Here is a 57,671-nt window from a genome sequence, read left to right on the forward strand (position 1 = left end):
TTTTGTTCTTTATCGGCGGTGACCATTTGAGAACGCGGTATCATAATATCTCTTACACGCATTTCTGCTATTTCCATCACACCTTCGAGCATATCTCTTGTGTCGTGGTCGATAAGGTCATTTACTTCTGAGTCTCGTATTACGTCTACAAGCTCTTGGCGGTCTTTAGGTTCACCCTGAAATATTTGACCTAGGCGTTCAAAGAAGGACTTTCTACTCGGACCTTCTGATTTACTACTATTCCCTTCTGAACTGGGAGAGTTTTCGTCGTTCATGGTTTCTCGTACGTTTGCGCTATCAGATGTGTGATAGCTCACTTTTCATCGATATAAGGGTCATCAAAGCCTAAATTTAGCAGAATTTCAGCTTCGAGAGATTCCATCTCTTCGGCTTCCTCATCGTCGATATGATCATAACCTAGCAGATGAAGAGTGCCATGTACAACCATATGCGCCCAATGAGCGTTTAAGGTTTTATTTTGTTGCAGAGCTTCGGTTTCAACCACTTGTTGGCAGATAATGAGATCGCCTAACAGGTTTATTTCTACTTCTGGTGGAGCTTCAAATGGAAAAGACAGCACATTAGTTGGTTTATCTTTGCCACGATAGTCACGATTAAGTTGTTGGCTCTCTTGATTATCGACAATACGTATAGTGACTTCAGCCTCTGGTTGAAACAGAGTGACTGCAGCAGAAAGCCAACGTTGAAAGTCATTTTCGGTCGGTATATTTTGGCTATTTTCTACTGCAAGTTGTAGATCTAGTTCAATCGTCATTGTTTTCTTCCGGCTTAATCCGATTTTGTGGCATCGAGAAGACGTGCATCACGTTCTTCGTTTCGACGTTTTTCCATCGCCTTACGAGCTTTTTGGTCGTTTGCTTCCCATTTTTCATAAGCATTGACGATTCGAGCGACAACGGGGTGCCTTACAACATCGTCGGCTTGGAAAAAGTTGAAACTAATTTCCTCTACTTCAGACAATACTTCGATTGCATGACGTAATCCTGATTTTGCTCCTCTCGGTAAATCAATTTGTGTCACATCACCAGTGATCACTGCTCGAGAATTAAAGCCTATACGAGTCAAAAACATTTTCATCTGTTCTACTGTGGTATTTTGACTTTCATCAAGGATAATAAACGCGTCATTAAGTGTTCGGCCGCGCATATAAGCCAAAGGTGCCACTTCGATCACATTTCTTTCGATCAGCTTTTCAACTTTTTCGAAGCCGAGCATTTCAAACAGAGCGTCATAAAGAGGACGTAAGTAAGGATCAACTTTTTGACTTAGATCGCCAGGTAGAAAACCCAGTTTCTCACCCGCTTCTACTGCAGGGCGAGTTAATAAAATACGGCGGACTTCTTGGCGTTCTAATGCATCAACAGCGGCAGCGACAGCAAGGTATGTTTTACCTGTACCAGCAGGGCCAATACCATAACTGATATCGTGCGTGACCATATTCACTAAATATTGAGCTTGGTTTTCAGTACGAGGTTTAATCACCCCTTTTTTTGTTTTTATAAAAACTTCTTTACCGTGTTCAATAATTGCGTCAGTGCTTTGCTCTAATACGCCAGATTCTTTTATCGCTAAATGAATTTGTTCTGGTTCAATATCTGGGATATTGCCTCTGACCGGAGCGGTATCTACATAGATGGATTTTATTATATCTAGCGCAGCGGCAGCGGTATGAGGTTTACCTACTATCGAAAATGCATTTCCTCGATAGTTAATCTCCACACCTAACCTGCGTTCTAAGTGCTTAATATTGTCATCGAATGGGCCGCAAAGGCTAGATAGACGATGATTATCGGAAGGTTCTAGATTTATTTCTAGAGTCACAATTTTATTGCTCAATTTCGCCTCTCATTATTGCCCGTAATTCAGTGATAAATGGGCTTGGAGCCCGATAAAAACCGAGCTCAAGTTTAATGTTAAGATAGCTTAAGGTGTAAATGTTGCAACACCTAATTCGTCTTCTTTACGTGATTTTTTCATCATTTCTACAGGAGATGTTGCTATACGTAATTGCATTTCTTTTTCGGTGCGAACGAGCTCACCACGAAGTGAGTTAGAAAATACATCGGTAATTTTGACATCAACAAATTGACCAATAAGGTCGGCTGAACCTTCAAAATTTACTACCCGATTATTTTCTGTTCGAGCACGTAATTCCATGAGATCTTTTTTCGACGGCCCTTCTACTAATACTCTTTGCTCCGTTCCTAGCATTAAACGAGAATAGCGCATTGCTTGACTGTTTATTTGTTGTTGTAACTCGGACAAACGATCTTTTTTCTCTTGCTCTGGCAAGTCGCAAGGGTAGTCTGCAGCAGGTGTTCCTGGACGAGCGGAGAAGATAAAGCTGAAGCTCATATCAAAATCAACATCTCGAATTAGCTTCATAGTGTCTTGGAAGTCTTTATCTGTTTCGCCAGGGAAGCCAACAATAAAGTCGGAGCTAATTTGAATATCTGGGCGAGCTTTACGCAACTTACGTATGATAGACTTATATTCAATCGCGGTATGTGGTCGTTTCATCATAGTAAGAATACGATCAGATCCACTTTGAACAGGAAGGTGTAAGAAACTCACTAGTTCAGGTGTATCTTCATAAACCGCAATGATATCGTCAGTAAATTCTAATGGATGGCTGGTCGTGAAGCGCAGACGATCAATACCATCGATTGAAGCAACCAGTCTGAGTAAATCAGCAAAAGAACAAATATCGCCATCATGAGTTGGTCCACGATAAGCGTTCACATTTTGTCCTAATAAGTTAACTTCTCGTACCCCTTGCTCAGCAAGTTGAGCCACTTCATAGAGAACATCATCCATAGGACGACTAACCTCTTCGCCGCGAGTATATGGTACGACGCAGTATGTACAGTATTTAGAACAGCCTTCCATGATGGAAACAAAAGCGGTTGCGCCTTCTGCACGCGGTTCGGGTAAATTATCGAATTTTTCAATTTCTGGGAATGAAATATCCATAACAGGCGCATGATCACTTTGTGACGATTTGATCATTTCTGGAAGACGGTGCAGCGTTTGTGGGCCAAAAATCACATCAACAAACGAGGCGCGTTCTCTTATATGTTTGCCTTCTTGAGTAGCAACACAGCCACCCACACCAATGACAACACCAGGTTTTTTATCTTTTAGTGTTTTCCAACGGCCAAGCTGATGAAAGACTTTTTCTTGTGCCTTTTCACGAATAGAGCAGGTATTAAGAAGTAAGACATCAGCCTCTTCTGGAATTTCGGTTAGCTCATAACCGTTGGCGGCATTAAGCAAATCGGCCATTTTTGATGAATCGTATTCGTTCATCTGGCAACCCCAAGTTTTTATCAGCAGTTTCTTACTCATTTTACATTCGCTCGTTTTCAGTGTTCAATCTAGAAAGCATAGTGCTCGTAATTATAGTGCCAATAACGTGGCAAGCCGCGTATTGTACTGCTTTAAAAACCGCCTGACCAGTGCTTGACTAAATGAATTCTAAAACGGTGGTTTTAACCTTATTATACAGATAGCCTATAGATATACTTGATAGCAACCTCGTTATTTGCCTACGTTATTGAGTAAGATGCATGTAGGATTATGTTAATGCCAACAAGAGATGAATAGAAAAGATGCAAGAGTATGATTTAGTTGTTATTGGTGGTGGGATGACGGGTGCTGCTTTCGCTTTGGGGGCAGGAAAGCAAGGTAAAAAAGTGGCATTGATTGAAGGAGTAAGACCTCAGCCGTATGAAGCCACTCAGCCAATGGACATTAGAGTCTCGGCTATTTCACTCGCTTCTATTGAATTACTCAAGTCATTGCAATGTTGGGCTGACATCGAGGCGATGAGAGTGACACCCTATCGTCGACTAGAAACGTGGGAGCAACCAGAATGTCGGACTACATTTTCCGCTGACGATTTAGGCGTCGATATTCTTGGTTATATGGTCGAGAATAGGCTGATCCAGCTAGGGTTGTGGGCGCAAATAGAGCAACAAGATAATATCACGCTGTTTTGTCCCGATAGTATGAAAACCATGTGTTTTTCTGATACGCACAATATAGTTACGCTCGAATCTGGGCGTGAACTAAAGTGTTCATTGGTTGTGGGGGCTGATGGTGCAAATTCAAACGTTCGCAGTTGTGCTGGTATTGGTTTAACGGCTTGGGATTATAGACAAGCTTGCATGCTTATTAATGTTGAAACTGAAAAAGAACAGCAAGATATTACTTGGCAATGGTTTACGCCACATGGACCTAGATCGTTTTTACCTTTGCAAGGTAAGCAAGGTTCATTAGTTTGGTACGACAAACCAAGTCGAGTTCGACAACTTGTCGCTATGCCCAAAGAAAAACTTGCTGATCAAATTCATACCCATTTCCCACCTGAGTTAGGTAATGTTCGTGTTTTACAAGCAGGCTCATTTCCGCTAGTTCGTCGTCATGCCCAATGTTACTTTAAGAATCGTTGCGTATTGGTTGGGGATTCTGCCCACACCATTAATCCGTTAGCAGGACAGGGCGTTAATTTAGGCTTCAAAGATGTAAAAGTACTATTAGAGATTTTAGCCACTAAAGAATGGCAATCAGAAGCGTGTTTACTTGCATATGAAAAAAGACGAAGGCTTGATAACTTGGTGATGCAATCGGGAATGGATTTTTTCTATAAAACGTTCAGTAATGACATTGCACCGATAAAATTTGCCAGAAATGCCGCATTGAAAATAGCTAACACAACGGGACCTATAAAGAATAAGGTACTGAAATACGCACTAGGTTTGTAACGAATTTTTATGCCAATGTGCTGATCGGATATTTATATTTTTCAAGGTAGGGTAAACATACCTTGAAAAATTTCTTGTGCAGAAAAATATTCATTGGCAGTCCACAGTTGTTATTGGTGTTACTTCATATTTGTCATCTTAAAATACCCACATCAACCCAACAGAATAAGTAGGCGTGTTGTAATAATTGTTATTTTCATAAAGTGTTTTTTCAATTAAATATGAGTTCATTAACATTGCTTTTTCCATAAAAAGCAACGCTGTAAGGCAACCAAAATTGAGCCTCAAGACTCAAGGGGTGCACGCCTCCTATTCCTAACAACGGATTTTCTAAAGATAATTCTGTTTGTGTATTATTTTGATTACTCATATTTAAAAACAATTCTGCTAAATAAATTAAACCTACAACGGATACCGAAACGACCAGTTGATCAGATTTTTTGGCTTTTTCATTAATAGAAATATGATTTTTCCCTGAATGACTATATGAAAATAAGGGCATCAGCTCATCTTTGTAATTGTTATCTTTATGACCTTTTTGAGGTGTGTAATCGTAAGATTTGTAGGCTTCTTTTTGCTCAAATTCTAAACCATATATCTCATTTTCACTTGCTCGTTCTAGGTATAAATAAAGAGTGTTAATCTCTGATTGAGCTTGGGTAATATGTATTGTCACATAAGATTGTTGGCTAAACAGCAATTCGAATAACAAAATGCCCACAGCGGTGCAGTCTTCCTTGTGGGCATACCAATGCACGCTTGGTATATTATGTCCTAGTTCAAAAGGAGTATCATCGCAACCGCCATAACCGTGATTCCCTTTTCTAAATAACGTGTGGTGTAAGGCGATAGGCTTGGAAATGTCTAGCCCTGATATTCCTTTGGTTACAACTACGTTTTGGTCTTTTGTTAGGCTGGATATTTTTTCGATTAACTTGTTCATACATTCGTCGTTCACAATTGAATTTAATTACCTAGAATGATAGAGATATAACCAACCTCTAAACTACTCAGACTATTCGAACTAAACCGTCACTAGAGCTTAAATACAACGAACTTAGAAGTAATTAATAGTGATGTCGATGGCAGTAGACATTCGATGGAAACAACATCTCATTGATATTGTATAAAAACAGTGTGGTTAAACGGTAAGCTATTAACCGGTGATATTTTAACAGGACTAAGAAGCATTGTTATAAGGGAATGCTTTATATAAGAAGTTTTATTGATAAAGAGAATAGTTGGGTTACCTGTTGTTTTTAACAAAGAGGGAACCAGGGAATGCTTATATAAGAAATTTATTGATAAAGAGAATAGCTGGGTTACCTGTTGTTTTTAACAAAGAGGGAACCAGGGAATGCTTATATAAGAAATTTATTGAAAAAGAGAATAGCTGGGTTATCTGTTGTTTTTAACAAAGAGGGAACCAGGGAATGCTTTATATAAGAAATTTATTGATAAAGAGAATAGCTGGGTTATCTGTTGTTTTTAACAAAGAGGGAACCAGGGAATGCTTTATATAAGAAATTTATTGATAAAGAGAATAGCTGGGTTACCTGTTGTTTTTAACAAAGAGGGAACCAGGGAATGCTTTATATAAGAAGTTTTATTGAAAAAGAAAATGGCTGGGCTACCTGGATTCGAACCAGGGAATGCTGGCATCAAAAGCCAGTGCCTTACCGCTTGGCGATAGCCCAACAAAATATGGTGCGGAAGGAGAGACTTGAACTCTCACACCTTGCGGCGCCAGAACCTAAATCTGGTGCGTCTACCAATTCCGCCACTCCCGCGTATTTCGTATTCTAATCTGGTGAATTGGACCGGATTAGAAGTTGTAATAACTAAGCTAGGGGACTTAATTATTGCAGTGAAAATTAAATTCTTAATATCACTTTTTAAGATAATTGAGTTAGATGCTATTTTTATATTGTCTATTAGCAAATATCTCAACTACTTATAAAATAGTTAGGTTACCTGCTGTTTTTAACAAGAGTGAACCAGGGAATGCTGGCATCAATTGTCTATTAGCAAATATCTCAACCACCTGTAAAAATGGCTGGGCTACCTGGATTCGAACCAGGGAATGCTGGCATCAAAAGCCAGTGCCTTACCGCTTGGCGATAGCCCAACAAAATATGGTGCGGAAGGAGAGACTTGAACTCTCACACCTTGCGGCGCCAGAACCTAAATCTGGTGCGTCTACCAATTCCGCCACTCCCGCGTATTTCGTATTCTAATCTGGTGAATTGGACCGGATTAGAAGTTGTAATAACTAAGCTAGGGGACTTAATTATTGCAGTGAAAATTAAATTCTTAATATCACTTTTTAAGATAATTGAGCTAAATGCTATTTTCATATTGTCTATTAGCAAATATCTCAACCACTTGTAAGATAGTTGGGCTACCTGCCGTTTTTAACAAGAGTGAACCAGGGAATGCTGGCATCAATTGTCTATTAGCAAATATCTCAACCACCTGTAAAAATGGCTGGGCTACCTGGATTCGAACCAGGGAATGCTGGCATCAAAAGCCAGTGCCTTACCGCTTGGCGATAGCCCAACAAAATATGGTGCGGAAGGAGAGACTTGAACTCTCACACCTTGCGGCGCCAGAACCTAAATCTGGTGCGTCTACCAATTCCGCCACTCCCGCATATTTTGTTGTAGATAATTTGATATGGTGCGGAAGGAGAGACTTGAACTCTCACACCTTACGGCGCCAGAACCTAAATCTGGTGCGTCTACCAATTCCGCCACTTCCGCATTATCAACTATCTACTTTACTCTCTTGCTAATTAACAATAGCAAGCAAGTTAAAAATGGTGGCTACGACGGGATTTGAACCTGTGACCCCATCATTATGAGTGATGTGCTCTAACCAGCTGAGCTACGTAGCCATTTTGAACGAGCGAAACAATATAATATAAAGTAACGCTTTTTAACAGTACCAAAAGTACTTTTTATACTAATGATTGTAATATTTATTAAGTTTTTATCTCATAAATATCTTAACCACTTTTAATATGGTTGGGTTATCTGCTGTTTTTAACAAGAGGAAACCAGTGAATGCTGGTATCAACTTTCTATTAGCAAATATCTCAACCACTTATAAGATAGTTGGGCTACCTGCCGTTTTTAACAAGAGTGAACCAGGGAATGCTGGCATCAATTGTTTATTAGCAAATATCTCAACCACTTGTAAAAATGGCTGGGCTACCTGGATTCGAACCAGGGAATGCTGGCATCAAAAGCCAGTGCCTTACCGCTTGGCGATAGCCCAACAAAATATGGTGCGGAAGGAGAGACTTGAACTCTCACACCTTGCGGCGCCAGAACCTAAATCTGGTGCGTCTACCAATTCCGCCACTCCCGCAAATTTTGCTTAATTTCTAGATGAAAATCAATTCCATCTAAAAATAAAAATATGGTGGCTACGACGGGATTTGAACCTGTGACCCCATCATTATGAGTGATGTGCTCTAACCAGCTGAGCTACGTAGCCAAATTGTCATCAAACGCTGCGTTTAAGCTGCGATGAGAACGGAGCGCATTATGCTTATCTGCGAGAAAGTCGTCAACCTATTTTTTTAATAAATCGTGTTAAAAAGATTGTTCGCGGTTTTTTTAAACAAAGATGATTATATTTGGTTAAAAACTGACAAGTATTCTAGGTTTTGTGCGCTTAATTGTTTTTTCTAGATAAGATAAATAAAATAAAAAAACCACTTCAATGAAGTGGTTTTTTTAAATGTCGTGAGCTGATTTTATACATTGAACCGGAAATGAACAACGTCGCCATCTTTGACGATGTAATCTTTACCTTCTAGACGCCATTTACCTGCTTCTTTTGCGCCACTTTCGCCTTTAAATTGAATGAAATCTTCGTAACCAATTACTTCAGCACGAATGAAGCCTTTTTCAAAGTCGGTATGTATCTTACCAGCAGATTGTGGTGCGGTTGCACCAACAGGAATGGTCCATGCACGCACTTCTTTAACGCCAGCGGTAAAATAAGTCTGTAGAGTTAATAGTTCGTATCCGGAACGGATTACGCGGTTTAATCCCGGTTCTTCTATTCCCATATCTTCTAAAAATTCAGCACGGTCTTCGTCATCTAGTTCAGACAGTTCTGATTCTATAGCTGCACACACTGGTACTACCACGTTATTTTCTTTTTCAGCGTATTCACGTACTTGATCTAAATATGGATTGTCTTCAAAACCGTCTTCACTGACATTTGCGATGTACATTGTTGGTTTTAACGTTAAGAAGTTGAGATAATCGACAGCCTTCAATTCTTCTTTTGTTAATGAAACGGTTCGAGCCATTCCACCTTCTGTTAATACCGGAAGAAGCTTTTCTAGTACTGTGATTTCAAACTTAGCATCTTTATCGCCACCTTTAGCTCGCTTGGCTTGACGTTGAAGCGCTCTTTCACAACTGTCTAGATCTGCAAGGGCAAGTTCTAAATTGATTATTTCAATGTCGTCAAGTGGTGATATTTTTCCTGCTACGTGTACGATGTTTTCGTTTTCAAAACAGCGAACTACATGACCAATTGCATCGGTTTCACGTATGTTTGCTAGAAACTTGTTTCCTAGCCCTTCGCCTTTTGACGCTCCTGCTACGAGGCCAGCAATATCAACAAATTCCATTGTGGTTGGAAGTATCTTCTGCGGGTTAACGATCTCTGCTAGGGCGTCTAAGCGTAGATCTGGAACTGGAACGATGCCAGTATTTGGCTCGATAGTACAAAATGGAAAGTTTGCTGCTTCAATACCCGCTTTGGTCAGCGCGTTAAACAGAGTTGACTTACCTACATTAGGTAGACCAACGATGCCACATTTAAAACCCATGATATAAACCTTATTCTGCTTTGAACGTATGTAAGCGATTTTGTGCTTTGGCTATGCCATCTTTAAGTAATATATCTAAGCTTCTCACAGATTCATCTACGACAGCGTCAATACATTCTTGTTCTTTTGATGGGGCTTTACCTAATACATAACCAGATACTCTATCTTTATGCCCCGGATGGCCGATGCCAATCCGTAAGCGGTAAAATTCTTTATTGTTACCCAGTTTACTTATCGTGTCTCGTAAGCCGTTGTGACCGCCGTGACCACCACCTTTTTTAAATTTACCGATGCCCGGAGGAAGATCTAACTCATCATGAGCAACCATGATTGCTTCGGCTTCAATTTGGTAAAATTTTGCCATTGCTGCCACTGCTTTACCTGATAAGTTCATGAAGGTCGTGGGTATCAGGAGTCTTAAATCTTCACCATTAACCATAATACGGCCAGTATAACCAAAGAACTTAGGCTCATTTTTTAGCGTAGCATTGTGGACGCGCGCTAATTCTTCAACAACCCATGCACCTGCATTGTGTCGAGTTTTTGCATACTCAGGGCCCGGATTTGCTAGACCTACGAGGAGTTTAATTTGTTGACTCACGATTAGCTCTCTCTCGGATTTTTAAAAAGCGCGGTATAGTAGCATAGAAATACGTGGTCATGCGAGATGTACACCGTGCTCTAGATGAAACAAAAAAACACCTCGCTAAGAGGTGTTTTTATAAACAGTAACGATTATCATAACTAATGAGTGACTATGGTGGCATTTTAGTTAAGTGTCTCTGTTTTTAGCTAACTAACTTGATCATAGTGCAATTAGTTAAACATAGCCGAAATAGACTCTTCGTTACTTATGCGACGAATAGCTTCAGCAAGCATACTTGATAAAGTTAATTGAGTTACTTTACCTGTGGCTGCCATTTCTTTTGAAAGTGTAATTGAATCAGTGATAATAACTTGATCTAGTACAGAGTTCTTGATGTTTTTCGCGGCGCTGCCAGAAAATACTGCATGAGTGGCATAAGCAAATACACGTTTAGCGCCACGTTCTTTAAGTGCTTCCGCAGCTTTACAAAGTGTGCCACCGGTATCAATCATGTCATCGACAATTACACAATCTCTGCCTTCAACTTCACCAATAAGGTTCATTACTTCAGATACGTTAGCACGAGGACGACGTTTGTCGACAATGGCTATATCGATATTGCCCAATGCTTTAGCGGTTGCGCGAGCTCGAACAACACCACCTAAATCTGGAGAAACAACAACTGGATCTTCTAAGCCACGGTTGGCCATATCTTCTAACAATACAGGAGTACCAAAAATGTTGTCTACTGGGACATCGAAGAAGCCTTGAATTTGTTCTGCGTGTAAGTCGATAGTTAATACGCGATCAACGCCAACGTTGGATAGGAAATCCGCCACTACTTTTGCTGTGATAGGCACACGAGCAGAGCGAACACGACGATCTTGACGAGCATAGCCGAAGTAAGGGATTACAGCGGTAATACGGCCAGCAGAAGCACGGCGCATCGCATCAATCATTACTACTAATTCCATTAAGTTGTCATTAGTAGGAGCACAAGTTGATTGGATGATGAATACATCACTACCACGAACATTTTCGTTTATTTGAACCGCTATTTCTCCATCAGAGAAACGGTCAACAGTAGCGTCACCAAGTGAAATATAGAGACGATCAGCAATACGTTGGGCTAGTTCAGGTGTAGCGTTACCAGCAAATAGCTTCATATCAGGCACAGTGGGAACCTCGGGGTTGCGTCCAGTTTTAAATTAGGTTGGGTGGTGGCTAGTTATTTATCATCTAGTGATTGGTAACTGGCTAATGTCTCGTATAGCGGGGAGGTGTTTTTCCCTTGGGCAATAAAGCTTGAGACTGTGTCAGGAAGTTTAGCACGAATTTCCTCCGCTTCGAATTTGTTATTAAATTCTGCAAACAGACATGAACCTGTGCCAGTCAATCTTGACGGCGCGTATTGTAGCAGCCATGAAAGTTGCTTATCAACCTCTGGATAAAGTAATCGCACGATTTTTTCGCAATCGTTTTCCTGTGATCCAGTTAACAGCTCAGATATAGCTCGTTTTGGTGTGTTTCTAGGTAAACTTGGATGAGAGAAAATTTTTGCGGTAGAAATGCTTACATCTGGTTTTACCACCAGATACCAGCTTTCTTTTGGCGATACTTTTTGCAATTGTTCGCCGATACCTTGTGCAAATGCCGAAAAACCATGCACAAAAACAGGTACATCAGCTCCTAGATGTAATCCAATGTCCGCTAATTGTTGTAAGGATAACTTCGATTGCCAAAGATAATTGAGTGCGACTAAAACGGTTGCTGCATTTGAAGAACCACCGCCGATACCACCGCCCATTGGTAATTTTTTGTCTAAATGGATATTGGCGCCGCATTCTGGTGGTACTTTCTGTTTTAATGCTTGGGTTGCTTTCCAAATTAAGTTGTCTTCCAATGCCACCCCTGCTAGATCGGGAGTGAGATGAACTTCACCACTTGAATTTGCTTCAATGGTAATAGTGTCGCCATAGTCGAGAAATTGAAACAGGGTCTGTAATTCATGGTAGCCGTCATTTCGTTGCGCGGTGATATATAAAAATAAATTCAGTTTAGCTGGAGATGGCCAGGTTGTTGATTGGGTGATCATGTTTAAAATTTCCACTTGGATACGACAATTTTAATTTTAGTATCGGTTGAATTTAACGTCATTTGATAAGGTAGCGGTAGCTGATTATGATCCTGATAACGATCATAATTTAATGTCCAGCTATTGTTCTCGTTGATTTTTTGTAAACTTTGAAGGGTATTTGTTTGGTTAAAAGTATAGGAGTCGGCTTGAATAGGCAGCCCTTTTATCCAATTTTGCATTTGTGTGACTGGAAAAATCAACCCAGTGAGGTTTGCTAAAAGAATATTAGCATCTTTATTTTCAAATATTTCATTATCGCTAGTGATCACTTTTGCACCTTCAGGACTTATCGTTAGTGTTAAAACGGTTGACCCTAGGAAGTTGATTAATCGTAGTTCACTTTTATCAGGGGTATGTGACCAATAAAAATTTAGGCTAATGCTCTCATCTGGGCTGCGATAGCCGATTTTTCCAGTGGCTTGAAATGATTGAATATTAATTAGCTTTTGGCGATGTTGCTCCCATTCTACGTTGGTTGCAGACTCTTCAGGTAGTGTGCTGCAAGCGAAAAGAAATAACAGCATACTTACAGATAAAATATATTGATTTAATTTTTTCATAACGATGGTTTATTGCGCAACTTTAGTAAGACTTTAGGGTTAACTATATCATCTAAATCACGAACTCATTAAAACATCACTCCGTCGCTCTTTCAATCGTCAGGCCCATCAAGTAAAATTCGTGCCTCAAATGTATTTTAACGTTGGATCTTTTATTTCATGTCCTTGCTTGCTATTGGTATCAATCACCATACAGCGTCGGTTGAGTTGCGAGAGAAGGTTGCTTTTTCCCCTGATAAATTAACAGAGGCGCATAAGCAACTGGAAGCAGACTCAAATATAAAAAGTGGTGTTATTGTGTCCACTTGTAATCGAACTGAGATCTATTTCGATGTTAAATCAAACGCGAAAAGCAAGGTTATTGACTGGTTGACACATTTTCATCAGGTTGAACCCGATGAACTTAAGTCCAGTTTATACGTGTACGAAGAACAAGCAGCCATTAAACATTTGATGCGAGTCTCTTGTGGCTTAGATTCGTTGGTATTAGGTGAGCCACAAATATTAGGTCAAGTGAAACAAGCCTACTCTAGTGCGAGAAGTTTAAAATCTGTAGATGGAACCATGGAAAAGCTTTTTCAAAAAACCTTTTCTGTGGCGAAAAGAGTAAGAACAGAAACTGAAATCGGTGGAAGTGCCGTATCGGTCGCCTATGCAGCTTGTACGCTTGCAAAACATATTTTTGAATCGTTAGCTAATTCGACTGTTTTACTGGTAGGCGCAGGGGAAACCATTGAATTAGTGGCGAAACATCTTACCGATAATGGTTGTGATAATATTATCGTTGCCAATAGAACGCGCGAGCGTGCATTGGGTCTCGCTGAAAAATTTAACGCTAATGTTATTAGCCTTGAAGAAATTCCTGATAATTTGCATCGAGCAGATATTGTCATTAGTTCTACCGCTAGCCCTTTGCCTATTATCGGCAAAGGAATGGTTGAATCAGCGTTAAAGCAACGTAAGCGTCAACCTATCCTTATTGTCGATATTGCCGTTCCAAGAGATGTGGAACAGCAAGTAGGGGACTTGAACGATATTTATCTTTATACTGTCGATGATTTACAATCAATCGTTAAGCAAAATATGGAACAACGCAAAGTTGAAGCCATTCAAGCAGAAGCGATAGTATCTGAAGAAAGTGCGGCTTTTATGACTTGGCTGCGTTCTCTTCAAGCCGTTGATAGTATAAGAGAGTTTAGAACGTCGGCGAATGCCGTTAGAGAAGAATTAATTGCTAAAAGCTTACAGTCATTGGCATCTGGCTGTGAACCAGAGCAGGTTTTACTTGAACTGAGTAATAAATTAACCAATAAATTGATCCATGCTCCCACTCGTGCTCTTCAATTGGCCGCGGAGCAAGGTGACCCAGATAAACTTTCTGTTATTAGACAGAGTATAGGTTTAGACGACCTACAACAAAATTAAAGAAGATTATGAAATCATCCATTCTGACTAAGCTTGAAACTCTCGTAGAGCGTTACGAAGAAGTTCAGCATTTACTTGGTGATCCTGATGTATTAGGTGACCAAAATAAATTTCGCGCACTTTCTAAAGAATATTCACAATTAGAAGAAGTGACTAAGTGTTTTCAAGCCTATCAGCAGGCTCAAGAGGATCTTTCTGCAGCGCAAGAAATGGCTAAAGAAGATGATGCCGAAATGCGTGAGATGGCTCAAGAAGAGATCAATGAAGCAAAAGCGGCAATCGAGCGGTTATCTGAAGAACTACAGATTTTGCTTATTCCTAAAGATCCTAATGATGAACGTAATTGCTTCTTAGAAATTCGAGCAGGAGCGGGCGGTGATGAAGCTGGTATCTTTGCGGGTGATTTATTCCGCATGTACAGTCGTTTTGCTGAGAAAAAAGGTTGGCGCATTGAAGTCATGAGCTCGAACGAATCTGAGCAAGGTGGTTACAAAGAAATGATAGCCAAAGTGAGTGGTGAAGGCGCTTTTGGTATTCTAAAATTTGAATCTGGTGGTCATCGTGTTCAACGTGTACCTGCTACTGAGTCGCAAGGTCGAGTTCATACCTCTGCTTGTACTTTAGCGGTAATGGCGGAAATACCGGAAGCTGATCTACCCGAAATCAAAAGTGCTGATTTGAAAATTGATACTTTTCGTTCCTCTGGCGCTGGTGGTCAGCACGTTAATACCACCGATTCAGCTATTCGTATTACTCACTTACCAACTGGCACGGTAGTAGAGTGTCAGGATGAACGTTCGCAACATAAAAATAAAGCCAAAGCAATGTCTGTACTTGCGGCTAGAATTATTCAAGCAGAGCAAGCAAGACGTGCAGAAGAAGTGTCTGATACTCGCCGTAACCTTCTAGGCTCCGGCGATAGAAGTGACCGTATTCGCACTTATAACTACCCACAGGGTCGTGTATCTGATCACCGTATCAATTTAACGTTGTACCGCTTGTCTGAAATTATGGAAGGTGATTTACAGAGTTTGGTTGATCCAGTTATTCAAGAGTATCAAGCGGACCAACTTGCTGCACTAGCAGAACATAATTAATAAAAGCTGCAGCGAACTATGGATAAAAATTCCTCTATTGAGGTGATATTAAAAACCGCAATCACTTCGTTAATTGAAAGCGGTAGTGATTCGCCTTCTTTAGATGCGTCAGTATTACTTTGCCATGTATTGGGACAGTCTCGTAGTTATCTCTTAACGTGGCCAGAAAAAACCTTATCCGAGGAGCAATATTTACATTTTATTGATCTTCTTCAACGTCGATTAACAGGCGAGCCCATCGCGTATATTACCGGTGAGAGAGAGTTTTGGTCATTGCCTCTAGCGGTTTCGCCATCGACGTTGATACCTCGGCCTGATACAGAACGTTTAGTTGAGGTAGCATTAACCAAACTTCCACAATCTGCGGCGTCTATTTTGGATTTAGGAACCGGTACAGGCGCGATTGCGTTAGCCCTTGCATCTGAATGTCCTCAGCACTATATAGTGGGTATCGACATTCAAATGGCCGCGATAGACTTGGCGCAAAAAAATGCCAAAAATCTGAGAATAGATAATGCTCAGTTCTTACACGGTAGTTGGTTTGAGCCACTTGAACGAAACGAACAAAAGCAACAGGCTAGTATTCATAATGATGGCGTTCACCACCGCCTTAGTCTAGGTAATGATAGTCGAATTAAATTTGCTACTATTGTATCTAATCCGCCATACATCCAAAAAAATGATCCTCATCTAACCGCGGGAGATGTAAGGTTTGAACCAAGCTCTGCTTTAGTCGCGCAAGATAATGGGCTGTCTGATATCCGGATTATTGCGACAGAAGCGGTAAATTACCTAGAAAACGACGGATGGTTGTTATTCGAACATGGTTTTGAACAAGGTAAGTTAGTTCGAGATATCATGTTGGGGTTAGGTTATACCCAAGTATCAACCGAACAAGATTACGCAGGTAATGATAGAGTGACTCTAGGTCAGTACTCATTCAATTCATGATAAAAGAGAATTCATAGTGTATTTAGCCATAAAAAACATTCATTTACTGTCCATTGCCATCAGCGCACTTTTGCTATCAATTCGTTATGTCTTGCTGATGTCTAATTCGCCAATAATTGAGAAGAAAGTATTAAAAGTTTTACCGCACATAGTTGATACCGTTTTACTGTTAAGTGGTATTGGGCTCATTATTACTTTGGGTTTTATACCATTTACGCCGGGTAATGAATGGTTTACAGAAAAAGTAACCTGTATTTTGGCGTATTTTGCATTAGGTTTTTTTGCATTACGTGTTGCTAACCATCGTTTAGTGCGTACTTTTGCATTTTTCGGCGCTCTGGGTTGGTTGTTGATGGCTGGCAATATCGCTATGACTAAAATACCAGCATTAATGGGGTAAACGATGTTTGATTTGTTTGATGAAGATTTAGATGAAATGACCTTGGTTGAGGGAGCGTTGGCATTAAACCATGCGATTAACTCTGATATAGACATCAACTGGGTAAAGAGTGAATTAGACAGTCTATTTACGCAAATAGAGGACGCATTGTCTTTGTTTGTCAGTAAGCAGAAAGAAATTAATGAGCAAGAAAAATTTACTGAATTTGTACGGTACTTTTATGCAGATTTAGGCTTTTGTGGCGACAAGGATGCGTATTTTTCATCAGAAAATGTATTTATAGATAAAGTATTGAAGCGACGGAAAGGCATCCCTGTTAGTTTAGGGGCTTTGTTTATCTATTTTGCTAATAAATTAGGCTTCCCAGTAAAAGGAGTCACTTTTCCTACCCAGCTGTTAGTTAAGCTCGAATGGCAAGAACAACAACCTTTATATATTAATCCGTATAATGGCGAATATGTGAGTAAGAGAGTCTTAGCTGCGTGGCTAATTGGGCACCAAGGGCCGCTTGCTAAGCTAAAACCAGAACATCTTCAGGCTGCGGATCATCCTACTATTATTGGTCGATGGTTAGCGGTAATTAAAAGCGCCCTTTTACGAGAAGAACGGTATACTTTAGCGCTCAAGTGTACGAATCTTGCGCTGACCTTTGTGCCTGATGATCCATATGAAATTAGAGATAGAGGGTTCATTTATCAGCAATTAGATTGCCATCAGATCGCCAAAATTGATTATCAATTTTTTATTGAACAATGCCCAGAGGATCCTGCGGCTGACCTTTTAAAAAGCCAGTTAACAGCGTTAGAACAAAATCCAGTGACAATACATTAAGTTGAATGATTTGAACGTTCAGCTTAAGTTATAAAAATGCAGCAGTTATCGTTATTAACTGTGGCCATTGACCCAAAATAGAGAGATAAAAAATGGAACAAAAAATTGTCCACGTTGGCGATATTCCGGTAGCAAACGATAAACCCTTTACTTTATTTGCAGGAATGAACGTTCTTGAGTCACGCGACCTGGCGATGCAAATATGTGAGTATTATGTCAATGTAACTGAGAAGTTAGGTATCCCTTACGTGTTTAAAGCGTCTTTTGACAAGGCTAATCGAAGTTCTGTTCACTCTTATCGCGGTCCTGGTCTTGATGAAGGATTAAAAATATTCGAAGAAATAAAACAAACCTTCGGTGTGAAAATCATTACAGATATTCATACAGAAGCACAAGCTCAAGTCGTAGCCGATGTGGTTGATGTTATCCAGTTACCTGCTTTTCTAGCCCGTCAAACTGATCTTGTAGAAGCAATGGCTAAAACTGGTTCTGTTATTAATGTTAAAAAACCACAGTTTATGAGCCCTGATCAAGTGGGTAATATTGTTGATAAATTTGCAGAATGCGGTAACGAAAAAATTATTCTTTGTGAACGCGGCTCTTGCATGGGATACGATAATTTAGTGGTTGATATGCTTGGTTTTGGTGTGATGAAGAAAGTATCAAATGGTCAACCGATCATCTTTGATGTTACTCATTCTCTTCAAATGCGAGATCCATCTGGTGCAGCATCTGGTGGGCGCAGAGAGCAAACAGTTGAACTTGCAAAAGCGGGTTTAGCGACGGGGATTGCTGGTTTGTTTATCGAAGCACATCCAAATCCAAATCAAGCGAAATGCGATGGTCCTTCAGCATTACCTTTAGACAAGCTAGAGCCTTTCCTGGCGCAAATGAAATCGCTTGATGACTTGATCAAGAGTTTCGACCATATCGATATCAAATAAAGCCTATTTTTATCAAAGCCGTCGGTTGATGTGAAGTCGACGGCTTTTTGCTATCTTTTTACCGTCATATCGCTTAAATAATTACATTGCTTTTTTCGGTTAACATAGCCCACGAAAATACCTTATTGACCTTGTTTCGAAAAAGCAATCGATTACATGTGATGAGGTAGTGTTTTATCGGTAATAAATCATTTTAATAGCAATGAATCTATACTATAAAGGTCTAGTATATTTAATAATTTTGCAATCGTAATATACGGTCTCTTTGACATTTTGCTTATTTTCCCCTTTTGTAAAGAGCTGATCCGGAGACCTTTAGGCAGTGAATAACCACAAATAAAATTAAAGGTAAAGAAGATGAAGGAACGCATAATTCTTAAAACTGCGCTTAGTGCAGCTATCCTAGCAACATTGGCTGGTTGTGCTACAGGACCAGCGTGGGAGCAAGACCAAACTTATAAATTAACGGTTTTACATACGAATGATCACCATGGCCGTTTTTGGTCAAATAAATATGGTGAGTATGGTATGGCAGCTCGTAAAACTCTAATTGATGAATTACGTGCTGAAGTTGCTGCTGAAGGGGGAAGTGTGTTGCTTCTTTCTGGTGGTGATATTAACACAGGTGTACCTGAATCAGATCTCCAAAATGCTGAACCAGACTTTAAAGGCATGAATAAACTTGGGTATGATGCAATGGCACTAGGTAATCATGAATTCGATAACCCTCTTTCAGTGTTAGAGCAACAAATTGAGTGGGGTGGTTTCCCAATGTTGTCGGCTAACATTTATGATAAAGCAACTGGTGAGCGAAAGTATCAAGCTTATCAATTATTTGAAAAGCAAGGTATTAAAATTGCTGTTATCGGTCTGACGACTGAAGATACGATGAAAATAGGTAATCCCGAATACATCGCTGGATTGGACTTCCGAGATCCAAAAGAAGAAGCCAAAAAACTAATCGCTGAATTAGAACAAAGCGAAAAACCAGATCTTATCTTTGCAGTAACGCATATGGGACATTACGAAAATGGTAATCGTGGCGTTAATGCACCAGGTGATGTAGCACTTGCTCGTTATTTGGATGAAGGTTCATTAGATATCATTGTTGGAGGACACTCCCAAGAGCCTGTTTGTATGGAAGGGCCAAATGTGATGAGCAAGTCCTTCAAACCAGGTGCAGAGTGTAAGCCTGATAATCAAAATGGTACGTGGATTGTTCAAGCTCATGAATGGGGTAAATATGTAGGACGTGCTGATTTTGAATTCACTAACGGTGAATTGGAAATGGTGAGTTATAACCTAATCCCAGTCAACCTTAAGAAAAAAATTAAAGTTGATGGAAAGAGCCAGCGTGTATTCATTCAAGATGAAATTGCTCAAGATGCAGAAATGACAGCCTTCTTACAACCGTTCCAAGATAAAGGCAAAGATCAGCTTAATAAGAAAGTGGCTGAAACTAATGGTAACTTGGTAGGCGAACGTAATGTGGTTCGTTTCCAACAAACCAATTTAGGACGTTTAATTGCTACGGCTCATATGGAGCGTGCTCAAGCTGACTTTGGTGTCATGAACTCAGGTGGTGTACGTGCGTCAATGGAAGCGGGTGATATCACTTATAAAGATGTATTAACGGTTCAACCGTTCGCAAATACAGTAACTTATAATGATATGAAAGGCAGTGATGTTCTGGATTATTTAAATGTTGTTGCAACTAAACCAGTTGATTCAGGTGCTTATGCTCAGTTTGCTGGTATTTCGATGACAGTAGCGGGTGATAAAGTAAGTGATGTTAAAATTGGTGGTATGCCTCTTGATATGAACAAGACTTATCGTTTCACTGTGCCAAGTTTTAATGCTGCAGGTGGTGACGGTTATCCTAAATTGACAGGAAATGCTGGTTATGTGAATACTGGCTTCGTTGATGCAGAAGTACTTAAAGCTTATCTTGAAGAAAATAGCCCGATTGATGTAAATACGTTTGAACCAAATGGTGAAATGGTTTACAAGTAAGCGTCGCTTGACCTTAATATTGCTTTAAGGACGATATTACTTTAAGGACAGTCCCGCTTTATTGAGGACAGACCAAGATAAAGGCGATGCTATGAGATGCATCGCCTTTTTACGTTGACTAGTTTAGAGTGAGAACATGACACCAGCAATTGACCTTCTCAAAAAAAATAAAGTACGCCATATTATTCACCAATATAAACATGATCCCAAACATGAAAGTTATGGCTTAGAAGCTGCTGAAGTTTTAGGGTTAGATCCAAAAAAGGTATTTAAAACCTTAATGTTTTGTATTAACGGTGAGCCTAAAAAGCTGGCAGTGGCGATTATTCCGGTTGAAAATAAACTGAATTTAAAACAAGCCGCTCGAGCTGCCAAGGCAAAGAAAGCGGAAATGGCTAACCCGGATATCGCACAAAAATCTTCTGGTTATATTGTGGGAGGGATAAGTCCATTGGCACAGAAAAAAAGAGTACCGACTTTTTTAGACAGTAGTGCAAATGAATTGGATTGTATTTATGTATCCGCTGGCAAACGAGGATTGGATATAGAGCTTGATCCAAGTGATTTATTGATGTTGACCAATGGTGAGTTTGCTAGTTTAACTAGCTAATATAGAGTTAGATTATGCACCTAACTAACATTGCTTGTATTAATATCAGTTAGGTGATTTATAGATGTATTACTTTTTTAACGAAAGTGTACCGGATATCGCTTTTTTGTTAGGTCTATTTTCTGAATGTGACGAAAGTTTACGTTTTGTTGGTGAATGGCGAAACTCGTCAGCGTTATTTCCAGAATAAATCCTAGTCTTTTGATTTCTTCTAGCGCGTGATGGTTGGTTTTCTTCTCTACTATCAAACAACTTAGCATCAGTCGCTTTTCTAATGCGTTTTCCTTGAGCATTAACTCTAGATGCTTCTTCTGTATTACTTGAATGGCCACTCATTTTTAGAATCTCAGTTACTTCTGAATCTGTCAGGTAACGCCATTTCCCGTTTGGAATACCATCTAAGCTGATGTTCATAATTCGAACTCGACGTAGTTTAAATACTTCATATCCCAATGCTTCACACATCCGACGAATTTGACGATTTAACCCTTGAGTTAGCACAATTCGAAATGAATACTTAGTTTCTTCGGTGACTTTACAAGGAAGAGTTACTGTATCTAGAATCTCGACACCTGAAGCCATCTTATTGATAAATTGTTTGGTAATGGGTTTATTAACTCGGACCACGTATTCTTTTTCATGATTATTCCCTGCACGAAGGATTTTATTAACTATATCGCCATCGTTGGTTAGAAAAATAAGGCCATCAGAAGGCTTATCTAAACGACCAATAGGGAAAATGCGCTGTTTAAGACCAATAAAATCTACGATATTTCCAGGGATATCTCTTTCGGTAGTACATGTAATACCTGTTGGTTTATTCAAGGCGATGTAGATTGGTTTCTGTTTTTGATTGAGAGGCTTATCATCCACAAGTACGACATCGTTTGATAATACCTTTGTACCCATTTCTGGAATTACGCCATTAATTGTTACTCGTCCGCTGTCGATTAATTTATCTGCTTCACGACGCGAGCAAAATCCAGTTTCACTAATAAACTTATTTAAGCGCTTGCCTTGTGTGGGCTGAGATTCGGTTTTTTTTGGTGTAATTTGGGGCATGTTTTTCTCTGTTTCACAACGATGAAAAAAGCAACGATAAAAATCGTTGCTAAAGGAACGAGTATTTTAGCATTAATTCGAGTTTAGCCTAATCGTTTTTGATGTCTTTCTCGGTTTTCTAGTTTTTTCTCGGCGCTTTTCTTTAACATAACGTAAACCGCACCGGTTCCGCCATGAAATTGCTGAGCACTATGAACAGCTAAAACATCAGACATTTGAGTAAGCCAATTGGCAGTATAACTTTTGACAAGAGCAGGAGGGATTGCGCGTTGTCCCTTACCATGAATAATAATAACTGTTCGTATATCCATTCTTAGACATTGACGTAGAAATTTGACAATTTCGTCGCGAGCTTGAGTTAGCGTTTTTTTATGTAGGTCTAACTTCGCTTGAATTGGATATTTACCAAGTCGAAGTTTTTTATAGACCCCGTCTTGAACACCACTACGTTTGAACTCGATAACATCCTCTGGTTTAAGCATGGGGGCGTTGTCTAATGACAAGTAGCTAGAATCATCAATGGCTAAATTCATCGCGGCTTCTCGGCGTGCTAAGTGAGCCTCTGAAACGTGATGTTGTTTTTTTAGCTCTGCGGTATCTTGAGTTAAAGGCGTTACATCTTCCATTATTTTTTGAAAGAGATTTAATTCATCATCTTGAGACATGGTGGTATCTCGTGTGGTTTATTATATAAAGAAAGAGTATACCAGTTGCAATGAGGAGGCCATTATTTATTGATATTCTGGTTAATGTGGTAGGCAAAGAAAACCGGAGTATATATGGCAAATACTCCGGTGCAAGACTTGAAATTGCTAATAGATTTTAGTGCGGTGATTTATCACTTACTACTTTGTAAATAAAGAAACCACCGAAAAAGAGCATGATGCCAAGTGCGATAAATATGACTATCATTGAAGATAGGCCTATTGCATTTCCAAAAAGTAGGTCAAGCCAGAAATCCATGTTCTTTCCTAAACAAAATAGTAATAGCTCGAAGTTAGTTGCTGAAGGAAAATGAGTCACTGATCTGGATCAACTGTACTAATTAAGTTAGCAACTTGATCTAATTGTTGTGTTTTTAATCACATATTTATAAAGGTTGGTGGCAAATTAAGCAATTGAACCAAGAGTTGAAAAAAGGTTAAGAAATGGCTTGCGTCTATAATTTTAGTAGGTATTATACGCTTCGTTCTCAGTTAAACATAACTCGAACAAATTTTCGGTGAATAGCGCAGCTTGGTAGCGCATCTGGTTTGGGACCAGAGGGTCGGGGGTTCGAATCCCTCTTCACCGACCATACAAAGTAACGGGAAGCCTAGTAAAATAGGCTTCCCGTTTTTTTATGCAAAGAACTCAGGAGTAAGTGCCAAGTTTAAGGACAGACTAATGTCTTTAATGTCTCTTAAGGACAGACCTTTGGCCAATTCACCGATTTAAAGCAATAGTTTGTTGTGGTAATGGTTACTGGATGGTTTGTTTTTATATTTTATTGTCGAGATAGTGTTAATCTGGAATGTTTTGAGTGGTTTTTTGTACCGCAGAGGTCAAGAGGTAGCTTGTAAATACAAGTTTTTGAAAATAATAAGATTACAATCGAAAGCTAACTATCTAATCGAAATAATCGTATTCTCGTTTTTCTCATGTGGCGTTTCGCTGTTTCAATATTGCATTGACAGCCAATCGCTGTAGCCTGGTAACGTTCTAATTCAGTACTGGCTTTGTTCCATGTTGTGGGAGTGATATTTAGCCGTTGTAAAACTGATGGCAGAGATGGATTCGTATTCGCTTTGTTATCTCTACAATGTTTAGCGGTCCAGTCAACAAGCTCAATATAATCCAGTAGTTTTAGTGGTATTCCATCGGATAGTTTAGCTATTTTGTCGCTAATAAACGGAAACAAGAACGGTGCTGTGTCTTTGTTCTGTTTTAAAGCAAGTAATCGAGCTTTTATAGATGTGTACTTGGAGGTTTCAATAGTCGGAGCAATGCCAGCTCTTATCGGGTTCAAGTCAACGTAAACCATAGCAGCAGTTAAAGCTTGTTGGTCGAGAAGCGCTTGACTACTGAAGCGACATTCCCAGAAATGGCCTTTACAAGTATCTTCTTCATTGGCACGTACTGCGATGTCATAATTGAGTTCTTTCATAAACCAACTCAAGCTCCACAAGCGATGCCGCCAAGATTCAATAAGGGCAAAGCAAGCTTTCTCTTCGGCGGCACAAGTGAGCTGTCCAGCTAACCAACGGCTCACTAGTGTTGGCAATTTATGCTGCTCGCCCCAACGTTGTACTATTTGATGCAGTGATAAGCGTTGTGCTTGCTCTCGATTAAGATGGACAACTAAATGATAATGATTGCTCATAATAGCGTATGCGCAAATATTGACACAATAAAGTGAGGAAAGGGATTGTATTTTTTGCTCAATCCAAGCACGTCGGTGTTGGTAGTTTCGTTGGGTATATGGGTCGATGCCACATAAAAAGCCACGTCGAACACATCGAGAAACACAGTGGTAATACGGTGTCGAATCAATAGAGACCAATCGTTTTCTCGCGGTTGTCATAAAGTATCCTAGCAGAGGGCAAGTGGTAAGAATAAGATACTCGCCAAGAATAAAAGCGCTATATAAGATGTTCCAACTTGGAATGGATTTGATGGATACTCAGTCTTTTTGTCAGTCTTTTTAGGTCTGTCCTTTATTCCTTTCAACAAAATAATCATTAACCTATTGAATTTTGTTAAGAGTGGTTGCCAAATTTTTGGGGATATTTATAATCAAGCTGATAGTAAAATATTAACGGATGCTAGCGCAGTTTGGTAGCGCACTACTCTGGGGGAGTAGGGGTCAGCGGTTCGAATCCGCTGCATCCGACCAGCTTTTAAAATAGATTTTAAATTGGAATATTGTCGCAATAACAAATCATCTCATAAGCAGTCCAGAGACTGTTCTTTGGATAATTGTGTTACCTCAAAACCTTTTTCAGATAATAAAGTGATTAGATTGTCCTTTCCCACTAGATGAAGCGCTCCAACTACGACGAGGTACTTTCCATCGTTTATAAATGAGTTGGACGTTAATTTGTCTGCCCATACATGGTTCCTCTGATAGATAAATTGATCGTTCAATGCTTCGTCTAAGCTATTTTTTGACAGAAACTCTGTTAATTTTTCCTTATTACCAGCTTGCCAGTTTTGTGCAAGGCACTGACTGACTTCCTGATGTTCAGTCCAATTATCAATAGTATCGGTTAACATTAGTTCCCCTGTTTTAGGATCATCGGTAAACAAGGAGAGTTGAAATTTAGCGCTTTCGAGGCCAAGTATTGGCTTATCTAACATAGTTGCTTGTTCGGTAATGTAATGATCGGTGCCAAGATCTTGGCTGAACCCCATTTTAATAAACTGGCTGATTTGCAAGGTCATTGCTGTTTGCCATGCAGGTTTGTTTAGAAAAGCTTTTGGATTGAAACTAAGTTGTTGATTGATTTCTTCAAGTTTTAATAATTGTTGCTTATCGAGAACTTGGTTAGTTAGGATCGTTCCAGTCGGCATAGTAGGTATATTGTCGGTCAATTTCATTTCGGTAATGATAGCATCACTAGTCTTTAAGAAATCGTTTATGGCTTCTGGCAATGGGTACATTTTGGGGTGCCCAATATGAATAGATCCTAATATCATTAACTCTTTATCTTCTTTTTTTGCTTGGAAGAAGAGTGGCTCTGCTGCCACTGTGTAAGATAATAGTAAAGAGAGTAGTGTTATTGATGTGGTTCTCGCAGTATTCATTAATGTACCTTGAAAAATCTTAGTCTGTTTGCGTTACTCACAACCGTAATAGAGGATAAAGCCATTGCTGCGCCAGCGAACACGGGGCTAAGTAAAAAGCCAAAAGTGGGGTATAAAATACCAGCAGCAACTGGAATTCCAATGAGATTATAGATAAAAGCACCGAATAAATTTTGTTTTATGTTTACTACGGTCGCTTTTGAAAGTTCGATTGCGTTGTTGACCGCAAGTGGTGAAGAGGTCAGTAATGTCATTTGAGCACTTTCTATTGCCATATCGGAACCGTTCCCCATTGCCATACCGATATCCGCTTGTGCCAATGCTGGCGCATCGTTAATACCGTCTCCAATCATAGCAACTTTTCGGCCTTTTGATTGTAATTTTTTGATATGTTTGGCTTTTTCATCGGGCAAGACATTGGCAATTGTTTTTTCGATACCTACTTCTTTTGCAATTTTTTCGGCTACAGTTTGATGATCACCACTTAACAAAATAACATCGATCCCTTTTGATTTGAGGTTTGAAATAGCCTGAGCGGAATCTTTTTTGATAGGGTCTGAGATAGCTATGATTCCCACTAGTTGTTGGCCAATGCTAACACAAGCAACGGATCTCGCTTTGGCAAGGTATCGGTTGACACTTTTGTCAGATATGGGGATTCCTTTTGAGCGAATAAAATTTATTGAGCCAATAGCTATATCTAGACCACCTACTTGTCCGGTAATCCCTTTCCCTTTAACGTTTTGTACGTTAGAAGCAGTTGCTAACTTGATAGGTCTGTCCTCAGTATAGTTGGGTCTGTCCTCGATAGCGTTTTCGATATATTGTTCTTTTGCAAAATGACAAATAGCGCTTGCTAGTGGATGTTCAGAGTGACTTTCTAACGCATAAATGGATTGGAAAAATATCTTTTTCTCAATCCCGTTTAAGATTTCAAATTCAGTTACGCTTGGTTTTCCTAGTGTTAGGGTTCCTGTTTTATCAAACACAACCGTGTTGATTTTACTGGTATGTTGTAGAACATCTGCATCGCGTATTAGAATGCCTAATTCTGCGGCTTTACCTATTCCAACCGTTATGGATAAGGGTGTTGCTAACCCTAATGCGCAAGGACAGGCGATAATAAGAACTGTAGTGGAAACAATTAACATAAAACTGGCTTTTGGCTCAGGCCCAAACCACCACCATATAAGTGCAGCAGTAAGCGCGATGCAGATAACGATAGGGACAAATACAGCTGATATGGAGTCGGCTAGTTTGGCGATAGCTGGCTTACTGCTTTGAGCTAATCGAACCAGTTGGATAATTCTTGATACCATGGTTTCATTACCCACCCCAGTGGCAAGCATCAGTAGGCTGCCGTCATTGTTTATTGTTCCAGCTGATATTTTATCACCGCTAATTTTTAAATTAGGTATTGGTTCACCAGTTAGCATTGATTCATCGATATAAGACTCGCCTTCGAGTACTTGTCCATCGACTGGTACTTTTTCGCCTGGTTTGATGAGAATGTGCATGCCCTTCGTTATCGCTTCGATTGGCATTTGGACTTCATCATGGTCTGTCCTTACAGTAGCAAACTTAGCCTGTAGACCAATAAGTGATTGTAACGATTTGGTTGTCTTCTGCTTTGCCTTTGCTTCAATATAGTGTCCTAATGAGATAAGCCCAATGATCATAGTACTGGCTTCAAAGTAGACGTGGCGCGAAGCGACAGGAAACCAGTTTGGAAAAACAACAACCAACATTGAATAGAACCAGGCGGCACCTGTCCCTAGCGCAACGAGTGTGTCCATGGTGGCTCGTTTGTGGACCAATGATTGCCATGCATTGGTATAAAAATTTTTGCCTGCTGTTGCTAACAATAGTAAGCAAATAATTCCAATCAGTCCCCAGCTCAATTGATCCGAACCATTTCGAATCATCATATTGCCACCGAATAACCCCCACAGCATTAGCGGAATGCCGAGTACTAATGCTAAGGCGGCGTTCTTTTTATGTTTGGTTTGAGCTTGTAGGTGGGCGGTTTGCAACTCTTGCTGCAAAGTAGCTTCATCTTCAATTATTGATGCGTTATAGCCAGCTTGTTCGATTGAATATATGAGTTTGTCTTGAATTACATTATCATTTTTGTGCGCTGAAATTATGGCACTTTGTTCTGCTAAGTTGATTTGAGCATTTATAACACCTTCCACTTTTAAACAGGCTTTTTCTACCGATGAAACACAGCTTGCGCAGGTCATCCCTTGCAGCGAAAGGTTAAGTGTATGTAAGCTTGGCCTGTTGTTTTTATCTAACGTTGTTTGTTTAAAGTCACTTGATGATGCACTTGATACTTCTGATGGTGAAGGATTGCTTTTATCATAAGCATTGGGTTCCGACGTTAGGTGCGGCGTCGATTGAGGTGATTCTGAGTTGTTTATAGTCGCGGAAAAGCCTAATTTTTCTATTATATCGATAATAGAGAGTGCATTTAGAGTTGTGACTACGGTCAATGAGTCCTTTGACACATCAAAACGAGCGATTTGATTATTGTTATCGAGAGCTTCAGCAAGTTTATTGACGCATTTTTTGCATTTTAATCCAAATAAGGCGAGTGAAATATTGTTTCCTGCTTGATATTGCAGAGATTCAATGGCTGAAATAATACTATTCAACGGTTGTGATGTTTCTACAGACAATGAGGCTTTGTCGATAGAGTGTATTTTTGTCTCAGAAAATGGCGTGAGGCTATCGGTGACTTTCTTCACACATTTTCCACAATTTAAGCCTTTAAGTGGGATAACAAACTGATTCATCATTCTGTCCAATTTCTAGAGTACGTAGGTTAAAGATAAACCTTCCCCCTTGGGTAAGGTCAAGGGGAAACTTGTTTAAGTGACTTATCAATCGTCTATTTGTTGATAAAAGGAATGATTGAGATAAAGGGTGACACGGTGTTAAAATGCGTGCACTTTTGTCTTCATCTACGCAGTCACTCGTGATTGCACCTTTAAATTTTAAGGTAATTCTAATGACGGTTAAAACTCGTTTTGCTCCTAGCCCAACAGGCTATCTTCATGTCGGCGGTGCACGCACTGCTTTATATTCTTGGTTATACGCAAAAAATCAGGGCGGTGAATTTGTTTTACGTATCGAAGATACAGACATTGAGCGTTCTACTCAAGAAGCGGTTGATGCGATTCTTGAAGGTATGCAATGGATGGGTTTAGAATGGGATGAAGGTCCGTATTATCAAACTAAGCGTTTTGATCGTTACAATGAAATGGTTGATAAACTTCTTGCTGAAGGGAAAGCGTACAAATGTTACGCACCAAAAGAGTTGTTAGATGAAATTCGTGCTGAACAAGAAGCTAATAAAGAGATGCCACGTTACGATGCAGAGCATCCTAAAATTGTTGCGGTCAACTCAGCTGCTAAAGAAGATGACCCAAGTGTGATTCGTTTTCGTAACCCTAAATCAGGTTCTGTCGTATTTGATGACCAGATTAGAGGACGAATAGAAATAGACAACGATCAACTCGATGATTTAATTATCCGACGTACAGATGGCTCTCCAACCTATAACTTCTGTGTTGTTGTTGATGATTGGGATATGGGCATTACCCATGTAGTTCGTGGTGAAGATCATATTAATAACACGCCTCGTCAGATTAATATCTATCAAGCACTGGGTGCCCCTGTGCCTGTTTTTGCACACTGTGCAATGATTCTTGGTGATGATGGTGCGAAGCTATCTAAACGTCACGGTGCGGTAAGTGTTATGCAATATCGTGATGAAGGCTATCTTCCGAATGCTTTGAATAATTACTTGGTTCGTTTAGGTTGGTCTCATGGAGACCAAGAGATTTTTTCTCAACAAGAGATGATAGAGTTATTTAAACTTAATGATGTTAGTAAGTCTGCGTCGGCATTTAATACTGATAAACTGAATTGGTTAAATAATCATTACATTAAAACTTCTGAACCTGCTTATGTTGCACAGTATCTGCAATGGCATTTAGACAATCAAAAAATTGACATAAGTAATGGTCCTGATATTGAAAACGTGATCACTTTAGTGGGCGAACGTTGTAATACATTGGTTGAATTAGCGAGTCAGTCTCGTTATTTTTATGAAGATTTTCAAGAGTTTGATGCAACTGCTGCTAAGAAACATTTACGTGGTGTTGCTAAAGGACCTTTAGAATTAGCGCTAAATAAAATAGAAGCACTTGAACAATGGACGACAGAAAGCTTGCATGATGTGATTGCACAAATATGTGAAGAACTCAGTATTGGAATGGGCAAAATAGGTATGCCTCTTCGCGTTGCGGTTACTGGTGGTGGCCAGTCACCTTCAGTTGATGTTGTAATGCAACTAATTGGTAAAGAGCGTGTGATTTCTCGTATTAATATGGCATTAGAGTTTATTGCTCAACGTGAGGCAAATTCACAGTAACCTCCAAAAACAATAACTTTCGGAAAAACAATACCAGTTTACACCGAAATATTGTTATTTAGTTTTCGAAGGTTCAGGCTAAAAAAGTCACTGTTTCTATAAAGACACAGTGACTTTTTATATTGTAGTATGAGCGGAGGTATAAAAAATAATATTGATTAGATTATTTTAAATCAATGCTGTTAAGCCTGCCCATAAACAACAGAAGATCGATGTTGTCTTTATGCGCTTCTAATAGAGCTCGTTTAGCTTTGGAGTAGGCGGCTAATTTACCATGCTTATCGATAGAGCAAACGGTACTGCGATAACTAAATTGGCCATCACCTGAGTACTCTCGCCATTTTGCGATGTAATAACCCTGACTTGTTGTAGGATCTTTCGATTTAAAGATTATTTTAGGTTCTAAATCGTGAGGTAAGCGAGTCATTAAATATGGCTCTTTAAGTAATCGGTTCCAAAATTTCCCCCACATTTCTTTTCCGAGTTCATTTCTGATATTTAGCGCTTTTTCTAAGGCTTGTTTTTCACCAATGCGAATAAATCCCACGGAACGATGCAAAATTGTATCATCAGGGGTATGAATATGAATTTTATAAGCGGTCTTACCTTTCGAAATGAAGCGATGACCCGTGTTGGATGTTAAATTACTTTTACTCATTATTTATTAGCTTAATGATACATCTGTTATTGATAAATAGTATGATATTCTGCCCAAAAATTGAAGAAGTAGTTGGCAAAAATGCTGGATACGTGGCATGCAATTTATATTTTACTTAAAAACCAGTAAGTTATATTTTTTCTTAGTGTGCTAAGAGTGGGGCAACTATGTGCTAACGTAGTTTTTATTGGTATTAACTTGAACTACCTTCGTTATTATTCAATAAATTGGCTGGTTTTTATATTATTTGTTGGTATGTGATTCAATATCTGCGACCGCAATTCAATCTATCGACGATTTTTGCCTAATTAGAAAGCAAGACTAATCAGTACTCACATACTTAGTTTAGTGAAAATAGCATTTCTAGTTGTAGTGCGTCTGATTTTAAGAGATGAAGAGATTATTAAGTTAGATGGTTGTTAGGTTATCGTTTGTTGGAATGTAAGATAATGGAAGTGGTGTCCCCTACAGGATTCGAACCTGTGTCTAAGACTTAGGAGGTCCTTGTTCTATCCAGCTGAACTAAGGGGACATCTTATGGCTCGATTATATAAGTATTTTTAACAAATTCTATGGCTTTGTTGGTTTTTGTTGTTTAAGTGGGGAATTAAACGACAATTGACACTTTTTTCTAGACTAAACTAATCTTACTGTACCGACTAAATACAGTTTACCTAAACAATAACAATATGTTGTTTGGTTCTGAGCTATTTTTACCATCTTAGCTAAGGAAAATCGTTATTTTGTCGATAATAGATTGAATAGATGATTTTGGGAAATAATATGTATTTGAGTGTTAAACAAAAGCTGTTGTTAATAATTTTGCCTTTACTTGTGGTGGTTTTTTATTTTTCAGCGGTGGAAATTACCGCAACGAATAATGCTAAACATTCTGCCTCTAACATTTATCATTTTGTAGAACTGTCGACATACAACAGTCGTCTGGTGCATGAATTACAAAAAGAAAGGGGAATGTCCGCCGGATTTTTAGGTTCTAAAGGAACTAAATTTGTGTCTGATCTAGTTGAGCAGCGCAAACAAACGGATAAGAGGTTAGCTGATTTACAAGATTATTTGACGCAACATTCATCTAGCTTAAAGGAATATACTCAATTATGGTCTGTGGTGGATGAGGCTAACGAAATGCTCACAAATATCCAATTAACCAGACGTGCTATTAGTGATCTTTCTTTACCTTTGGCTGATGCTCTTAATTATTATACAACGTTGAATAGTCATTTATTGTCTGTGCCTGGTTTGGCTGTGCGTATTTCTGAAGTGGCGGAAATTAGTCGCTCTCTTGCTGCTTATTATGAATTTCTGCAAGGGAAGGAGAGAGCAGGGATAGAAAGAGCAGTATTAAGTAATACCTTCGGCAAAGGCGAGTTTTCACCAGGTCTGTATCGAAAATTTGTGCAGCTTGTGAGTGAACAGAACAGCTATTTTTCCACCTTTGAAATTTATGCTGATCAGAGGCACATCAACTCATTTGAACAACTTATTCAACAAGTTGCTTTTAAAGAGGTTGAGAGCTATCGTACTAAGGCATTTAATCATCAGCTCGATCAAAATGCTGAACAATGGTTTTCCGCTTCTACCAACAGAATTAATCTGTTGAAAGAGCAAGAAGAAAGGCTCACGGCAGAAATTCTGGATTCTTCACAAGTTCTTGTTGCAGCGAAAACCCAAAAATTTTGGCTTTTGTTCACTTTCTCTCTTACTGTGATTGTGCTAACTAGCTATTTCAGTTTCACGTTAATGAAAGGTATTTCTAGGCAAGTAAATAGTTTAAATAATACTATGCAGTTGGCAGCAGAAAAAAACTTAATGCCACGTTGTGATGAGACAGGAACCGATGAACTGGGTGCTATAGCAAAAAATTTAAATTTGATGTTGGATTCGCTCACTGAGGCTGTTCATGTTATTGCTAGTTCAAGCGAACAGTTGGCTACGGCAGCCGAAGAGTCGGAAATGATTGTGATCGAGAGTGCAGCTGGTCTTAAAGAAGAATATAAGCAAGTTTTGTTAGTTGTCAGTGCCATTGAGCAAATGAGTGTTTCGGTAAGAGAGGTTGCAGCCAATATTTTATCCACTTCTGAAGAAGCCAATACAGCTGATGAGCTTATTGCACACAGCAGTAAAACGGTTAATGAATCTACCGATGCTATTAATCAAGTGTCGTCAAAAATCGATAATGTATCGACTACAATTAATGAATTACACGAGAGCAGTAGTGATATTTCCAGTGTTGTAGATGTCATTCAAGGAATAGCCGAACAAACTAACTTGTTAGCATTGAATGCGGCAATTGAAGCGGCAAGAGCGGGTGAATATGGACGAGGATTTGCCGTTGTTGCCGATGAAGTGCGTTCATTGGCTCAGCGAACTCAAGATTCAACCTTAGAAATTGAAACAATGGTGAAAAAACTGCAAGGAATCAGCGACGATGCTTATGCACAAGTAACTAGTACCAAAACTCTTGCGCTCTCAAGCGTAGAAAAATCTGCGCAGGTTCAAGAGACATTGCATTCAGTGGTTGCCTCAATTGCTCGAATTCAAGCAATGGCAGCTGAAATTTCCACCGCTGCTGAACAACAAGTAATGGTAAGTACTGATATTTCATCCAATGCACAAAATATTAGTCATAGTGTCGATACCAGTGTTAGTAATGGTGAACAAATTGCCGTTGCGGCCAAAGAGCAGACGTTATTAGCTGATAAACTACAACACCTTGCGAGTCAATTTAAAACAAAATAAATAATAAAAACTGGCTAATCAGTGCCACCTTGCTAAGCCAAGGTGGCATGTTCACGCTAGAAGTTTGTGTTGGCGCGTTAATTGATAGGAGTAAGAATCTCCTTATGCATTACATCACCAATATGAACACTCTGCGCCAGTTCCGACTGCTCAATATTGAGTTCGGCTTGCTGGTCAAATACTCTAGAAACCGTTAAAGTAATTTCACTTTGAGAGACTCTATTTCTTGGTAAACCAGATTGATCAATAAACGAACCTGTATGCCACAGTTGGAGTTTATCACCAACGTTAACACCATGAGTTCTTCCTAAGTTTATCGTAACAGTATTACCTGCAACTCTTACCACCTCTGGTAGGGTAATTTTACAAGATAATTCGGATTCTAGATCGAGCATAATATTACGACTAATACGTAACAGCATTTTTCCATACGTTGACGCCCAAAATCGAGCACTGCGTGTATCTACTTGGCTGGTTTTTGGAAATCCCCAAACGGCTACTTCACGGTAAGCTTGGCTATAGACTTCTTGCCCTGTTTTGCCATCATAGACTTGCATTTCTAATGCAAATTGACGGTTGATAGTATCGTCTTTCAATACATTTTGATCAATGGTTGCCGTTAGGTCGCTAATATGCCCGCCTATTATATATTGTGCATTGCTGTCTTGAGCTATCATTTGCAAGGTCAAGGGGTTACTTCTATCAATCTCATAGTCGGTCGTTCCAACAGAAACAAAGCTTATAGACTCCTGATCAAGCTGTTTATTTAGCACATGGCTGAAGTCATCGCCAATATTATAAATTTGCCCCATTACGGCTTGTTGTGGAGAGAGGATATCTATATTGCCAACCAAAAAGGTCTTTTTATATTGATCAACATGGCAACCTGTTGCCGATGGATAGATATCTAATTGCACTCGCAGAACCATATTGCCGTCTTTCGACCTAGAATCTAAAACTCTAATATATCTAACTTCATGATTAGTAAACTGATATTCGCTTCTCTTCTCTTCTAAAAAAGGGCGCAGCGTGCTGAGTGTGCCAATATCAGCCCCAGAAAACTTCATCGCTTGATATATGGCGTCTTCTAATGCGTAGACTCTGGCCGTTTCTTCAGAAGATACATAGGTTGAAGTGCCACTGACTTCGTACCATTCAGAAAATGCTAACTTACTAAATAGCAAGGATATTAAGAATATGATGGTCGTTAAATTTAGTTTTTTCATTATATTTCCATAACTGGGTATAGTTCTTGCTAATTGTTTAGTAATTAAATGTTTTGGTAGCTGATTTAGTATGTCGTTTTTCAGTATAGGCAAATATTGAAAAGCAAAGATTGTTCCATAATCGTTTAAGAGAGATAAACAAGTTATAGAACATATGGCATCAAGTATATCTGGAGATCAAGAAAATGAGAAAATGGTTTATTGCAGTGATCAGCTTGCTAGTTGCATCTTGCGCTTATTCACCCATTTATAACGGCAAAGAACCTTATGCTGGTAGTCGGTTTATGCTGATGGAAAACCCTCGTCATACATTGGATTTTTTTGTTGAAACGATGACGGATGAATTGGTTGTTACTAACACCAGTATTTCTTCACGAACCCCAATTGCAGTGACGTCTTTTGTTGATATACAGGAGCTAGATACAACCAGTTGGTTAGGCAATACCGTATCTGAATCCTTTATACATCAGTTCCAACAACGTGGATTTCAAGTAGTTGATTTTAAAACCACGGGATCGATTCAAGTCACTCAGCAAGGCGACTTTGCGCTGAGTCGCGACTGGCAAGATTTAGCACAAGAGCAGCAAGTTACTTACGTATTAACCGGTACGATGCTTCGTCAAGAAGGTGGGGTACTTGTTAATGCCCGCGTTGTTGCCATGAGAAGCCGTATTGTTGTTGCCACCGCACAAGGTTTTTTACCTGCAGACAGAATCGGCCGAGATCTGGATACATTGAATACTATTCGCACTCAAGATGGGTTAATTATCCGTTCTGATCCTACTCGTTCTTCTCGAAACACTATTATTTTACGCCCATAGGAGTTTGATATGAATTTTAGAAATTTACTGATGCTTGCTTTCATATTGATCGCCGCTGGCTGTCAGCCGTTGCAAAAAATGAATGAAGACAATGTATTGACTGCAGTTGGATACGCAAGTGTAAGCGAACAGAAAGGACAAAATGTTGAAGAGAAACGTATTAGAGCGATGAGAGCGTCAAAAATTGATGCGTATCGAGAATTAGCCGAACAAATTTACGGTATGCGAGTAAGTGGTCGCGCTAACTTGCAAGATCAACGACTTGGTACAGAACTTACTTCTGGAGCGGTCGATGGGGTTATTCGTGGTGCAGAAGTGGTGAGAAGCTATCCGGTCGGAGATAGTTATGTTACAGAGTTAGAACTCGATGTCACTAAAATGGATAGGTTAAAAGATTACGGTGAAGTTCAACAAGTACCATCTAAGAGGCAACAAACATTATTCTAGTCTTTGTCGCATTCATGTTTTTACATTGTTTATGCTTTTATATTGGTACCAAGAGTCGACACGTTTGAGGTTTGCCCGCCTGCGGTGTAGGTCATTCCTATTTTGCCACGGCTTTGTTGCATTAAATTGTTGAGCTTATTATAACTGAGTTGAGCTCGTTGTAGTGCTTCGCCGTTAACTTCATTGGCTTGCTGACAATCGTGGATTATTGATCGGATTAATTCCACGTTCACTTTTATTTGTTCATCTGATGTCAGTAGCTGAATATCAGTATGCGTTGCGATTCGTTGATCGGTCTGCTGAAGTTGAGAAATCAGTTGAAGTTTTTCTTTTGCTAGTGCTTCTATATCTGAAGACATTCGAGAAGTGATCGCTACTTTCTCTTTCTCCAAAAGAATGGAAAGAGCTTGTGCGTTTTCTAATTGGTAATTAACTAAATCAACAAGTTTTGCCATAGTATAAGTTGGGCTAAATTAAAGCCCACCCAATTCATTTTCAAATTTCATCATATTATCAGCCAGTTTTTCAGGATCTACCCTGTAAGAGCCGTTAGATATGGCTTCTTTTATCGCAGCAACTTTTGCACTGTCGAAACTGGGTTGAGAGGCCATATCTTGGTGAAGTTGACCAATAGCTTTTCCTTGTTGGCTAAGAGAAACGGAATCTTGACTGCTTCTTGATTCTTTAACGGAATCAGTATTAGAAGAGCCAGATTCTGAACGAGTTGCACTACGCCCTGTGGTCAGAGTGTGGCTCGAACGGATGTTATCTATACCTGCCATAATTAAAGCCTTTTCACATATTGAGTAAATGTCATGTAAGAGATATCGGCAAATAAACGATGAACTTTAGCGATTATTTACACTATTTTCATAATTTATTCTACACGCCACCAATGTTAACTATTGTGATAAATATTAGCTTAGTGTGAGGCAAAATGAATTAAAAATAAACCGTAATTTCGGCAATATCCGTTACAATGCCTTCAATTATACGTTTTGATTTGTCATTTTTCACTCTGACTTGATCACCACTTGCCCCATCAGAGAGTGCCGTTCCTTTTGTTGTAATGGTTAATTCGCCTTTTATGGCTTTAATGATCACCTTTTCATTTCGACAAACAACACAAATATCGCCACGCTCTATGACTTCGCCAATACGGACGTTTTTTTTCATTTTTGCGCCTGCAACATAATTTATAGCGTCATACCCCTGTCGGCGATAAGAATTCAGTTCTATCATAGATATAGTTAAATCAGATTTTGTCACTATTTCGCCTCGAGTTAAAGAACGATTGGCGACCACAAGAGGTAGGGACATTGAAATACGAACAGGTACATATACACGCCAAGCATGTTCAGGACATTCGACTAATACAGTAAGGTTACTGGTTGAACGGCTTTTCGATGATGATGAAGTTTCTAATTCTGATGGACAGGTTGTGGCTTTAATTCTTGAATCTATATTGGCAGCGGTCACCACTAACTCTCCGTCTTGAGGGACAGGCATAATAGTGGTCACGTGACTTTCTGCTGCTTGTTGGATAATGGTTATTTGTTCTGGTGTTGCTGCAGATGAAAAAAAACTAAAGAAAAGCGCAAAAAAACCGATAAACTTAACAAAGGAATAGTAACAATTTTTTGTTTTAGACATAAAATACATATTACACTTCCCTTAGTTTTAGCATCCATATTGTGCTTTGTTGTAAAATAGCTCAATTAGGTTAACATTTTTTTATTCAGAAGTTTAAACGGAGTTGAGTTTATGACCGGTATTATGGATTCAGTGAATCAACGTACACAGCTCGTAGGTCAAAATAGGTTAGAGTTATTGACGTTTCGCCTTATGGGGCGTCAAAGATATGGCATTAATGTATTTAAAGTGAAAGAAATACTGCAGTGCCCTAAATTAACATTAATGCCTAACCTTAATCCATTGGTTATTGGGATTGCTCATATTCGTGGAAAAACGATTTCTATTATAGATTTAAGTCTAGCAATTGGTGGTCGACGTACCGCAGAACCAGACAAATGTTTTGTCGTTATTTCTGAATTTAATCGCACAGTACAAGGTTTTTTAGTTACGTCAGTCGAGCGAATAATTAACATGCATTGGGAGACTATACTACCGCCTCCTGACAGCGCTGGAAGTGGCAACTACTTAACCGCAGTGACCAATATTGATAACGAGTTAGTAGAAATACTCGATGTGGAAAAAATCCTCGCGGAGATTTCGCCAGTCAAAGAGGAAATGAGCAGTGACATTGCTGAAGAAATTGCTCAAGCAGAACAAGGAACACAAAAATCAATTGTGCGTCGTATACTCATTGCAGACGATTCTACGGTTGCTCGTAAACAAGTACAAAGAGCAATTGAATCTATCGGGTTTGAAGCGGTTTTAGTGAAAGATGGTAAAGAAGCGTTTGATAAATTGGTTCAGATGGCTTCTGAAGGCAGCATATATGAGCAACTTTCTTTGGTCATTTCCGATATCGAAATGCCTGAAATGGACGGCTATACGCTAACTGCTGAAATCCGTAGACATCCTGATTTAAAAGATTTGCATATAATTCTGCATACTTCTTTAAGTGGCGTTTTTAATCAAGCTATGGTTGAACGAGTAGGTGCAAATGAATTCATTGCCAAATTTAATCCAGACGAATTGGGCGCAGCGGTAAAAGCGGCAGTGGTCCAAGAATAAAGAGAAATGAATGACAGTTATTACGATAAGTGATCAAGAGTACCGTGATTTTAGCCGATTTTTAGAATCACAATGTGGCATCGTTTTAGGTGACAGCAAGCAATATTTAGTGCGCAGTCGCTTGAGTCCACTGGTTAATAAATTTAAGCTCGAATCGCTATCCGATCTATTGAAAAATGTGGTGACAGGGCGAAATAGAGAGTTACGAATTGCGGCAGTCGATGCAATGACTACCAATGAAACATTGTGGTTTCGCGATGGTTATCCTTTTACAGTATTAGCTGAAAAGTTGTTGCCAGAAGTGGCAGCGAATAAAAGACCGATTAAAATTTGGTCTGCGGCGAGTTCTTCAGGTCAAGAACCTTATTCAATGGCAATGACTATATTAGAAACGCAGAAAAAAAAGCCAGGTTTACTACCTAATGTATCAATAACAGCAACCGATATTTCGGCAAGTATGTTAGATATGTGTCGAGCTGGTGTGTACGATAATTTGGCGCTTGGTCGTGGGTTGTCGCCTGAACGCAGGCGTACTTTTTTTGAAGACACTGGCGATGGTAGAATGAAGATTAAAGATAATGTTAAACGTTTCGTTAATTTTCGTCCGCAAAATTTAATGGAAAGTTATGCTTTGTTAGGGAAGTTCGACATTGTATTTTGCCGAAATGTGCTGATTTATTTTTCTCCAGATATGAAAGCCAAAGTGTTAAATTCTATTGCTGGGTCACTTAATCCCGGTGGGTATTTATTACTTGGCGCATCAGAATCATTAACCGGATTAACCGATCGTTTTGAAATGGTTAGGTGTAACCCTGGTATTATTTATAAATTGAAGTAAATAATATCAGTTTTAAAGTCGATATCATGTATCTATACCAGACTAGGCAAACAGTAAAAAAGGGCGTAAGCCCTTTTTTACTGTTTTAAAATTTACTGTTTCACAATCTGCTGGCTTAACATTACTGCGAAGACAAAATACGCGAGCCGTAATTTAAACTGGTTAGTAGTAGTGCTTTACTATTAATAATGTCCACTCGTCGACTCTGTTCTGCATCCATAATAAACAGAGTTTTTACTATTTCGAGTTGTTGTTCTGTAAAGTCTACACTGTTGTTAGTTGATACCTCCTTAAACTCTTTAGGGTAAATGAGCAGATAGTTGTCGCTCAATTCCCAATGTCCTGATTCTGAAATATTCATTACAGAAGTCACTTTCTGCTTCTTGTCAAACATAGTGAGATGCGAGACACGCCTGTACGACCCATTGGGCAAATATTTCACATTACTGGTGACTTCAATCTTGCTTAGAATGTAAATTTTGTTATTTTCATCCTGTTGCATTTCTGGTGAAATAAAATGGTTGATCGTTGATTGCCATTCTCGAGAGGTTAATTCTCGTTCTAATTTAAGGTCATAACTCCAAAATAGCCATGTACTAAATATGACAGAGATAGAGAGAAAAGTTAGCGCATACTTAGTATTTTTCATCTCTATCTCTCCGGCTCATTGCACAGTGCGTTAGCGTTATACCGCTTAGTAAATAACTGAATGGTAACATTGTCAGCGGTATTCGATTCTGAATGTACATAATTGATAATTAAATTGTTATTAGGGCCAGCTGTTATGATGATTTTAGTTGGTTTTTGATCGAATGTGGTCGAATTGACTTCGGAAAGGTAAGCTTGCACACACTTATTGAACAGTGGCTGCCAGTGTTCCAAAGGAGGATGACGTTCTGTGGTTTGCAATGGAATACCGTCAATGGTGTCGATAAGTTTGAACTTGGATGACGCGGGTTCCATCGAAAGATAAACCAAAAGAGGTAAAAGTATAGCGATAAAAAAAATTAAGCGATGACCAATATGGTGTGTTCGTTTGTTATTTTGTACGTTGATTTTCGATGAAACATAATGATCTTGTTCTGTCGCGGTTTGCTCATTTTCCCTGCAAAGTTCAACGGCTTTACTCTCTGGCAGATCACTACTTATATTAGACTTCTCTACGTTTGCTTTGGGTAAGTTTTCGCTTGTATTAGGCCAAACCATGTTTGTACTAGAGATATCTTTAGCTATACCGGTTATCTTACCTTCGTTCAGACTAGAAAGTAGCGGCACAGTTTTTTCAACCGAGGCAATAAATTGGTAACCACGCTTGGGAACCGTTTTAATAAACTGAGGCGTTTTTGTGGAATCACAGAGTACTTTTCTAAGAGTAGAAATCGCTTGTGTTAAGCTAGAGTCATCCACTTGAAAGCCTTGCTCTCGCCAAACAAAGTCATGCAATTCATCACGAGTAATAATTTGGCTAGGACGCTTTGAAAACAGCAGTAAAATTCTACTTTCGTTACTGCCTAACCGATTTAATTCATTACTATTTGTTTTATCAACTAGCGAATCACTGTTTGGATCAAAAACAAACCGTTGTGCCAGAATAAATTTAGTACCAATGCTACTCATTTTATGGTGTGTATACCTTAAGTAATTGAATCAAAGATAGAAAACAATGAAGGAATCCTATTTGCATAATTATTAATATAGGTTTGTTATGATTGTTTGCCAAAAAGTTAACGCAGAATAGAGAAAAATAGTTGTAAAAAACACTGTTTTTATGAAAATTGACCTTGAATTTACAAATGCCACCCCTATCTATAAGCCAGCGATAGGCACGATTACGCCTCAAACTATATACAAGTCCAAGAGTACACAAGTAAGTAATAGAATTTTTTCTATTATTTCATTTATCGAATAATTAATGGAGTTAAAATGAGCGAGACGGCAACAAACAACAAAGAAACTCGTGGTTTTCAGTCGGAAGTAAAACAATTACTTCACTTAATGATCCACTCACTTTACTCAAATAAAGAGATTTTTCTCCGAGAACTGATCTCAAATGCATCCGATGCTTCTGATAAGTTGCGCTTTCAGGCTTTGTCTGATTCTGAGTTATATCAAGGTGATGCCGATTTGGGTGTGAAGCTGAGTTTTGATACAGAAGCGAAAACGTTAACCGTATCTGACAATGGTATCGGTATGAGCCGTGACGATGTGATTGAGCACTTAGGTACCATCGCTAAATCAGGTACTGCTGAGTTTTTCTCTAAGCTTTCTGACGATCAAAGTAAAGATTCTCAGTTAATTGGCCAGTTCGGTGTTGGTTTTTACTCGGCATTTATCGTTGCTGATGCAGTAACGGTAAGAACTCGTGTTGCTGGTTCCACTGCTGAAGATGCAGTGCAATGGCACTCTTCTGGAGAAGGCGAGTACACGATTGAGTCTATCAAAAAAGAAACTCGCGGTACCGATATTATTCTGCATATGCGTGAAGAAGGAGAAGAGTTCCTTTCTGAATATCGTTTGCGTGACGTTATTAGTAAATATTCTGATCATATTGGTATTCCTGTATCAATTTGGACGAAAGAGAAAGACGAAGAAGGCAACGAAAAAGAACAAGGTCAATGGGAGCAAATCAACAAAGCTCAAGCACTATGGACTCGCAATAAATCTGATATTGCCGAAGAAGAGTATCAAGAGTTTTACAAACATGTTTCTCATGATTATGCCGATCCATTGGTATGGAGCCATAATCACGTAGAAGGTAAGAACGACTACACAAGCCTATTGTATATTCCTGCCAAAGCTCCTTGGGATATGATGAACCGCGATCATAAAAGTGGCTTAAAATTATATGTTCAACGTGTCTTCATAATGGATGATGCAGAACAGTTTATGCCAACGTACTTGCGATTTGTACGTGGGTTAATTGATTCTAATGATCTTCCTTTGAACGTTTCTCGCGAAATATTACAAGATAATAAAGTGACACAGTCACTAAGAAATGCATGTACTAAACGTGTATTAACCATGTTAGAACGCGTGGCTAAAAATGATGAAGAAAAATACCTCACGTTCTGGAAAGAGTTTGGTCAAGTATTAAAAGAAGGGCCTGCGGAAGACTTTTCTAACAAAGAAAAAATTGCTGGGCTATTGCGTTTCTGTTCAACAGAGACCGATTCAGCCGATCAAACGGTTTCTTTAGCTGCCTACATTGAGCGCATGAAAGAAGAGCAAGATAAGATTTATTACCTGACGGCTGATAGCTACGCAGCAGCTAAACATAGCCCGCATTTAGAGCAGTTTAAAGCGAAAGGTATTGAAGTTATCTTGATGTGCGATCGTATTGATGAATGGTTAATGAACTATTTAACTGAGTTTGACGGTAAAGCATTCCAATCAATTACTAAAGCGGGCTTGGATCTGAGTAAGTTTGAAGACGAAGCGGAAAAAGAGAAGCAAAAAGAAACGGCTGAAGAATTTAAATCAGTTGTTGAGCGTACTAAAACTTATCTAGGCGATCGAGTAAAAGAAGTTCGTACCACGTTTAAGTTGGCCAATACTCCAGCTGTCGTTGTGACGGATGACTTTGAGATGGGTACTCAAATGGCGAAGCTTTTAGAAGCGGCGGGCCAAGATGTCCCTGAAATGAAGTATATTTTTGAAATTAATCCTGAGCACGATTTAGTTAAGCGTATGGCTGATGAAGCGGACGAAGAAGCATTTGGCCGTTGGGTAGAGGTGTTACTTGGGCAAGCGATGTTATCTGAACGTGGAGCAATGGAAGATCCAGCTCAATTCTTAGGAGCGGTAAATACCCTTTTGACTAAGGTGTAAGAGAATCAATCGCTGATCATCCGTAAACTACACAATAAGCCCGCATTCTGTGCTAGAATCCGCGGGCTTGAAAATAACTGATTAACATAAATGTTATACCGAAACTTATCGCGAACCTTTCATGATAAAAATGTGAACAGTGAGTTTCGTTATAAATTAAAAAATAAAGAGGAAATGTCATGCGCATCATTCTGCTAGGTGCCCCAGGTGCTGGTAAAGGAACACAAGCTCAATTCATCATGGAAAAATTCGGCATACCGCAAATTTCTACTGGTGACATGCTGCGTGCAGCCATCAAAGCGGGCACTGAAATGGGGAAGGCGGCTAAAGCAGTAATTGATGCTGGTCAGCTTGTTTCCGATGAAATTATTTTGGGGTTAATTAAAGAACGTATTGCACAAGATGACTGTGAAAAAGGATTTCTTCTCGATGGATTTCCTCGTACTCTTCCACAAGCTGATGGCTTGAAAGAACTTGGCGTTTCAGTTGATTACGTTATTGAAATCGATGTTGATGATAGTGTCATCGTTGAGCGTATGGCTGGCCGTCGAGCGCACTTACCTTCAGGTAGAACTTATCACACCATATTTAATCCGCCTAAAGTTGAAGGTAAAGATGATGTAACAGGTGAAGACCTTGTTATTCGCGATGATGACCAAGAAGATACAGTACGTGCTCGTTTAGGTGTTTATCATGAGCAAACGTCTCCTCTTATCGAATATTATGGAAAAGAAGCTAAAATGGGTAATACTACCTATTTGAAGTTTGATGGTACTAAGCAAGTAGCTGAAGTTAGCGCTGAAATAGAAGCTGCTCTTTCCTAACATAAATTTGACTGGTTAGCTTGTTTTTCAACTAATTTTGTTCAAAGATATAAGAAAAACCGACTACTGGTAGTCGGTTTTTTTATGCGTATTGTAACAGCGAGAGCAGGAAATCTTTGTCTAAGTTAAAACGACAAGATAAGCTGTAGGTAACAATTATTTATAAACGACAATAAGTAGTTTTGTATGGAATTGAAGAATAACAAAGGTGTGTTGTTGGTTAATTTAGGCACGCCTGATGCACCAACACCAGCGGCAGTAAAAAAATTTCTAAGTCAATTTTTGCATGATCACCGTGTTGTGGATATGACTCGTTGGCTATGGTGTCCGCTATTACACGGAATAATTCTGCCCATCCGAGCGCCTAAAGTCGCTAAATTATATAAAAGTATTTGGATGGAAGGTGGCTCGCCGTTATTGGTTCACTCTCAAAATCAGGTTAGTAAATTAGAAGTTCAATTAGGGTTGCCGGTTGAATTGGGTATGACATATGGCAACCCAAGTCTATTGATGGGGTTGGAAAATTTACAGAAACGTGGTGTAAATGAGATCATTCTGTTACCGCTTTATCCGCAGTACTCCGGTACAACAACGGGAGCGGTGCAAGATGCTTGCGATAAGGCTCTAGTTAAACTAGATGAAAAATGCCAGGTACGGTTAGTCAACGATTATCATGATCACCCACTTTATATTAAAGCGTTGGCGAATAAAGTGAGGCAATTTTGGCAGCAAAATGGCCAAGGTGATTATTTACTTTGTTCTTACCATGGTATCCCGCAGCGCTACGCAAACAATGGCGATATATATCCTCAGCACTGTGAAATGACAACACAGTTGTTGGCTAAAGAATTGGGATTAGATAGTGAAAAAATAGGTATGAGCTATCAATCTAGATTTGGTAAAGAAGAGTGGCTTAAGCCATACACTGATATGACGTTAAAAGCGTTAGCTAATAGTATGACTAAACGAGTTGATATTATTTCGCCTGCTTTTTCAGTGGATTGTTTAGAGACCTTAGAAGAATTGGCCCAAGAGTGCAAAGAATTATTTTTACAAGCTGGAGGCGAAGATTTTCGCTATATAGCCTGTTTAAATGATGATGATGAGCACATTGAAATGATGATGGAATTAGTGACCAATGACGATAGCTAGTTGTGGTTTTATCGGTTTTTTCATGGTTTAAGCAAATATCAAATTAACATTGTCATTAACGAATAATATAAATTGAGAATAAGAGTTATGAATCGTTGGTATCTTCTCTATTGTAAAAGAGGCGACTTGGAAAGGGCAAAAGCGCACTTAGAGAACCAAGGTGTCGAGTGCTATTACCCAGTGGTTGAAATTGAAAAGGTAGTACGAGGGAAAAGAAAAAAAGTTATTGAGCCACTGTTTGCTTCTTATATGTTTGTTCAGTTTGATTATGAACAAGGGCCAAGTTTTACCACAATACGCTCAACTAGAGGTGTGGTGGACTTTATTCGTCAAGGAGCATCTCCATTAGAAGTTAATGCGCAATTGGTGGCAGAAATTAAAGTGTGTGAGCAAAACACGGTGGCCCAACTTTCGGATAAATTACCTGAAAAAGGTCAAGAGGTTAGAATTATTCAAGGCCAGTTTGAAGGTATTGAAGCAATTTATAAAGAAGCGGATGGCGATAAACGTTCTGTCTTGTTAATCACATTAATGAGCAAAACGGTACCTGTTTCAGTAGACAATAGTAGTATTGAAGTCAAGTAATAGTTGATAAATTGGTCCGCAGTGATGAACAGTAATACGTCAATCACTAAAGCTTAAACTTATTTGACTTTGACTCAATATAAAACAAAGGGCAGAAATGCCCTTTGTTTTTTTAGTTATAGATACTAATTGACGATATTAATTAGTAAGAATCGTTATGAACCGCCTGTATAGCACGACCTGAAGGATCGGCCATGTTTTTAAATGTCTCATCCCACTCAATAGCTTTTGCTGATGAACAAGCGATAGAAGGGCCACCAGGTACACATTCGGCTGCAGATGGAAGCGGGAATAACTCTTCAAATATTTCACGGTACATGTAGCCTTCTTTGGTCGATGGCGTGTTGTACGGGAATCTGAACGCGGCATTTTCTAACTGTTGGTCAGTTACTTTTTCTTCAGCGAGTTCTTTTAATGAGTCGATCCAGCCATAACCTACGCCATCAGAGAACTGTTCTTTCTGACGCCATGCAATAGAATCAGGTAAATAGTCTTCAAAGCATTCACGTAGAATATGTTTTTCCATTTTTCCGTTGCCACACATCTTATCTTTTGGGTTAATACGCATAGCTACATCAATAAATTCTTTATCTAAGAATGGAACTCGTCCCTCTACACCCCAGGCCGCAAGAGATTTGTTAGCACGAGCACAATCAAACATGTTTAAGGCTAATAATTTACGGACTAATTCTTCGTGCATTTCTTTGTCGTTTGGTGCTTTGTGGAAATACAGGTAACCGCCAAATATCTCATCGGCACCTTCTCCAGAAAGAACCATCTTAATGCCCATTGCCTTGATTTTTCTACCTAGTAAGAACATTGGCGTTGAAGCTCTAATGGTGGTTACATCATAGGTTTCAATGTGATAAATCACATCACGAATGGCATCAATACCTTCTTGAACGGTATAAGTCATTTCGTGGTGCACTGTACCCAGTTTATCTGCAACTTCACGTGCAGCAACAAGATCAGGGGCTCCTTCAAGTCCAATCGCAAATGAATGAAGCTGAGGCCACCAGGCTGCTGATTTTTCATCATCTTCGATACGCATTGCGGCAAAACGTTTTGCTACCGCAGACGTGATAGATGAATCTAATCCACCAGAAAGAAGAACACCATAAGGTACGTCGGTCATTAATTGACGCTTAACCGCGTCTTCTAGTGCTTTAGTTAAATCTTCTTTGCTTGAAAGGTTATCTTTGACGGCGTTATATTCCATCCAGTCACGCTGATAGTAACGTTGAGGCTCGCTGTCGTCAGAACCGTAATAACAACCAGGAGGGAACTCACTGATGGTTTTACAAACAGGAACAAGCGCTTTCATTTCAGAGGCGATGTAGTAGTTTCCATGTTCATCATAACCTTGATACATTGGAATAATGCCAATATGGTCACGACCAACAAGATATTTATCTTTTTCTTCATCGTAAAGAATAAATGCAAATATACCGTTTAGTTCTTCTAGCAGAGCTTCTGCACCTAACTCTTGGTATAACGCTAAAATGACTTCGCAATCTGAATCGGTTTGAAAATCGTATTTATCAGCGTACTTAGCTCGGATCTCTTTGTGATTATAGATCTCTCCGTTGACCGCTAATATGTGTTTTTTATTTGGGCTATATAGCGGCTGAGCTCCACTATTTAAGCCGACAATAGACAAACGCTCGTGAGCTAAAATTGCTTGGTCTGAAGTATAGATACCAGACCAATCTGGACCACGATGACGAAGTTTTTTTGACATTTCTAGCGCTAATGGGCGCAGTGTAGCGGTATCGCTTTTAATGTCTAAAATACCAAATATTGAACACATATTATATAAATCCCTATTAAGTTCCGATGCTGCAATAGACACAATTTGCCATTATGGTTAAAAAAAGCAATCATTAATTATGGTAAAAATCACAAAACCTGTATTCGGTTAGATAATTTTTAATATTTTCCATTATAAATGAATGTTTTCTAATTAATGCTCGTTTTTGCACCGATAAAGTGAACATTGCCCACTAACGGTGATTATTGCTTAAACTCAGGTTTAAGATGGTCTATTACGTGTTGAGCAAATCCACTACCTGCTTCATTGTAAATATTAAATGCGGCATTAACACCAAGATCTTTGAGCGTTTCGACTTGATCTGGATAGCTGGCAATGGCCGCTGATTTCCCAGCGTAATATTTTGATTTTAATTGATTAAATGCTAATTCGTTACCATGGTGATTCGGCATGGCGAATAAGACCAATTGTATTTTTCCACTATCAAGGATATGTTCCCAAAAATCTGGATCGACAGCGTCACCACAAATTACATTTCGTCCTTCTTTCCTGTGCTCTATTGCTGCATCAGGGTGCAATTCTACGCCTAGAACTATTTCTCCATGCTGCTTGATTAATTCATCGTAAGCACCAGTTCCTATTCGTCCCATGCCTAAGATCAATATTTGAGCGGTGCCTGCTTTGATGGGTCTGTCCATCTGATTAAGATTTTCAGGAGTCTGTTCTTGTAACCATTTTGAGGATCGTTGATACACAGAATTACCGAATCGATTTAATGGTGCTGAGATCATAAAAGAAAGTGAAACGGCAATTGCGATAGACACTAATATATCACCAGGTAACCAGCCCATTTTAAACGCTAGACCACCAACAATAAGGCCAAATTCACTGTAATTGAACAGGGATAAACTGGTTAATAACGATGTTCTTAGCCGAAATTTGAATCTATTTAATATCAAATAGTAGATAGCGCCTTTTATTGGTAGGAGTAATAACAAGATCAGGGCGGTAATTGTTCCGGAAACAGTGGGGTATTCAGCCAGGCCGATATTGAGAAAAAAGCAGACTAAGAATAACTCTTTCAAATTAAATAAGGATTTGGATAACTCAGACGATTTTTTATGTCCAGCAAGTAATAATCCTAAAATTAATGCACCTAAGTCAGGCTTAAGACCAACCACATCAAATAAACCAGCACCAACCACTAATGCCATAAATATGCCAAATATGACCAGCATTTCACCATGACCAACCCAATGCAATAATCGATAGAAAAAAGGCCTTAACATAGGCAAAGCAAATAGGCTTATAGCGTACCATTCTGGTACTTTACCAGTAGAAATTGTTAGAAATAATACAGCCAAAATATCCTGCATGATCAGAATACCAATAGCGAGGGTTCCATAGGTGGTATTCATTTCCCCTTTTTCTTCTAGATGCTTTACCGCGAATACCGTACTTGAAAAAGAAAGTGCAAAACTTAGCAGCAATATTTGGCTGAATGTCATCGCACTAAAACTTATGACACCGATAAACTTTAATGCGACGATACAGAGAGTAAAAAATAAGGTAGATAATACGTTATGAAGTGTCGCACCTGCCCATATTTCTTTCGATAAAAGCGTTTTGATATCTAATTTAAGTCCGATAGTAAAAAGTAGCAACGTGACGCCCAAATCGGATAAGAGTTCAATGTTTTCGTTAGATTCAAAGCCTGAAAATTTCAAAATAAAACCAGCAAGCAGAAAGCCAACGAGAGGTGGTAAATTGCATCTCAGTGCAATAAAACCCATGATAAAAGAGGCGGAAATTAAAAGGATGTCCATACAAACCTACAATGTAATTTTAGACCAACTTACGACAACTTAAACAGCGAACATACCTAACACACTTAAACAGACAGGCCTTTCAACGGATACGTATTTAAATTGATATATATTCAAACAAGCAGGCACGTGAAAACTAGGCCGAAAAGATGATATTATTTCGGCTTAATTATGAGTATTTACAAATGGTAGTGAATGCTTGCAACAAACGTTCTATTTATTCAAGCATAACCTAGACAATGTTGCTACAGAAAATTATTTATCTACAGTTCAGGTTATGATTGATGGTTCGAGAAGCTTTTGTAGTAATACACCATTAAGCATGGCGCGCTTTATCATCGAAAATGCTCCGATGGTCGGTTTATTTTCCAATTCGGACACAACTATAGGTAGATTAGTGTGGAATCGTGTTAGTGACTGAGCTTCAATATTTCGACGTATGGCTGGAATAAGTAATTCCGATGCTTGAGTTATATCACCCGCAATTACAATTTTTTGTGGGTTAAATAAGTTAATAGTTATCGCTATCGCTTTACCTAAATCATTACCGACACGAATTAAACTTTGTTTAGCTAATTCATCGTCATGTAGTGCGTGCTGACAAACGTCGCTAATCGTTATATCGGCTAATGTAGCAAGCGAGGAAGGGTAACCTTTACTTAAGCGAGATCTGATACCTTGTAAAATGGCCGGATTGGAGGCAACCGTTTCTAAACAGCCATAATTACCACACTGGCATTGTGCTCCCAGTGGGTCTATTTGGATATGACCAATTTCTCCAACGTTTCTATTGGACCCTAAAAAAACTTGGCCGTTGACGATAATACCTGCGCCGGTACCATTGTGGACGCTAACAAGTATTGAATCACTCGCATCTTGACTGGCCCCAAAATAGTATTCAGCTAATGCTCGGCCTCTAATGTCATTACCAATAAAGCACTCAACATTGAATGTCCGTTTGACAGCATCGACAAGTTCAAAATTATCGACATCTGTATTAGGAATATAATCGACAATGCCTTCTTCTGGATTAATTAAACCCGGTAACACAATGCCGATAGCGATTAATTGATTAATCGTTTCTGATTGGTGCTCTAAAAAGTGTTGAATATGTTGTAACAGACCTGATTCGAGCTCAGTTTGATTGCTATAAATGAAGGAACTATTATAGCTAGCCAGTTCTACCGCACCTAAATCAAATAAACTTAAATGGATATAATCGCGCCCTAATCTTATTGCAATTGAGTGAAACAGTGACACTTCTGTTTTTAGAGAAATAGCACGGCGTCCGCCGGTTGATGCTTGTTGTGCTACTTCTTTTATCAATCCTCTTTGCATTAACTGCCTAGTGATTTTAGTAACGCTTGCCGGAGCTAGTTGACTAGCATCCGCTACTTGAATTCGAGAAATTGGACCTTGTTGGTCTATAACACTATAAACAGCTGCACTATTGAGCTGTTTTACAAGATCCACGTTGCCTATTTGTCCGCCAGTCACTGTCTGTTCACCAATCATTTTGTTCGCTAATCACTTTTTCGTTATCGTGATTGTTCAAATCATAGTTTGGTTCACAAGGTTTTTATGTCTGCTCGCAAACTATCGTTAATTTCTCTGGTATTGTCCGTTTACAACGGTTGCTTGAACCTTAAATTTATCGTCAAAAATGGTAAGGTTAGCGACCATTTGAGCTTTAATTTGGCCTAACTTATTCTCTACACCTATTGCTTGTGCAGGATAAAGCGTCGCCATTCTTAATGCTTCATCTAATTCTAATCCTACCTGTTCCACGCTATTCTGCACCGCCTCAATCATGGTAAGTGCCGAACCGCCAAGCGTGCCATTTTCATCTACACACTTGCCATTGCGATAATATACTTTCTTTCCAACAAAAATAAAGTGATCCATATCTGCACCGGCGGGAGCTGTGGCGTCCGTCACTAATATAAGCTTTTCCCCTTTAATTTTATGGGCAATACGGATATTGGCATAATCCACATGAAAGCCATCGACAATAATGCCTGCATATACCTCTGGAGAATCAAAAATAGCGCCTACTGCGCCTGGTTCCCGACCAAGCATTGGTGTCATCGCGTTAAATAAATGAGTGGCGAAACTAATTCCAGATTCGATACCTTGTTTTGCTTGTGCATAAGTGGCATTAGTGTGTCCCATAGAGACGACAATGCCAGCGTTTTTTAAACGTTCAATGAGTTCAGGTTTATTTTGTTCCGGAGCTAAAGTGACCTTGGAGATTAACTGACTATTAGAGCAGATATAATCAATCATCATATTATCGGCTTGGCGAATAAACTCGGGATTATGAATGCCTTTTTTTTCTATATTTAGATAAGGTCCTTCTAAATGTAAACCCAGTGCCTGATTTTGGTACCGGGTATTGTATTCACGCTGAACTTCAATTGCTTGTTGCATATTACTATCTGATGAAGTGATCAGTGTTGGTAGAAAACTAGTACAACCTGATCTCAGGTTTGCTCGATGCATTGTTTCGAGTGTTTTTACTGATATGTCATCGTTAAACATTACTCCGCCACAACCATTTAATTGCAAATCTATAAAACCTGGGCTTATGTTGGCACCATTTAGGTCAATAGATTTGATGTCTTTGGCGAGAGCTGTGTCTAAGCAGATAGAATGTATGATTCCATTTTCAATCAGTAGTGAAGCGTTTTGCACTACTTCACTACCGGTGAATATTTTACAGTTGGTTAGCGCGTACATAAATATTATCCTGTTACTTAAGGTGTTGGATCTCTTTGGCTTCTAACTCTTTAAAGTATTTTACTGTTTTTACTTTTAGCTCTTGAGTCGCGCTTTCGTCACATACAATGATAGATTTTGCATGCAGTTGTAATGCTGAAATGGTCCAAAGATGATTAACGCAACCTTCAACAGCCGCCTGCAAAGCTAATGCTTTGTTGTGTCCGGAAACCAGCAGAAGGACTTCTTTAGAATCAAGCAAGGTACCTACACCAATAGTTAATGCATATTTAGGTACTTGATTAACATCATTGTCGAAAAATCGAGAGTTAGCGATACGCGTATCTTCAGTTAGTGTTTTTATCCGTGTTCTAGAAGATAACGAAGACGCTGGCTCGTTGAATGCAATGTGACCATCATTTCCGACGCCACCCATAAAGAGATGAATTTGGCCGAATGAGCGAATTTTCTCTTCATATTGCCTGCATTCCTCCTCATGATCTGAGGTGTTTCCGTTCAGTAGGTTAATGTTTTTTTCTTGGATATCAACATGATTAAAAAAGTTTTCATACATAAAGGTTCGATATGATTCGGGATGATCTTCTGGCAGCCCAACATATTCATCCATGTTAAATGTTACTACGTTCTCAAAACTTACTTCACCAGCTTTATAAAGTGCAATTAAGTGTTTGTAGGTATTAAGAGGTGTTCCTCCAGTCGGTAAGCCTAATACAAACGGATTGCCCTTAGTTGGTTTAAACTTATTAATACGATTAACTATATATTTTGCTGACCATAAACCAATATGTTCCGATGTGTTAAGTGGAATTAATCTCATTTTTGCACCTCAATTTCATGTGGAAAGTAAAGTAATATTAGTACTTCGTCTTTGTTAATTCGAATCATAAAATAAGTTTTATGATCGTGCTAGCAAAAAGTACTTTAGGTACGAATAAAAAGTGACGTGAGTCAAACTTTTACCTTGATTAATTTGCGAAGTAAAATTATGCACATAAACTGAACAGGACTAAATTAGAAAGCTAAAATAAGTCTTTCGAACCAAACTGATTTCCTATAGGAGGGAATGCAAAGTGAATATTCTTGGATATTTTCAAAAAGTAGGTAAAGCATTGATGGTTCCGGTAGCAACATTACCAGCAGCCGCAATACTCATGGGGATCGGTTATTGGATCGACCCGACAGGTTGGGGTGGCAATAATGCGTTTGCCGCCTTTTTAATCAAAGCGGGTGCAGCAATTATTGACAATATGTCAGTATTGTTTGCTATTGGTGTTGCGTACGGTATGTCTAAAGACAAAGACGGTGCAGCTGCGCTTGCTGGTTTTGTTGGCTATATGGTGATAACAACCTTGTGTAGTGCAGGTTCAGTTGAAGCTATTGGCTTAGTGACATTGGATGAAGGCTCGACACTTGCTTTCAATAAGATTGGCAATCAATTTGTCGGTATTTTATCGGGTATTGGTGCTGCTGAAATTTACAATCGCTACTATAAAGTTGAACTTCATAAAGCGTTAGCGTTCTTTAGTGGTAAACGTTTAGTACCTATTTTAACTTCATTCGCTGCAATTGGCGCCTCTTTTGTTCTCATGTTTGCATGGCCAATTATTTTCGGTGGATTGATTTCGTTTGGTGAAAATATCGTTGGTTTGGGTGAAGTAGGTTCAGGTTTGTATGGCTTCTTTAACCGCCTCTTGATTCCAGTCGGTCTCCACCATGCATTAAACTCTGTATTCTGGTTTGATATGGCTGGAATCAATGACTTAGGTAATTGGTGGACACCAAACGCAGTTGAAGCTGGCGTTGGTGTTGTGGGTGAAACAGGTCGCTATATGGCTGGTTTCTTCCCAATTATGATGTTTGGTTTACCTGGTGCTGCTTTGGCTATTTATCATACGGCTAAACCAGAGCACAAAACTCGAGTAGCTTCTATAATGATTGCTGCAGGTTTTGCTTCTTTCTTTACCGGTGTGACTGAGCCACTTGAATTCTCCTTTATGTTCTTGGCGCCTGTACTGTATGTTCTACATGCCGCATTAACGGGGCTGTCCCTTTATATTGCAGATATCATGAACTGGACTGCTGGTTTTGGATTTTCTGCAGGTCTGGTCGATATGGTGCTTTCTGCACAAAACCCATTAGCAAATAAATGGTATATGCTGATTGTTCAAGGTTTTGCGTTCTTTGGTATTTATTATTTCGTCTTCCGTTGGGCTATCGTTAAGTTTGGTCTTAAGACTCCGGGCCGTGAAAGTGATGAAATGAATGAAGCGAGTTCTTCGTCTGCGAGTGATGATACTGCTGAATTAGCAAAACAATATTTGGCTGTACTTGGTGGACATGAAAACTTACGGAATATTGATGCGTGTATTACGCGTTTACGTTTAACAGTAATTGATATGAGTGTTATCAATGAAAATGAATTGAAAGCACTTGGCGCGATGGGAGTAGTAAAACTTGGCAGTAATAATGTACAAGTTATTCTTGGGCCGTTAGCTGAAATTATTGCGGGCGAAATGAAAAATATCCCTGCTTCTACGCGTTAAATCTGCGTAAAATTGCTTTTCATACACTAACCTCCCATTTTTGGGAGGTTTTTTTATTCTACTGATAAGTAATTTGGCAAGAAATGTTCTGTTTTAGTTGTGTAAATATGGTGAATCGTGGATCATTAGCGAAACTATTTTTTGACATTAGACTAGAGGGTGCATAGATGACTGAAGCTGAGGCTCGTCCATCAAATTTTATTCGCCAAATCATTGATAAAGATTTAGCGGATGGCAAACACACTAGCGTGCATACCCGATTTCCGCCAGAGCCAAATGGCTATCTGCATATCGGTCACGCTAAATCCATTTGTTTGAATTTTGGTATTGCTCAGGATTATCAGGGTCAGTGTAATCTTCGATTTGACGATACTAACCCAGAAAAAGAAGACATCGAATATGTAGAGTCGATTAAAAATGATGTGAATTGGCTAGGTTTTCAATGGTCAGGAGATATCCATTATTCTTCAAATTATTTTGACCACCTTTATGGTTACGCGATTGAACTTATTAATAAAGGTTTGGCGTATGTTGATGAACTGAGTCCTGATCAGATTCGCGAATACCGAGGTACGTTAAAAGAGCCGGGTAAACATAGCCCATATCGTGATCGTACGGTTGAAGAGAACCTATCGTTATTTGAAAAAATGCGTGATGGTGGATTTGCAGAAGGTACCGCGTGTCTACGAGCTAAGATTGATATGGCATCTCCATTTATGGTGATGCGAGATCCGGTTATATATCGCGTCCGTTTTGCTCAACATCATCAAACCGGCGATAAATGGTGCATTTATCCAATGTACGATTTCACTCATTGTATTTCTGATGCGTTAGAAGGGATAACTCATTCTATTTGTACGTTAGAGTTTCAAGATAACCGTCGTTTATATGATTGGGTTTTGGACAATATTACCATTGATTGTCAGCCTCGACAGTACGAATTTAGCCGTTTAAATCTTGAATATACTGTGATGTCTAAGCGTAAATTGAATCAATTGGTTACAGAAAAGCTCGTCAACGGTTGGGATGATCCACGTATGCCGACCATTTCTGGCTTACGTCGCCGTGGATTTACCGCTGCTTCTATTCGTGAGTTTTGTTTACGCATAGGTGTAACAAAGCAAGAAAATATGATTGAGTTTAGCTCACTTGAATCGTGTATTCGTGATGATTTGAATGAGAATGCACCTCGCGCAATGGCCGTGTTAGATCCTATTAAGGTTGTGCTGGAAAACTTTGAAGCAGATAAAATTGAAATCCTGAATGTTGCAAATCATCCAAATAATCCCGAAATGGGTAGCCGTGAAGTGCCTTTTACCCGTGAAATTTGGATTGAGCGAGACGATTTCCGTGAAGAAGCTAACAAAAAATATAAGCGTCTAGTATTGGGGAAAGAAGTTCGTTTACGTGGCGCTTACGTGATTAAAGCTGAGCGAATAGAAAAAGATGCTCAAGGCAATATCACCACTATATTTTGCAGTTACGATACCGAAACGCTAGGTAAAAACCCAGCAGACGGTCGTAAAGTAAAAGGAGTGATACACTGGGTGTCTGCTGATAAAGGGCTACCTGTAGAAATTCGATTATATGATCGCTTATTTACAGTACCCAATCCAGCTGCTGCTGAAGATTTTAAAGCCACAATTAACCCAGAGTCTTTGTTGATTAAAAATGGTTATGTAGAACCAAGTTTAATGGCCGCATTACCAGAACAAGGCGTGCAGTTTGAGCGTACTGGGTATTTTTGTGCAGATAGTAAAGATTCGAAGCCAGAGGCGTTAGTCTTTAATCGTACAGTAGGGCTACGCGATACATGGGCAAAGCAAAGCGTATAGCCACCAAGCTTACTAAATAACCTGAATTCAAAGCCATCTTATCTAGAGCTCAGGTTAACTTGCTACTCGTACAAAGCAATAATGAAAATAAAAACGCCTAGGGTAATTTACCTTAGGCGTTTTAGTTTGCATCCATTGTCTATTATTATTCGGTTACTTAATTTTATGCAGTTCCGGATTTTCTTTACAATTTCCAACACTGCATTTTCCATATAGATAGAGACTGTGATTGGTCAGCTCTATGTTATATGACTCTGCGATTTCTTGTTGGCGTTTCTCTATCATGTCATCTGAAAACTCAATCACGGCGCCACAGTCTAAGCAAACTAGATGATCATGATGGTGTTGAGTGGATAATTCAAATACAGATTTTCCACCTTCAAAATGATGTCGAGTGACAATTCCTGCGTCATCAAATTGGTTTAAAACACGATAAACCGTAGCAAGGCCTATTTCTTCACCTTGATCTATTAGCAACTTATATAACTCTTCTGCGCTAATATGTTGACACTGTGGTTGTTGAAGCACTTCAAGTATTTTTAAGCGAGGTAATGTTACTTTCAATCCCGCATCTTTAAGCGCTTTATTGTTATCTGACATATTCTTTCCTGTAGGCGAACTAATTTCTTAAATGCG

50 protein-coding genes and 14 tRNA genes (1 of these 64 cut by a window edge) are annotated in these 57,671 nt (G+C 39.2%); 23 read left to right on the top strand and 41 right to left on the bottom strand.

The features are described from left to right. The 4 genes from corC to miaB form a co-directional block, all read right to left on the bottom strand. Positions 1–275 carry the 5' end (the start) of a CNNM family magnesium/cobalt transport protein CorC gene (gene corC / locus ACLKML_RS15460; RefSeq protein WP_413283946.1) on the bottom strand. Its footprint begins 622 nt before the window's first position, so only the first 275 of its 897 coding nucleotides appear in the window; it begins with the start codon at positions 273–275; its stop codon lies off the left edge, out of view. A 38-nt stretch (positions 276–313) separates the two neighbouring features. Beyond that, positions 314–775, bottom strand: coding sequence for an rRNA maturation RNase YbeY (gene ybeY, locus ACLKML_RS15465; protein WP_413283947.1), 462 nt, complete (start codon positions 773–775; stop codon positions 314–316). Between the two features lie 14 nt (positions 776–789). Then, a complete protein-coding gene (locus ACLKML_RS15470) occupies positions 790–1,857 on the bottom strand; it encodes a PhoH family protein (protein WP_413283948.1) in 1,068 nt (355 codons plus the stop codon). Positions 1,858–1,944: 87 nt separating this feature from the next. Then, positions 1,945–3,369, bottom strand: coding sequence for a tRNA (N6-isopentenyl adenosine(37)-C2)-methylthiotransferase MiaB (gene miaB, locus ACLKML_RS15475; RefSeq protein ID WP_413283949.1), 1,425 nt, complete (start codon positions 3,367–3,369; stop codon positions 1,945–1,947). Positions 3,370–3,632: 263 nt separating this feature from the next. Between miaB and ACLKML_RS15480 the strand changes: the two genes are divergently transcribed. Continuing rightward, positions 3,633–4,787, top strand: coding sequence for a 2-octaprenyl-3-methyl-6-methoxy-1,4-benzoquinol hydroxylase (locus tag ACLKML_RS15480; protein ID WP_413283950.1), 1,155 nt, complete (start codon positions 3,633–3,635; stop codon positions 4,785–4,787). 211 nt (positions 4,788–4,998) lie between these two features. Here the strand turns inward: ACLKML_RS15480 and ACLKML_RS15485 are convergent, their stop codons facing one another. The 17 genes from ACLKML_RS15485 to lolB all read right to left on the bottom strand — a co-directional run bounded on the left by ACLKML_RS15485 (position 4,999) and on the right by lolB (position 12,925). Beyond that, a complete protein-coding gene (locus ACLKML_RS15485; protein ID WP_413283951.1) occupies positions 4,999–5,730 on the bottom strand; it encodes a hypothetical protein in 732 nt (243 codons plus the stop codon). Positions 5,731–6,409: 679 nt separating this feature from the next. Continuing rightward, a tRNA-Gln gene (locus ACLKML_RS15490) sits at positions 6,410–6,484 on the bottom strand. Between the two features lie 8 nt (positions 6,485–6,492). Then, positions 6,493–6,577, bottom strand: a tRNA-Leu gene (locus ACLKML_RS15495). Positions 6,578–6,840: 263 nt separating this feature from the next. Beyond that, positions 6,841–6,915 (bottom strand) — tRNA-Gln (locus ACLKML_RS15500). 8 nt (positions 6,916–6,923) lie between these two features. Then, positions 6,924–7,008: transfer RNA gene (locus tag ACLKML_RS15505), tRNA-Leu, on the bottom strand. A 263-nt stretch (positions 7,009–7,271) separates the two neighbouring features. Beyond that, positions 7,272–7,346, bottom strand: a tRNA-Gln gene (locus ACLKML_RS15510). Positions 7,347–7,354: 8 nt separating this feature from the next. Beyond that, positions 7,355–7,439: transfer RNA gene (locus ACLKML_RS15515), tRNA-Leu, on the bottom strand. A 25-nt stretch (positions 7,440–7,464) separates the two neighbouring features. Further along, positions 7,465–7,549 (bottom strand) — tRNA-Leu (locus tag ACLKML_RS15520). 57 nt (positions 7,550–7,606) lie between these two features. Continuing rightward, a tRNA-Met gene (locus tag ACLKML_RS15525) sits at positions 7,607–7,683 on the bottom strand. 308 nt (positions 7,684–7,991) lie between these two features. Then, positions 7,992–8,066: transfer RNA gene (locus tag ACLKML_RS15530), tRNA-Gln, on the bottom strand. A gap of 8 nt (positions 8,067–8,074) precedes the next feature. Further along, positions 8,075–8,159, bottom strand: a tRNA-Leu gene (locus tag ACLKML_RS15535). Positions 8,160–8,211: 52 nt separating this feature from the next. Next, positions 8,212–8,288, bottom strand: a tRNA-Met gene (locus tag ACLKML_RS15540). Positions 8,289–8,550: 262 nt separating this feature from the next. Further along, positions 8,551–9,642, bottom strand: a complete 1,092-nt coding sequence (ychF, locus tag ACLKML_RS15545; protein WP_317718731.1) for a redox-regulated ATPase YchF — start codon at positions 9,640–9,642, stop codon at positions 8,551–8,553. A 10-nt stretch (positions 9,643–9,652) separates the two neighbouring features. After that, the gene (pth, locus tag ACLKML_RS15550) at positions 9,653–10,243 is read right to left on the bottom strand and encodes an aminoacyl-tRNA hydrolase (RefSeq protein ID WP_413283952.1); all 591 of its coding nucleotides are present in this window, start codon (positions 10,241–10,243) and stop codon (positions 9,653–9,655) included. Between the two features lie 215 nt (positions 10,244–10,458). Continuing rightward, positions 10,459–11,403: a ribose-phosphate pyrophosphokinase gene (locus tag ACLKML_RS15555; RefSeq protein WP_317718733.1), complete on the bottom strand. Its 945-nt coding sequence runs from the start codon at positions 11,401–11,403 to the stop codon at positions 10,459–10,461. Between the two features lie 53 nt (positions 11,404–11,456). Further along, positions 11,457–12,323, bottom strand: coding sequence for a 4-(cytidine 5'-diphospho)-2-C-methyl-D-erythritol kinase (gene ispE, locus ACLKML_RS15560; RefSeq protein ID WP_413283953.1), 867 nt, complete (start codon positions 12,321–12,323; stop codon positions 11,457–11,459). A 2-nt stretch (positions 12,324–12,325) separates the two neighbouring features. Then, positions 12,326–12,925, bottom strand: a complete 600-nt coding sequence (gene lolB, locus ACLKML_RS15565) for a lipoprotein insertase outer membrane protein LolB (protein ID WP_413283954.1) — start codon at positions 12,923–12,925, stop codon at positions 12,326–12,328. Between the two features lie 159 nt (positions 12,926–13,084). Between lolB and hemA the strand changes: the two genes are divergently transcribed. The 8 genes from hemA to ybaK all read left to right on the top strand — a co-directional run bounded on the left by hemA (position 13,085) and on the right by ybaK (position 21,196). Continuing rightward, complete coding sequence (gene hemA, locus ACLKML_RS15570) at positions 13,085–14,350, top strand: glutamyl-tRNA reductase (RefSeq protein ID WP_413283955.1); 1,266 nt, start codon at positions 13,085–13,087, stop codon at positions 14,348–14,350. 8 nt (positions 14,351–14,358) lie between these two features. Continuing rightward, positions 14,359–15,447: a peptide chain release factor 1 gene (prfA, locus tag ACLKML_RS15575; RefSeq protein ID WP_413283956.1), complete on the top strand. Its 1,089-nt coding sequence runs from the start codon at positions 14,359–14,361 to the stop codon at positions 15,445–15,447. Positions 15,448–15,465: 18 nt separating this feature from the next. Beyond that, complete coding sequence (prmC, locus tag ACLKML_RS15580; protein WP_413283957.1) at positions 15,466–16,398, top strand: peptide chain release factor N(5)-glutamine methyltransferase; 933 nt, start codon at positions 15,466–15,468, stop codon at positions 16,396–16,398. A gap of 16 nt (positions 16,399–16,414) precedes the next feature. Continuing rightward, on the top strand, positions 16,415–16,798 hold the full coding sequence (locus ACLKML_RS15585) for a SirB2 family protein (protein ID WP_413283958.1): 384 nt from the start codon (positions 16,415–16,417) through the stop codon (positions 16,796–16,798). Positions 16,799–16,801: 3 nt separating this feature from the next. Next, positions 16,802–17,629: a SirB1 family protein gene (locus ACLKML_RS15590; protein WP_413283959.1), complete on the top strand. Its 828-nt coding sequence runs from the start codon at positions 16,802–16,804 to the stop codon at positions 17,627–17,629. 92 nt (positions 17,630–17,721) lie between these two features. Next, entirely contained in the window at positions 17,722–18,573 is an 852-nt protein-coding gene (gene kdsA, locus ACLKML_RS15595) for a 3-deoxy-8-phosphooctulonate synthase (RefSeq protein ID WP_413283960.1), read from the top strand. 357 nt (positions 18,574–18,930) lie between these two features. Then, positions 18,931–20,586: a bifunctional UDP-sugar hydrolase/5'-nucleotidase UshA gene (gene ushA / locus ACLKML_RS15600; protein ID WP_413283961.1), complete on the top strand. Its 1,656-nt coding sequence runs from the start codon at positions 18,931–18,933 to the stop codon at positions 20,584–20,586. Positions 20,587–20,722: 136 nt separating this feature from the next. Continuing rightward, positions 20,723–21,196, top strand: coding sequence for a Cys-tRNA(Pro) deacylase (gene ybaK, locus ACLKML_RS15605; RefSeq protein WP_413283962.1), 474 nt, complete (start codon positions 20,723–20,725; stop codon positions 21,194–21,196). 69 nt (positions 21,197–21,265) lie between these two features. On the opposite strand, the gene rluF is transcribed toward ybaK, so the two are convergent. The 3 genes from rluF to ACLKML_RS15620 all read right to left on the bottom strand — a co-directional run bounded on the left by rluF (position 21,266) and on the right by ACLKML_RS15620 (position 23,221). Continuing rightward, complete coding sequence (gene rluF, locus ACLKML_RS15610; RefSeq protein ID WP_413283963.1) at positions 21,266–22,258, bottom strand: 23S rRNA pseudouridine(2604) synthase RluF; 993 nt, start codon at positions 22,256–22,258, stop codon at positions 21,266–21,268. A gap of 83 nt (positions 22,259–22,341) precedes the next feature. Further along, a complete protein-coding gene (gene smrA, locus ACLKML_RS15615; protein WP_413283964.1) occupies positions 22,342–22,923 on the bottom strand; it encodes a DNA endonuclease SmrA in 582 nt (193 codons plus the stop codon). A 157-nt stretch (positions 22,924–23,080) separates the two neighbouring features. Beyond that, positions 23,081–23,221: a DUF3149 domain-containing protein gene (locus ACLKML_RS15620; protein WP_413283965.1), complete on the bottom strand. Its 141-nt coding sequence runs from the start codon at positions 23,219–23,221 to the stop codon at positions 23,081–23,083. A gap of 257 nt (positions 23,222–23,478) precedes the next feature. Between ACLKML_RS15620 and ACLKML_RS15625 the strand changes: the two genes are divergently transcribed. Continuing rightward, positions 23,479–23,555: transfer RNA gene (locus tag ACLKML_RS15625), tRNA-Pro, on the top strand. A 303-nt stretch (positions 23,556–23,858) separates the two neighbouring features. On the opposite strand, the gene ACLKML_RS15630 is transcribed toward ACLKML_RS15625, so the two are convergent. Continuing rightward, a complete protein-coding gene (locus ACLKML_RS15630) occupies positions 23,859–24,821 on the bottom strand; it encodes a transposase (protein ID WP_413283966.1) in 963 nt (320 codons plus the stop codon). A 235-nt stretch (positions 24,822–25,056) separates the two neighbouring features. Between ACLKML_RS15630 and ACLKML_RS15635 the strand changes: the two genes are divergently transcribed. Further along, positions 25,057–25,133, top strand: a tRNA-Pro gene (locus tag ACLKML_RS15635). 50 nt (positions 25,134–25,183) lie between these two features. Here ACLKML_RS15635 and ACLKML_RS15640 read toward each other — a convergent pair. Both ACLKML_RS15640 and ACLKML_RS15645 read right to left on the bottom strand, forming a co-directional pair. Beyond that, positions 25,184–26,044, bottom strand: a complete 861-nt coding sequence (locus tag ACLKML_RS15640) for a TraB/GumN family protein (RefSeq protein ID WP_413283967.1) — start codon at positions 26,042–26,044, stop codon at positions 25,184–25,186. Beyond that, a complete protein-coding gene (locus tag ACLKML_RS15645) occupies positions 26,044–28,842 on the bottom strand; it encodes a heavy metal translocating P-type ATPase (RefSeq protein ID WP_413285907.1) in 2,799 nt (932 codons plus the stop codon). Before ACLKML_RS15645 ends, ACLKML_RS15640 begins: the two co-directional genes overlap by 1 nt. A gap of 215 nt (positions 28,843–29,057) precedes the next feature. On the opposite strand from ACLKML_RS15645, the gene gltX reads away from it, so the two are divergent. Next, positions 29,058–30,485, top strand: a complete 1,428-nt coding sequence (gene gltX, locus ACLKML_RS15650; RefSeq protein WP_413283968.1) for a glutamate--tRNA ligase — start codon at positions 29,058–29,060, stop codon at positions 30,483–30,485. Positions 30,486–30,648: 163 nt separating this feature from the next. On the opposite strand, the gene ACLKML_RS15655 is transcribed toward gltX, so the two are convergent. Next, positions 30,649–31,143 (bottom strand): Fe3+-citrate ABC transporter substrate-binding protein, encoded by a 495-nt coding sequence (locus ACLKML_RS15655; RefSeq protein WP_413283969.1) that lies wholly within the window; start codon positions 31,141–31,143, stop codon positions 30,649–30,651. 456 nt (positions 31,144–31,599) lie between these two features. Then, positions 31,600–31,675, bottom strand: a tRNA-Arg gene (locus tag ACLKML_RS15660). A 251-nt stretch (positions 31,676–31,926) separates the two neighbouring features. Between ACLKML_RS15660 and ACLKML_RS15665 the strand changes: the two genes are divergently transcribed. Continuing rightward, positions 31,927–33,900, top strand: coding sequence for a methyl-accepting chemotaxis protein (locus ACLKML_RS15665; protein WP_413283970.1), 1,974 nt, complete (start codon positions 31,927–31,929; stop codon positions 33,898–33,900). Between the two features lie 77 nt (positions 33,901–33,977). Here the strand turns inward: ACLKML_RS15665 and ACLKML_RS15670 are convergent, their stop codons facing one another. Beyond that, positions 33,978–35,126: a flagellar assembly protein FlgT gene (locus ACLKML_RS15670; RefSeq protein WP_413283971.1), complete on the bottom strand. Its 1,149-nt coding sequence runs from the start codon at positions 35,124–35,126 to the stop codon at positions 33,978–33,980. Positions 35,127–35,311: 185 nt separating this feature from the next. Between ACLKML_RS15670 and ACLKML_RS15675 the strand changes: the two genes are divergently transcribed. Then, positions 35,312–35,947 carry a FlgO family outer membrane protein gene (locus tag ACLKML_RS15675; RefSeq protein WP_413283972.1) on the top strand — a complete coding sequence of 212 codons (636 nt, stop codon included), beginning with the start codon at positions 35,312–35,314 and terminating at the stop codon, positions 35,945–35,947. A gap of 9 nt (positions 35,948–35,956) precedes the next feature. Then, positions 35,957–36,394, top strand: a complete 438-nt coding sequence (gene flgP, locus ACLKML_RS15680) for a flagellar assembly lipoprotein FlgP (RefSeq protein ID WP_413283973.1) — start codon at positions 35,957–35,959, stop codon at positions 36,392–36,394. 29 nt (positions 36,395–36,423) lie between these two features. On the opposite strand, the gene ACLKML_RS15685 is transcribed toward flgP, so the two are convergent. The 3 genes from ACLKML_RS15685 to flgA form a co-directional block, all read right to left on the bottom strand. Beyond that, positions 36,424–36,849 (bottom strand): flagella synthesis protein FlgN, encoded by a 426-nt coding sequence (locus ACLKML_RS15685; protein WP_413283974.1) that lies wholly within the window; start codon positions 36,847–36,849, stop codon positions 36,424–36,426. Positions 36,850–36,867: 18 nt separating this feature from the next. Then, on the bottom strand, positions 36,868–37,176 hold the full coding sequence (gene flgM, locus ACLKML_RS15690; protein ID WP_413283975.1) for a flagellar biosynthesis anti-sigma factor FlgM: 309 nt from the start codon (positions 37,174–37,176) through the stop codon (positions 36,868–36,870). Between the two features lie 160 nt (positions 37,177–37,336). After that, complete coding sequence (flgA, locus tag ACLKML_RS15695; RefSeq protein ID WP_413283976.1) at positions 37,337–38,056, bottom strand: flagellar basal body P-ring formation chaperone FlgA; 720 nt, start codon at positions 38,054–38,056, stop codon at positions 37,337–37,339. 102 nt (positions 38,057–38,158) lie between these two features. Between flgA and ACLKML_RS15700 the strand changes: the two genes are divergently transcribed. Together ACLKML_RS15700 and ACLKML_RS15705 are read left to right on the top strand one after the other, a co-directional pair. Then, a complete protein-coding gene (locus ACLKML_RS15700; RefSeq protein WP_413283977.1) occupies positions 38,159–39,094 on the top strand; it encodes a chemotaxis protein CheV in 936 nt (311 codons plus the stop codon). 10 nt (positions 39,095–39,104) lie between these two features. Then, positions 39,105–39,932: a CheR family methyltransferase gene (locus tag ACLKML_RS15705; protein ID WP_413283978.1), complete on the top strand. Its 828-nt coding sequence runs from the start codon at positions 39,105–39,107 to the stop codon at positions 39,930–39,932. 121 nt (positions 39,933–40,053) lie between these two features. Here the strand turns inward: ACLKML_RS15705 and ACLKML_RS15710 are convergent, their stop codons facing one another. Together ACLKML_RS15710 and ACLKML_RS15715 are read right to left on the bottom strand one after the other, a co-directional pair. Beyond that, complete coding sequence (locus ACLKML_RS15710; RefSeq protein WP_413283979.1) at positions 40,054–40,581, bottom strand: regulatory protein ToxS; 528 nt, start codon at positions 40,579–40,581, stop codon at positions 40,054–40,056. A gap of 2 nt (positions 40,582–40,583) precedes the next feature. Next, a complete protein-coding gene (locus ACLKML_RS15715) occupies positions 40,584–41,549 on the bottom strand; it encodes a winged helix-turn-helix domain-containing protein (protein WP_413283980.1) in 966 nt (321 codons plus the stop codon). 306 nt (positions 41,550–41,855) lie between these two features. Between ACLKML_RS15715 and htpG the strand changes: the two genes are divergently transcribed. From htpG to rfaH, 4 genes are all read left to right on the top strand, one after another. Continuing rightward, positions 41,856–43,760, top strand: a complete 1,905-nt coding sequence (gene htpG / locus ACLKML_RS15720) for a molecular chaperone HtpG (protein ID WP_413283981.1) — start codon at positions 41,856–41,858, stop codon at positions 43,758–43,760. 179 nt (positions 43,761–43,939) lie between these two features. Further along, positions 43,940–44,584, top strand: coding sequence for an adenylate kinase (gene adk / locus ACLKML_RS15725; protein WP_413283982.1), 645 nt, complete (start codon positions 43,940–43,942; stop codon positions 44,582–44,584). Between the two features lie 186 nt (positions 44,585–44,770). After that, entirely contained in the window at positions 44,771–45,736 is a 966-nt protein-coding gene (hemH, locus tag ACLKML_RS15730; protein WP_413283983.1) for a ferrochelatase, read from the top strand. Positions 45,737–45,823: 87 nt separating this feature from the next. Next, positions 45,824–46,321 carry a transcription/translation regulatory transformer protein RfaH gene (gene rfaH, locus ACLKML_RS15735; RefSeq protein WP_413283984.1) on the top strand — a complete coding sequence of 166 codons (498 nt, stop codon included), beginning with the start codon at positions 45,824–45,826 and terminating at the stop codon, positions 46,319–46,321. A 142-nt stretch (positions 46,322–46,463) separates the two neighbouring features. On the opposite strand, the gene asnB is transcribed toward rfaH, so the two are convergent. The 5 genes from asnB to nagB form a co-directional block, all read right to left on the bottom strand. Further along, positions 46,464–48,131 (bottom strand): asparagine synthase B, encoded by a 1,668-nt coding sequence (gene asnB / locus ACLKML_RS15740; protein WP_413283985.1) that lies wholly within the window; start codon positions 48,129–48,131, stop codon positions 46,464–46,466. Between the two features lie 203 nt (positions 48,132–48,334). Then, positions 48,335–49,918: a cation:proton antiporter gene (locus tag ACLKML_RS15745; RefSeq protein WP_413283986.1), complete on the bottom strand. Its 1,584-nt coding sequence runs from the start codon at positions 49,916–49,918 to the stop codon at positions 48,335–48,337. Between the two features lie 270 nt (positions 49,919–50,188). Beyond that, a complete protein-coding gene (gene nagC / locus ACLKML_RS15750; RefSeq protein ID WP_413285908.1) occupies positions 50,189–51,415 on the bottom strand; it encodes a DNA-binding transcriptional regulator NagC in 1,227 nt (408 codons plus the stop codon). Positions 51,416–51,520: 105 nt separating this feature from the next. Next, positions 51,521–52,657: an N-acetylglucosamine-6-phosphate deacetylase gene (gene nagA / locus ACLKML_RS15755; protein ID WP_413283987.1), complete on the bottom strand. Its 1,137-nt coding sequence runs from the start codon at positions 52,655–52,657 to the stop codon at positions 51,521–51,523. 13 nt (positions 52,658–52,670) lie between these two features. After that, entirely contained in the window at positions 52,671–53,474 is an 804-nt protein-coding gene (nagB, locus tag ACLKML_RS15760; RefSeq protein ID WP_413283988.1) for a glucosamine-6-phosphate deaminase, read from the bottom strand. 253 nt (positions 53,475–53,727) lie between these two features. Between nagB and nagE the strand changes: the two genes are divergently transcribed. Together nagE and glnS are read left to right on the top strand one after the other, a co-directional pair. Continuing rightward, the gene (gene nagE, locus ACLKML_RS15765; RefSeq protein WP_413283989.1) at positions 53,728–55,200 is read left to right on the top strand and encodes an N-acetylglucosamine-specific PTS transporter subunit IIBC; all 1,473 of its coding nucleotides are present in this window, start codon (positions 53,728–53,730) and stop codon (positions 55,198–55,200) included. A gap of 167 nt (positions 55,201–55,367) precedes the next feature. Then, positions 55,368–57,035 (top strand): glutamine--tRNA ligase, encoded by a 1,668-nt coding sequence (glnS, locus tag ACLKML_RS15770; protein WP_413283990.1) that lies wholly within the window; start codon positions 55,368–55,370, stop codon positions 57,033–57,035. Between the two features lie 153 nt (positions 57,036–57,188). Here the strand turns inward: glnS and fcrX are convergent, their stop codons facing one another. Beyond that, positions 57,189–57,635: a ferric iron uptake transcriptional regulator FcrX gene (fcrX, locus tag ACLKML_RS15775; protein WP_317716409.1), complete on the bottom strand. Its 447-nt coding sequence runs from the start codon at positions 57,633–57,635 to the stop codon at positions 57,189–57,191. Between the last annotated feature and the right edge of the window lie 36 nt (positions 57,636–57,671).

The sequence above is a fragment of the Vibrio sp. MA40-2 genome (assembly GCF_047302445.1).
Lineage (GTDB): Bacteria > Pseudomonadota > Gammaproteobacteria > Enterobacterales > Vibrionaceae > Vibrio.

Excerpts from the sequence above, each read along its gene's own strand:
- nagA (WP_413283987.1), bottom strand. The coding sequence starts at position 52,657 with ATGTACGCGCTAACCAACTGTAAAATATTCACCGGTAGTGAAGTAGTG.
- nagB (WP_413283988.1), bottom strand. The coding sequence starts at position 53,474 with ATGAGATTAATTCCACTTAACACATCGGAACATATTGGTTTATGGTCA.
- ushA (WP_413283961.1), top strand. The coding sequence starts at position 18,931 with ATGAAGGAACGCATAATTCTTAAAACTGCGCTTAGTGCAGCTATCCTA.
- gltX (WP_413283968.1), top strand. The coding sequence starts at position 29,058 with ATGACGGTTAAAACTCGTTTTGCTCCTAGCCCAACAGGCTATCTTCAT.
- ACLKML_RS15705 (WP_413283978.1), top strand. The coding sequence starts at position 39,105 with ATGACAGTTATTACGATAAGTGATCAAGAGTACCGTGATTTTAGCCGA.
- ACLKML_RS15715 (WP_413283980.1), bottom strand. The coding sequence starts at position 41,549 with ATGAGTAGCATTGGTACTAAATTTATTCTGGCACAACGGTTTGTTTTT.
- prfA (WP_413283956.1), top strand. The coding sequence starts at position 14,359 with ATGAAATCATCCATTCTGACTAAGCTTGAAACTCTCGTAGAGCGTTAC.
- ispE (WP_413283953.1), bottom strand. The coding sequence starts at position 12,323 with ATGATCACCCAATCAACAACCTGGCCATCTCCAGCTAAACTGAATTTA.
- ACLKML_RS15685 (WP_413283974.1), bottom strand. The coding sequence starts at position 36,849 with ATGGCAAAACTTGTTGATTTAGTTAATTACCAATTAGAAAACGCACAA.
- hemH (WP_413283983.1), top strand. The coding sequence starts at position 44,771 with ATGGAATTGAAGAATAACAAAGGTGTGTTGTTGGTTAATTTAGGCACG.
- ychF (WP_317718731.1), bottom strand. The coding sequence starts at position 9,642 with ATGGGTTTTAAATGTGGCATCGTTGGTCTACCTAATGTAGGTAAGTCA.
- flgM (WP_413283975.1), bottom strand. The coding sequence starts at position 37,176 with ATGGCAGGTATAGATAACATCCGTTCGAGCCACACTCTGACCACAGGG.
- ACLKML_RS15670 (WP_413283971.1), bottom strand. The coding sequence starts at position 35,126 with ATGAAAAAACTAAATTTAACGACCATCATATTCTTAATATCCTTGCTA.
- ACLKML_RS15630 (WP_413283966.1), bottom strand. The coding sequence starts at position 24,821 with ATGACAACCGCGAGAAAACGATTGGTCTCTATTGATTCGACACCGTAT.
- prmC (WP_413283957.1), top strand. The coding sequence starts at position 15,466 with ATGGATAAAAATTCCTCTATTGAGGTGATATTAAAAACCGCAATCACT.
- miaB (WP_413283949.1), bottom strand. The coding sequence starts at position 3,369 with ATGAGTAAGAAACTGCTGATAAAAACTTGGGGTTGCCAGATGAACGAA.
- ACLKML_RS15590 (WP_413283959.1), top strand. The coding sequence starts at position 16,802 with ATGTTTGATTTGTTTGATGAAGATTTAGATGAAATGACCTTGGTTGAG.
- ACLKML_RS15665 (WP_413283970.1), top strand. The coding sequence starts at position 31,927 with ATGTATTTGAGTGTTAAACAAAAGCTGTTGTTAATAATTTTGCCTTTA.
- adk (WP_413283982.1), top strand. The coding sequence starts at position 43,940 with ATGCGCATCATTCTGCTAGGTGCCCCAGGTGCTGGTAAAGGAACACAA.
- fcrX (WP_317716409.1), bottom strand. The coding sequence starts at position 57,635 with ATGTCAGATAACAATAAAGCGCTTAAAGATGCGGGATTGAAAGTAACA.
- ACLKML_RS15480 (WP_413283950.1), top strand. The coding sequence starts at position 3,633 with ATGCAAGAGTATGATTTAGTTGTTATTGGTGGTGGGATGACGGGTGCT.
- ACLKML_RS15745 (WP_413283986.1), bottom strand. The coding sequence starts at position 49,918 with ATGGACATCCTTTTAATTTCCGCCTCTTTTATCATGGGTTTTATTGCA.
- ACLKML_RS15645 (WP_413285907.1), bottom strand. The coding sequence starts at position 28,842 with ATGAATCAGTTTGTTATCCCACTTAAAGGCTTAAATTGTGGAAAATGT.
- rfaH (WP_413283984.1), top strand. The coding sequence starts at position 45,824 with ATGAATCGTTGGTATCTTCTCTATTGTAAAAGAGGCGACTTGGAAAGG.
- ybeY (WP_413283947.1), bottom strand. The coding sequence starts at position 775 with ATGACGATTGAACTAGATCTACAACTTGCAGTAGAAAATAGCCAAAAT.
- asnB (WP_413283985.1), bottom strand. The coding sequence starts at position 48,131 with ATGTGTTCAATATTTGGTATTTTAGACATTAAAAGCGATACCGCTACA.
- kdsA (WP_413283960.1), top strand. The coding sequence starts at position 17,722 with ATGGAACAAAAAATTGTCCACGTTGGCGATATTCCGGTAGCAAACGAT.
- ACLKML_RS15675 (WP_413283972.1), top strand. The coding sequence starts at position 35,312 with ATGAGAAAATGGTTTATTGCAGTGATCAGCTTGCTAGTTGCATCTTGC.
- flgP (WP_413283973.1), top strand. The coding sequence starts at position 35,957 with ATGAATTTTAGAAATTTACTGATGCTTGCTTTCATATTGATCGCCGCT.
- ACLKML_RS15620 (WP_413283965.1), bottom strand. The coding sequence starts at position 23,221 with ATGGATTTCTGGCTTGACCTACTTTTTGGAAATGCAATAGGCCTATCT.
- glnS (WP_413283990.1), top strand. The coding sequence starts at position 55,368 with ATGACTGAAGCTGAGGCTCGTCCATCAAATTTTATTCGCCAAATCATT.
- ACLKML_RS15710 (WP_413283979.1), bottom strand. The coding sequence starts at position 40,581 with ATGAAAAATACTAAGTATGCGCTAACTTTTCTCTCTATCTCTGTCATA.
- smrA (WP_413283964.1), bottom strand. The coding sequence starts at position 22,923 with ATGTCTCAAGATGATGAATTAAATCTCTTTCAAAAAATAATGGAAGAT.
- hemA (WP_413283955.1), top strand. The coding sequence starts at position 13,085 with ATGTCCTTGCTTGCTATTGGTATCAATCACCATACAGCGTCGGTTGAG.
- ybaK (WP_413283962.1), top strand. The coding sequence starts at position 20,723 with ATGACACCAGCAATTGACCTTCTCAAAAAAAATAAAGTACGCCATATT.
- rluF (WP_413283963.1), bottom strand. The coding sequence starts at position 22,258 with ATGCCCCAAATTACACCAAAAAAAACCGAATCTCAGCCCACACAAGGC.
- ACLKML_RS15640 (WP_413283967.1), bottom strand. The coding sequence starts at position 26,044 with ATGAATACTGCGAGAACCACATCAATAACACTACTCTCTTTACTATTA.
- ACLKML_RS15700 (WP_413283977.1), top strand. The coding sequence starts at position 38,159 with ATGACCGGTATTATGGATTCAGTGAATCAACGTACACAGCTCGTAGGT.
- ACLKML_RS15485 (WP_413283951.1), bottom strand. The coding sequence starts at position 5,730 with ATGAACAAGTTAATCGAAAAAATATCCAGCCTAACAAAAGACCAAAAC.
- lolB (WP_413283954.1), bottom strand. The coding sequence starts at position 12,925 with ATGAAAAAATTAAATCAATATATTTTATCTGTAAGTATGCTGTTATTT.
- ACLKML_RS15655 (WP_413283969.1), bottom strand. The coding sequence starts at position 31,143 with ATGAGTAAAAGTAATTTAACATCCAACACGGGTCATCGCTTCATTTCG.
- flgA (WP_413283976.1), bottom strand. The coding sequence starts at position 38,056 with ATGTATTTTATGTCTAAAACAAAAAATTGTTACTATTCCTTTGTTAAG.
- htpG (WP_413283981.1), top strand. The coding sequence starts at position 41,856 with ATGAGCGAGACGGCAACAAACAACAAAGAAACTCGTGGTTTTCAGTCG.